Origin of the sequence: Rubrivirga sp. SAORIC476 (genome assembly GCF_002283555.1) — a bacterium.
Taxonomy (GTDB): domain Bacteria; phylum Bacteroidota; class Rhodothermia; order Rhodothermales; family Rubricoccaceae; genus Rubrivirga.
Window position 1 is genome coordinate 230097 of record NZ_MVOI01000006.1, and the last position, 56910, is coordinate 287006.

The window sequence follows — 56910 nt, forward strand, 5'->3', positions numbered from 1 at the left end:
GTCAAGACGTACCGCGACCTGCTGCGGTACTACCCGCGCCGCTACCTCGACCGGAGCACGGTCACGCCCATCCGCGACCTCGCCGAGGGCATGGGCGCGGTCACGGTCGTCGGCACGGTGACCGCCAAGGGGCTGGTGCCGGGGCGCGGCGGGCGGAGCCGCTTCGAGCTGCGCGTGATGGACGAGTCCGGCGGGACGCTCAAGTGCGTCTGGTTTCGCGGGGCCAACTGGATCCACCGGCTCTACAACAAGGGCGACACGTACGCCTTCCACGGCAAGGCCGAAAAGTACGGGTCCCAGTTCTCGATGGCCCACCCCGAGGCCGACAAGCTGGACGACGCGAGCGCGGCGCTGACGACCGGCCGCATCGTGCCGCTCTACCCCGGCGGCGCGGCGCTGGAGAAAGTCGGCCTGAACAGCCGCGTTTTCCGCAAGCTGATCTACGGGCTCATCAAGGCGCACGGGCTGGCGATCCCGGAGGTGCTGCCCGCCTCGGTGCGCGAGCGGTACAACCTGATCCCGGGCAACGTGGCGCTGCGGGCGGTCCACTTTCCGCGAGACACCGCCGAGCGCGGGCGGGCCGTGCGGCGGCTCATCTTCGAGGAGTTCTTCTTCCTGCAACTGCTGCTGGCGCTGACGAAGGGCCGGCAGGAGAAGCGCGCGGGCGTCGTGCTGGACGGGCTGGGCGGGCACGCACGACGCTTCCTGGACGAGGTGCTGCCGTTCGAGCTGACCGGCGCGCAGCAGCGGGTGCTGGACGTGATCGCGCGCGACACAGCGTCCGGCCACCAGATGAACCGACTCGTGCAGGGCGACGTGGGCTCGGGCAAGACCGTCGTGGGCGTGGCGGCCATGCTGATGGCCGTCGACGCGGGCCATCAGGCGGCGTTCATGGCCCCGACCGAGATCCTGACCGAGCAGCACTACGCCAACATCCAGCGCTTCCTCGACCCGCTCGGGCTCACGACGCGCCTGCTGATCGGCGGGCAGCGGAAGGCGTTGCGCGACGAGATCCTGGCCGAGATCGCCGACGGGACGGCCGACGTGGTCGTCGGCACGCACGCCATCATCGAGGACAAGGTGGCCTTCCAGAAGCTGGGCCTGGCGGTGGTCGACGAGCAGCACCGCTTCGGGGTCGTCCAGCGGGCCAAGATGTTCAAGAAGGGCCAGCGGCCGCACGTGCTGATGATGACGGCGACGCCCATCCCGCGCTCGCTCGCGATGACGGTCTACGGCGACCTCGACGTGTCGGCCATCGACGAGCTGCCCGCGGGCCGCAAGCCCATCGACACGCGCGTCTACACGGACAAGCGGCGCGACGAGATGCTGGACTTCGTCAAGGGCCAGCTCCGCGAGGGGCGGCAGGCCTACGTCGTCTTCCCCCTGGTGGAGGAGTCGGAGTCCGAGACGCTGGCGGACGTGAAGGACGCCGAGACGGGCGCTGCGGAGCTGATGGAGGCGATCCGCCCGTATCGCGTGGACCTGGTCCACGGGCGGATGCTGGCCTACGAGAAGGAGGAGGCGATGGACCGCTTCAAGGCGGGCGAGACCGACGTGCTGGTCGCGACGACGGTAATCGAGGTGGGCGTGGACGTGCCCAACGCGACGGTCATGGTGATCGAGCACGCCGAGCGGTTCGGCCTGAGCCAGCTGCACCAGCTGCGTGGCCGCGTCGGCCGCGGGGCCGATCAGAGCTACTGCTTCCTGATGACCTCGTACAAGCGGACCTCGGAGGCCGAGGAGCGGCTGGCGACGATGGAGGCGACGACGGACGGCTTCGAGATCTCGGAGGCGGACCTGCGCCTGCGCGGCGCGGGCGACTTCTTCGGGACCCGCCAGTCGGGCCTGCCGGACTTGAAGATCGCGGACCTGGTCCGCGACGCGGAGATCCTGGGGGAGGCGCGCGAGGCGGCGTTCACCATCGCCGAGGCGGACCCCCAGCTGGCGGCGCCGGACCTGGCGGGCACGCGCGAGCACTTCGGACGGACGGCCCCGAAGAGCCTGGGCTTCGCGCGGGTGGGGTGATTGTGAAGAGGTTCGAGGAGGGCGGCCTCGGGACTGAGGCGGAGAGAGTGGGGTAGGTTGGCCGGATGCGCCCGCTTCCTCTCGTTCTGCAGGCTCCTTCGCTCCTGGGCGAGCCGGGGACATCGTGAGGTCCCGGCTCGTTCGATGGCTGCGCGCGCTCGTGGCGCCGGGGCCTCGCCTGACGCTCGTCGGTGCCCTCTCGGAGGTGCACAAGATCGAGGCGATCAAGGAGGTGCGTCGCGTCTCGGGCTGGGGACTGAAAGCGGCGAAGGAGACGGTGGACGCGGTGCTGACCGGCCACACTCGGACGATCCCTCTGGTGACGGATGAGCGGGCCGAGGCGGTCGCGCAGCGGTTGGTCTCGCTAGGGCTCGTCGTGGAGGTGAACGGGCGCCGCGTCGCGCCGCCGGCGGGTTGGGTGCCGCGTGTATCGTGGGCCGACCGTCAGCGGGGGGAGGTCGAGGTGCGGTCGGCAGCGTCTGGGGCGGGGGTGCTTTGCGTCGAGGGTCGGATGGTGTCCGGCGAGGTGGAGAGAGGAGACGAGCTGGGGCTGCCGATCCACTCATCGCTGATGTTCACGCTGCCGGTGGAGCGTGTCGAGCGCCAGGGGGACACGGTGCGGATCGAGGCGACGGCGACGGCGGAGGACGTCGAGTTGTGGGTCCAGATGGGCGTGGTCGGTGATGTGCTCCCGGTCCTGCGTTCCGAGACCGCGTGAGGACTCTCGCACGCGGGCGCCGGGTGGCTACGGAATCTCCCCGCCTCCGCTTCGGCCGGATCGTGGGGCGAGTCGCCTCGTAGGTCGGGCGCTTCCCCCGATCCGCCATGCCGACCGCCCTCCTCTGGCTCCGCAACGACCTCCGCCTCCACGACCACGCCCCCCTCGGCGACGCCATCGAGGCGGCCGGGCCGTCTGGACGGCTGCTGGCGGTCTACTGTCTCGACCCCCGGCACGTCGCCGAGACGCCGTGGGGCTTCCGCAAGACGGAGGGCTACCGGGCGGCGTTCGTGCTGGAGGCGCTGCACGACCTGCGCGGGCGGATGCGGGCGCTCGGCGGCGACCTCGTCGTTCGGCAGGGGCGGCCGGAGGACGTGTTGCCGAACCTGGCGCGGCAGACCGAGGCGGCCTCGGTCCACCTCCACGCCGAGCCGATGCAGGAGGAGGCCGACACCGAGGCGGCGGTCCGCGCCGCGCTGCCGGACCTCGACTGGCAGGTCGTCTGGGGGCACACGCTGGTCGAGCCGGACGACCTGCCGTTCGCCATCGAGGACGTGCCGGACGTGTTCACGACGTTCCGCAAGGCGGTCGAGAAGGCACCCGAGGCGGACCGGTACCGCGCGCCGCGCCCGGCACCGGAGGCGCTGCCTGCGCGGCCCGACGGCGTGGACCCGGGCGAGATCCCTACGTCGGTGGCGGCGCTCGGCGTCGAGCCGCGCGAGGCGGACACGCGGCTGGGCTTCGTGATCCGCGGCGGCGAGACGGCCGGGCTGGAGCGCCTCCAGGCCTACCTCTGGGAGCGCGACCGGCTGAAGGTCTACAAGGAAACGCGCAACGGAATGCTCGACCCCGACGACTCGTCCAGGCTGTCGCCCTGGCTGTCGCATGGGTGCCTGTCGCCGCGCCGCGTCCAGGCCGAGGTCGTCCGCTACGAGGCCGAGCGGACGAAGAACCAGAGCACCTACTGGCTCACGTTCGAACTCCTCTGGCGCGACTTCTTCCGTCTCTACGGCGCCAGGCATGGTGACCGCCTGTTCTGGCCGTCCGGCCCGGCGGACGTGGCGGGGATGCCGGACCGCCTCGACGAGGGACTGTTCGCGGCGTGGCGCGAGGGCCGCACCGGGCTGCCGCTCGTGGACGCGTCGATGCGGGAGCTGGCCGCGACCGGCTTCATGTCTAACCGCGGGCGGCAGAACGCGGCGTCGTTCTGGGCCAAGCACCTCCGCCAGCCGTGGTGGGTCGGCGCGGCGTGGTACGAGGCGCTGCTGGTGGACTACGACGTGACGAGCAACTGGGGCAACTGGGCCTACGCGGCGGGCGTGGGGAGCGACCCGCGCGACCGCTACTTCGACGTGGAGCTGCAGGCGAAGAAGTACGACGAGGACGCCGCCTTCATCGGCCACTGGCTGCCCGCTCTCGCCGACCTGCCGCCCAAGAAGGCGCGCGAGCCGTACCGGATGAGCGAAGCCGAGCAGGACCGGCACGGGGTCCGCGTCGGGGAGGACTACCCGGCGCCGGTCATCGACTACGACCGGGTGACGGATGCGCTGCGGTCGGGCTCGCGGCCGGGGCGCCACTGAGTCGAGCCGCCTCGGGCATCGTGCCGAGCGGGACGCTCAGCGCCTCGCGGCCTCGGCCCACTCCGCCAGCGCGCGGTGCTTGACGGCCTCGCCGAACAGGCACAGCCCGGCGTTGATGACGCACAGTGCCGCCGTCCCGTAGAGCACGAACGGCTCGTCGCGGCCCTTCCGCAGCGTCGCCTCGCCGACGAGCGACAGTCCGAAGCCGACCGACGCGAGCCCCAGCGGCGCGAACCGCCGCCACGTCCGCAGGTGGGTCGAGGCGGACGAAGTCGAACGGGGGGAGGAGACGAGGTCGGGCATCGAACCGGGGCGGGGGCGCGTCGTCCTAGACGGCCCCCTCGCCTCCCCGTTCCCATGCCGGACGCCCCCTCCGTCGCCGACCTCCGCGAGTCCTACGAGCGCGACACGCTCGACGCCGCCGACCTCCCCGCCGACCCGTTCGCGCTCTTCGCCGACTGGTTCGCCGAGGCGCAGGCCGCCGCCACGCGTGAGCCCAACGCGATGACGCTCGCCACGGCCACGCCCGACGGCACGCCGTCCGCGCGGATCGTGCTGCTGAAGGGCGTCGACCACGGGTTCTGTTTCTACACCAATCACGAGAGCCGCAAGGGGCGCGAGCTGGACGCGACGCACCGCGCCGCGCTCGTGTTCTGGTGGCCCGAGCTGGAGCGGCAGGTCCGCGTCGAGGGAACGGTCGAGCGCGTCGAGGCGGAGACGGCAGACGCGTACTACGCCAGCCGTCCGCGTGGCTCGCAGCTGGGCGCGTGGGCGAGCCCGCAGAGCCGCCCCGTGCCCGACCGCCGCACGCTGGAGGCGCTGGCCGACGAGATCGCGGACGAGTTCGCCGACCGCGCCATCTCCCGGCCGGGCTTCTGGGGCGGCTACCGCGTCGTGCCGGAGGCGGTCGAGTTCTGGCAGGGGCGTCCGAGCCGTCTCCACGACCGCCACGTGTACCGGCGCGACGGCGACGGCTGGACGACCGAGCGGCTGGCGCCGTAGCCGTCTCTCTCCCGATGGCCTAGGCCTCTCGGTCCCGGTTGTCCACCACCCCTCGGACGTTGGTGAGGACGAGCGTGCCCTGGAGGGCGACGAGCGCCCAGGCCGCGTCGTGCCAGCCCCAGGCGATCCAGAGGGCGTTCGAAACCAGGAACAGGAGGAAGCCCCAGAGCCGCCGCCGCGTGGCCTCGGAGGCGACGAGCCACGCCGCCACGACGGTGACGGCGAAGGCGGGCCATTGCAGGAAGTCGAGCCAGTCCACGAGGCATCTCGGAAAGGAAGGCTGCCAACAACGGGCGGCCCGCCGCGCTCCGGGCCGTCCGCCGTTCGGGGGTCTCCCGACCCCGCCCACCTCGGTGCCGAGGCGGGCGGGGTGGAGACTAGACCGCGACGGCAGGCTGGTCGCGCCGGGCGAGGTCGATGTCGGCGTCCGGCTTGGCGAGCACGGCCTCCCAGTCGAGGCGACCGGTGGCCTGCATCACCACGAACAGCGTCGCCACGGAGAGCAGCGTGACGGCCAGCCCGGTGACGCCCTCCAGAAAGAACGTCCCCGCGAACGCGATCAGGTAGATGACCTGCGCGCCGCCGACCTCCAGCAGCGCGAACCGCAGCCCGGCCACCAGCCGCACGTACGACACCACCAGCCCGACGCTCACCACCGACGCGACCGCCATCGCCTGCGGCACCGACACCACGTCGACGAGGTAGGCCAGCAGCAGGTGGAACGCGAAGCAGGCCGCGCCGAGGAAGAAGTAGTGCATCGGGTGGAGGCGCACGCCGCGCAGCACCGACAGCACGAACACGGCGAAGAAGAACAGGAACAGGCTCACCGGTGCGAAGAACGTCACCCGGCTCACCCACGGGCCGGGGTTGAGGCGCTGCGGCATCTCGACGCCCACATCCGCGGAGGCGACCAGCGTGCCGTGGTCCCAGAGCAGCCGCCAGCCGTCGTCGGTCTTCTCCTTGCCCGTCGGCGAGAGCGTGCCCTCGGGGAAGTCGACGCCGCGGAAATCGGTCGTGACGGCCAGCTTCACGTCGCGGGCGGTCCGCACGCCCGTGCCGCCCGCGGCGCCGCTGAAGGCGTAGCGCCACGTCGAGACGCCCTGCGAGCCGTAGCGGACGCGGACGCGGGTGGCCTGCCCGGCGGCCAGGTCCATCTCGTGGCGGAGGGTGCCGCCCTCGGCGTCCACGTCGACCGACTTGCCGTCGACCTCCAGCGTCAGGCTGGAGAACACGGACGAGCCCTCGGGGAGCGGGAACGCGAACTCGAAGCGCCCAGCCTCGCCGTCGTTCTCGATCCGGTACGTGCCCTCGACGGTGGCGGCATAGGTCGGGTACCACATCAGCCCCTTCTTGCGGTGGTCGAGCTGGAGGTCGGCGGACACGTCCGTGCTGGCGAGGGGGACGTTCGCGCGGGTGACCTCGCTGACGGCCTCGGCGACCGGGCGGAACGAGCCGTCGGCGTCGCCGGTGGGCTCCTGGCGGGTGACGGTGCGCGTGCGGCGTCCGAGGCGCGAGACCGTCGGCGCGTGCTGCACCTGGGGGCCGCCCCAGAGCGAGCCGACGGCGTCGTAGGTGGACGCGCCCGAGGCCTCGGTGCGGTGGACGACGGTGCCGCCCAGGATCATCCAGGCGACGGAGCAGCAGCCGAAGATGAAGGCGATGGCGAAGAGGCGTTTGATCATGGGAGTGTGGGAACTGCGGGAGGACGGGACTTGAGGACCGGATGTCGCCGGTCCGATCCAGTGGATCAGCCCGACGAGCAGGCGGTAGCCGGTGTAGAGGGCCGACAGGAGGACGAAGAGCGCGATCAGGGCGAAGAGCATGGACTGGGAGGGCGCCGTGGTGCCCGGTCAGGCCGCGACGAGGCCACCGAAGCGGCGCGTCCGGGTGTGGAAGTCAGCGATGGCGCCAGCGAGGGCGGCGCCGGTCATGTCGGGCCACATCGTGTCGAGGAAGAGCAACTCGGCGTAGGCGCTCTCCCAGAGGAGGAAGTCGCTCAGCCGCTGCTCGCCGCCGGTGCGGAGGAAGAGGTCCACGGGCGGCGCGGGCGCACCGTCGGGATGGAGGACGGTCGCGAGCGCGGCCTCGAACCGGCGGTCCGGGTCGGTGTCGTCCGCCTCGGGGCCGAGGCGAGCGAGGTGGGCGGCGGCGGCGCGGAGCGCCCAGCGCGCGGAGTAGTCGACGGCCACGCGAAGCGTCAGGCGGGTGCCGCCGCGCGTCTCCCACTCGGCCCGCGCGGCGGCATTCCGCAGCGACACCGGCAGGCGGTCGCGGCGCCCGATCAGCTGGAGGCGGACCCCCGCGCGCTTCAGCCGGGAGGTCTCGGACCGCAGGTAGCCGCCCAGCAGCGCCATCAGCGCCGACACCTCGCCAGAGGGCCGCGACCAGTTGTCGGCCGAGAACGCGTACACGGTCAGCGTGCCGACGCCGAGCGCGGGCGCGGCCTCGACGACGTGGCGGAGGGCCTCGGCACCGGCGCGGTGACCGGCAGCGCGGGGCAGCCCACGCGCAGTGGCCCAGCGGCCGTTGCCGTCCATCACGCAGGCAACGTGCAGGAGATCGTTGGGGCAGAGAGTTCTTTGCATGTCAAAGTTTGGGGGCGTGCGGCGGTCCGGAGCGGCCGGTCGCCGGGGTCAGAAGAGGAACGGCAGGACGAAGACGACGAAGGCGGCCCAGGCCGTGTAGACGGTCAGGCAGCGGGCCGTCCACCCGTCTCCGGGCCACTCGCCGCGTCCGAGAGCCCGGCGTCCGAGGGGGACCACGAGGCCGGCGAGGTGGACGGCGACGAGGGCGTTCAGCCCGACGACGGCGAGCCGGTTCGGCGTCAGCCCGCCCGCCAGGCGCCCGGTGATCGAGCCGAGGGCGGCGAGGTCGGCCACGAGGGCCAGCGCGACGAGCGCGAAGGCGACGCCGTCGGTCCAGTGCCGGGCCACGTCGGGCCGCTCGGCCTGCATCAGGATGACGAGAGCCAGCACGGCCACCAGCGTCACGTTGAGGGCGAGGAGCGAGTCGCGGTCGGCGAGGCCGCCGCTGGCGACGAGGAGCGGCAGGTACACGGCCAGCACGGCGAGCGCCATCGGCCCGAACACGCGCGCCACCAGCGGCGCCACCCGGCCCGACTCCGCGCGCTGGCTCGCCACGAGCGCAGCCACCGGCATCGCCCCGAGGGCGCCATAGACGGCGACCCACTCGATCACGACCTGCGGAGACATGCCGATGGCGGCGAACAACGACGCCGTGATGCCCACCAGCGCGACACCGCCCATCATCAGCAACGCCGTGAAGGCCGCCGTCTCGCCCGCGAACTGGAGCACGCCGATCCGCGCGCCGACCTCGCGCCACCGCGCGCCCATGGCGACCACGCTGGCGAATGCGACCAGCAGAAGCGGCGTGTGGATGGTCGACAGGATGCCCGCGTCGGTGTCGATGGGCCGGAGGGCCTGCGTCATCAGCAGCACGCCCACCCCGCCTGCGACCGCGAGGAGGACCTGCCGCGAGGGACGGTACCGGAGCGCGAACAGCGCGATCAGCGGGAGGGCGGCGAAGAACGGCGTGTAGCGCGCGTAGAAGGCCTCGTAGCTCGGCGAGTCGAGGTCGCCCGTCCACCCGAGCAGCGTCGGGAGCTTGGCCCACGTCCCGGCCAGCGCGATCAGGCCGACGGTCGCCCACAGCAGCGTCCGCGCACGCTCGGGTGTCAGGGCGTTGGCCCAGGCCCAGCGGGGCTCGGCGTGGCCTGCGCCCACCTCGGCGAGCGCGAGGTCGAGGCGGGCGGCCCAGATGCGGAGCGCGAGGCTCTCGGGGTCGCGATCGAGAGCGACCGAGAGCGCGCGGGCGAACGCATCGGGCTGCTCGCGGTAGGTCGTCTCCAGCCCGTGGGGGTCGTGCTGGAGCGAGAGGAGAGTCTCAGGAATGATGCTTTGCATTGCAAAGTAGAGAGGTGTGCGGGGGCCTCGGAGAGGCAGGGTGGGACTACGGACGGGCGGCCGCGATGACGGCCTCCATCGCATCGAGGTAAGCGACCAGCGCGGTGCGGCCTGCCTCGGTGAGCGCGTACTCGGTCAGCGGCACGCGGTCGGCGAACGACTTGGAGACGGACACGTAGCCCGCGTCCTCCAGCTTGCGGGCGTGCACGGAGAGGTTGCCGTCGGTCAGGTCGAGGACCGTCTTGAGGTCGGTGAACGAGGTCGCGCCGCCCGCCGCGAGCGCGCTCAGGATGCCCAGCCGCACGCGCTGGTGGATGACCGGGTCGAGGTCAGGGACGCTCGGCGCGGGGCGTGCGGCACGTCGGGTAGAAGATCGGAGAGCCATCGGGAGAGAGGGGAGGTCAGCCGCCGTGGCCGCGAGCGATCAGGACGCCGAACACGATGTGGAGGCCGCCGAACCCGGCCGCCATGTAGGCGTCGCCCCAGCCGGCGGGCGAGAGCAGCGCGAGCACGCCCGCGAGCATGAACAGGGTGCCCATCATGGGGACGAGGCGGATGGAGAACATGCCCGCCCCGGCGACACCGGCACCGTAGAGGAGCAGCCACAGGCCGGGCAGGATCTGGCGGCTCGCGGTGAGCAGCTGCGCCCGCCGCGCGAAGTACTCGCCTCCGGCGCCGATCTCGTAGCCGGAGATCGCGATCGTGAGCACGAGCCCGGCCAGGAGGGCGGGGAGGAGGCCGAGCACGAACTTCCGCCCGGCCCCGCTCAGGAGCGGCGCGCCGCCCTGGCGCGCCTTCGCCCACGTCGTCCACACGCCCACCACGACGGCGACGCACGCGGCGGCGGTCCACACCATCGTCCACTCCCAGACGGTGCCCTGGCGGCTGGCGACGAACGCGGCGACGAGCGCGGTGACGCCCATCGCGACCCCGCCCCAGCCGGGGACCGAGGTGAAGGTGCCCGTGCGCGCCATCGTCTCGCGGATGAAGCGGAGGCTGGAGGCGGCCGCGGCGTCGGGCGCCGTGGCGGGCTCGTGGCGGCGGAGAGCGGGGCGGTCGGAGGGCATCGGGCGGAGTTCTTTGTGATCCAAAGTAGAGTCTGCACTTTGCGGTGTCAAGTGCCTGATGCGATTCGGCTCCCTCCGCCTCGGGCCCGAGGCGGGGCGGGTCAGTCGGCCAGTGCGAACGTGACGGCCACCCGGGCGCGGACCGCGATCTCGCCAGGGCTCGTCACGCCGCCGCCGCCGTCACCGGGGGCCGACTGGACGACGTTCTGGAACGCGCCGCCGCCGCCCGCGCCCCAGCCCGCCCCGTAGCTGGCGCCCCACCACTCCGGCTCCTCGACGATCAGGGTCGGCGGGCCGAGGCGCTGCCCCAGCCGCTCGGTCATCGCCTCGGCCTTCTCGCGCGCCGCGTCCACGGCCAGCGCGCGGGCCTCGTCGCGGTGCGCCCGGAGGTCGGTCGTCTGGAAGGCGACCCCGTGGACGTGCGTCGCCCCGGCCGCGATGGCGTCGCGGAGGAGCGCGTCGAACCGGTCGAGGTCGCGGAGCGTGACCACGATGGTCCGCCGGACGCGGTAGCCGTACACTTCGTAGACCGCCTGCCCGTTGTTCCGCCGGTTGTCGACGAGCGGCTCGACGGCGAGGTGGTCGGTCTGGATCTGAGCAGCCTCGACCCCCTGCGCGCGGGCGGCGGCCGTGACGGCGGCGATGGTCGTCTCGTTGGCGCTGGTGGTCTGCTCCAGCGCTTCGTCGAACGTCTCGACGCCGAACCGGAGCACGACCTCGTCCGGGACGACGCGGATCTCGGCGTTGCCGGTCACCCGGATCGTGCCCGGCGTGCCGAGGCCGACGACGGGCTGGGCAGACGCGGTCAGGCACAGGGCGAGCAGGGAGAGCAGGGAGACGATGCGCATCGCGGCGGGGGGCGGGGAGACCCGAGTATCGCCACGGCAGGCCAACCGGGTCAGCCGTCGCCCAGACGGTCCGGCGCGAAGCGGCGCGCGAGGAGGCCTGTCGCCCGGCCCAGGTCAAGGTCGGCCACGAGCACGCCCGGCTCGCCGTACGGCAGGCTCGCCACGCACCCTCCCGACGGGTCGATCACGGCCGTCGCCGATTCCTGGAACTGCGTCGTAACGGTCACGCTGGCGACGTAGATCGTGTTTTCCAGCGCCCGGCACATCACGGCGCGCTCGTAGTAGGGCGCCTCCGGTGAGCCCCACGTGGCGAGCGTCACGCCCTCGCGGTCGCTCCCTGTCCAGTGGGGATGGAACACGACGTGCGCCCCGCACCGCGCCGCCCAGCGGACGGTCTCGGGGTACCGGAAGCCCTCGTGGCAGATGGCGACCCCGAACCGCAGCCCCTCCACCTCGAACAGCCGCCGCGACGTGCCGGGGACGTACGGGCCCTCCTCGGTCGGGTCGAGCTGGGTCTTGAGCTGGACGCCCTGGAGGTCGCCGGCCGGGTCGAACACGGCGGCTGCGATGTGGCGCCCGGTGTCGGCGATCCACTCCATCCCCAGGACGACCGCGATCCCGTGCGCCCGCGCCCACCCGCCCACTGACTCCACCACGTGCGCCTGATCGGCCGCGGAAAACGGCGGCACGTCCACGCCGACGCCGCGGAGGCCGGGCACGTAGGCCTCGGGGAAGCACACCACGCGCGCCCCGAGGCGGGCCGCCTCGGCGATGTGGTGGTCGACCTGCGCGAGGGCGTCGCCGAGGGAGGAGGCCACGCGGGGCGCGGCGAGCGCGATGGTCACGAAGAGAGGGGAGAGCGGACGCGACAGGCTACGGCCGACGGCCTCGCCGCGTCACGCGTCGGTCAGCCGCTCGGGGTGGAAACGGTGGTCGGCCGTGAACAGCCGCCGGTACGCCAGCCCGACCACGCCGAGCGCCGCCAGCGCCACGCACGCCGCGATCATGAACACGATCAGGATCTGGTAGCGGACCGCCTCGCCCGGCGCTGCGCCCGCCAGGATCTGCCCCGTCATCATGCCCGGCAGGCTGACGACGCCCATCACGGCCATCGAGTTGGTGATCGGCACGAGCCCCGTCCGCACCGCGTCGCGGACGAGGGGTTTGGCGGCCTCCCAGCGCGTCGCCCCGAGCGCCAGCCGCGCCTCGACGAGGCCGCGCCCGCGCCCGGCCCCCTCCATGAAGCGGTCGAGCGACAGCGAGATGCCCGTCAGCGCGTTGCCCAGCAGCATGCCGTGGAGCGGGATCACGTACTGCGGGTCGTACCACGGGTCGATGCGCAGGATGCCGAGCACCGCCGCGCCGGTCACGACGAACGACGCGCCGAGGACGCTCACAAGGGCGTCGAGGTAGATCCCCCGGAAGCGCCGCGCCGTCCGGCGGACGGCCGCATGACCGGCCAGCAGCGCCATCCCGACCGCTAGGACCACGACGAGCGGCCAGCTTTCGGTCGAGAACACCCATTCCAGCACCAGCCCCACGAGGAAGAGCTGCACCACCATCCGTGTCGCCGCGACGGCCAATCCCTTCGTCAGCCCCAGCCTGAGGGCGACCGACAGGCCGATGGCGACCAGCAGCAGGCCGGACGCCAGCGCGAGCTGCCACAGCGAAATGTCGACGGCGCCGTTCACAGGTCGAGAGATCGGGTGGTGACGCGGTCGAGTTGGGCGGCGTCGTGGCTCGTCCAGACTGCGGCGTGCGAGGCGTCGGAGGCGAGAAAGTCGGCCACGGCGGCCTCGACCGCCTCGGCGCGCTCGGGGTCCAGCCCGGCCGTCGGCTCGTCGAGCAGCAGCATGGAGGGGGCCGTGAGGAGCGCCCGCAGCAGCCCCACCGTCTGCGCCTCGCCGCCCGAGAGCCCGTCGACCGACTGGCCGAGCATCTCGGCCTCGCGTCCGAGGCGGGCGAGGAGGCCGGCTGCGCGGGCCTCGTCGTAGGCCGACCCGTCGTGGACGCCGAAGGCGAACGGGGCCTGCAGGTTGTCGCGGACGGTCCCGTCGAACAGCGCCGGTCGCTGGGCGACGTGGGCGACGGCGGCGCGGTGGCGGGGGAGGCTGGCGACCGGCTCGGCGTGAGACAGCAGGTCGCCTTCGTCGAGCGCGTCCAGCCCAGCCAGGGCGCGGAGCAAGAGCGTCTTGCCCGCCCCGGAGGCGCCGCGTACCGCCAGCCGGTCGCCCGGGTGCACGGCCACATCGAGCCCGCGCCACACCCAGCGGCCGCCGACCTGGCGGCCTGCGTTGCGGAGAGAGACGAGGGGCGGCGTCGGCATGGGCGGCGGACCGGCAGGGGCCGGACGAGGTTTCCGGTGGATCGCCCGCTCGCGCCCGCGCCCGTCTCGGCGCCGAATCGGACACCGTCCTCCCAAAAGAAGAAAAGCGCTTCCGGAGGCCGAATCAGACCTGGTCTCGGGTGTGCCCTTGCGCGCGGCGCGGTCGGGCGGGTACCATCGGGGCATGACCTCCCTCCGCCCCGCGCTCGCCTCCACCCCCTATTCCGGGTATTGGTTTATGCGTTCGGCGGGCCGGAGGCACTCGGGATAGCGCACGCTCCCGACAGCCCCTTCGACAGCCCGCCCTCCCCGGCGGGCTTTTTTGTTGCCCCCCGCTCATGTCCGACCTCTCCACCCTCCGCGACGACCTCGACGCCGTCGACCGCAAACTCGTCGACGCGCTCGCCGAGCGTCAGCGCCTCGTCGCCGATGTCGCTGCCGTCAAGGCCGCCGACGGCGCGCTGCCCATCCAGGACCCCGACCGCGAGCAGGACCTGTTGTCTCGCGTCCACGCGCTCGCCGAGGACGCGGGCCTCGACGGCTACTTCGCGAGCCAGCTGTACCGCCAGATCCTGCGCCACTCGGTCCGCTACCAGGCCGTCCGGCAGACCGGCGGCGACGCGCCCGTCCGCGTGGCGTACCAGGGCGTGGAGGGCTGCTACAGCCACTCTGCCGCGCGGCACCACTTCGCGGCCGTCGCGGACGTGGGCTACCTCGGGCAGAGCACCTTCGGAGGCACCATCGAGGCGCTCAAGCGCGGCGACGCGGACCGGGCACTGCTGCCGGTCGAGAACACGACGGCCGGCCCCATCTCGGGCGTCTACGACCTGCTGGTCGAGCCCGGCCTCCACATCGTCGGCGAGGAGGTGCTGAAGGTCGAGCACTGCCTGCTGGGCCTCCCCGGCGCCACCCTGGCCGACATCCGGCACATCGGCACCCACCCGCAGGCGATCCGCCAGAGCAGCCTCTTCCTGGATGCCTTCAAGAGTGACGGCGGCCACGTGGAGGACGAGGGCGACACGGCTGGGGCCGCCAAGGCAGTCGCTGAGAAGGGGGACAAAACGCGCGCCGCCATCGCCGGCGAGGACGCCGCCGAGCGCTACGGCCTCCACGTCCTCAAGCGCAACATCGCCAACCGGAAGGACAACTTCACGCGCTTCCTGATCGTGGCGACCGAGCCGCTGACGCACGATGCGCGTCTGCCGCACAAGACCTCGCTCGTGCTCTCGACGGCCCACGAGACGGGCGCCCTCGCCAAGGTGCTCCAGACGCTCGCCGAGGCCGAGGTCAACCTGACCAAGCTGGAGAGCCGCCCCTCCCCGACGACGCCGTTCGAAAGCCTCTTCTACCTCGACATCGAAGGGGGGACGCACGAGGAGGCGGTCGCCGACGCGATCGAGGCGGCCAGGGCCCACACCCGGACGCTCCGCGTGCTCGGCTCGTACCCCGTCTTCCGCGCCGAGACGCCCCGCGCGGCCGTGGCGTCGGCCGCCAGCGGCGACGGCGCGGCGGTCCGCCCCAAGGCGACCGCGCCGCCGAGCGTCAAGGCGAGCCGCCGCAAGCTCGTCGACCGCGGCGACCGGCCGGACTCGGTGGTCGAGATCGCAGGCGTCCGTATCGGCGGCGACGAGCCGCCGGTGCTCATCGCTGGGCCATGCTCCGTCGAGAGCCACGACCAGATCTTCGCCTCCGCCCGCGCGGTCCGCGAGGCGGGCGGGCTGATGCTGCGCGGCGGCTGCTTCAAGCCCCGCACGCTGCCCTACGACTTCCAGGGGCTCGGCTACGAAGGGCTGACCATGATGCACGACGCAGGCCGCGAGAACGGCCTGCCCATCGTGACGGAGGTGGTCCACCCCCGCGACGTGGAGGCGGTCTCCCGCGAGGCCGACGTGATCCAGATCGGCGCGCGCAACATGCAGAACTTCGAGTTGCTCAAGGAGGTCGGCAAGAGCCACGCGGCGGTGCTGCTCAAGCGCGGCATGTCGTCGTCCATCGACGAGTGGCTGGCCGCGGCCGAGTACGTGATGGCGGGCGGCAACGACCGCGTCATCCTGTGCGAGCGCGGCATCCGGACGTTCGAGACGGCGACGCGCAACACGCTCGACCTGTCGGCGGTGATCGTCGCCCGGGAGCGGACCCACCTGCCGGTGATCGTGGACCCGAGCCACGCCGCCGGCCTGCGGCGCTGGGTCCCGGCCCTCGCCAAGGCGGCCATCGCGGCGGGCGCCCACGGCCTGATCGTGGAGGCCCACCCCGACCCGGACCACGCGCTCTCCGACGGCCCGCAGTCGCTCACGTTCGACCAGCTCCGCCAGCTGGCCGAGGAGATCGGCGTGGCGCCGGTGGCGGCCTAGACCGCTTCGCCCGCCTCGGTGACGGCACCGAGGCGGGCGTGGAGACGGGGAACCGGCGGACGGGGTCGGGCTTTGCTTCGGCATCTTCCCCCGCCCGCCATGCGCGTCTCCGTCCCGCTCGTCGTCGCCTTCGCAGTCCTGAGCGGCTGCGCCACCACGCCGACGCCGTCCACCCCCGCACCGCTCGCCGAGACCGGCGCGTTCGTCACCGTCCTGGGCGACGACACGCTCGCCGTCGAGCGCTTCACGCGCACGACGAACGGCATGGAGGCGACCGTCGCCCTCCGCGCGCCGCGCACGACGCTGATCTCCTACCGCCTCGACCTGGACGACGCCGGGGGGCTGGAGCACTATGACGCCACCGTCAGTCAGCCGCTCACGGGCGAGGTGCTGCGCCGCACATCCGCCGAGCCGGTGGGCGACAGCCTGCGCGTGACCGTCGCCGAAACGATGGGCGAGACGACGGTCCGGATGGTGCCGGGGGCCGCGCGGCCGCTGCCGTTCATCGACATGGTGCACTGGCCGTTCGAGCTGATGGTGGCGCGGGCGGTCGAAGCGGGCGGGCCGCTCGACCAGCCGCTGTTCACCGAGCGTGGCGTGGTCGCCTTCACCAGCGACGTCGCGCCCGACGGGGCCGTCACTGTGCGCCACCCCTTCCGCGGCCCGATGTCCGTCGACGCCGACGCGGACGGCCGCCTGCTGATGCTCGACGCAGGCGCCACGACGCGCAAGCTGGTCGTCCGACGCGTAGCCGACGTGGATGTAGAGGCGGCCGCGACCCGCTATGCAGAGCACGACGCGGCGGGGAGGTCGGTAGGCGATCTCTCGGGCCGGGGCGAGACCGTCGCCACCATCGCCGGCGCGACGATCGCCGTCGACTACGGGCAGCCGCAGATGCGCGGCCGTGAGATCTGGGGCGCGCTCGTCCCCTGGGGCGAGCTCTGGCGGACCGGCGCCAACCGGGCCACGCACCTCACCACCGACCGGGCGCTCGTCCTCGACCCGGACGGCGCCGCGCTGGCCGTCCCGGCGGGCGAGTACACGCTCTACTCGATTCCCGAAGCGGAGGGTGGCCTGCTGATCGTGAACCGCCAGACGGGCCAGGGGGGGACCACCTACGAGGCCACGCGCGACCTCGGCCGGGTGCCCCTGACTCGAAGCTCGCTGACCGAGGCCGTGGAGGTGTTCACCATCGGCGTCGAGGCTGAGGGACGAGGGGGGCGGCTCGCGCTCCGCTGGGCCAGCGACGCGTTCTCCGTCCCTTTCGCCGTCGCGGAGTAGGCCACGTCGCCCCGGGGACCCGGAGCGTCAGCCCGCCCGCTCCCGGATGCGTTCGGCGGCGGCGCGGCCTTCCTCCATCGCGAGGTGGACGCGCCCCTTGCCCGCCGTGAAGTCGCCCGCGAAGTAGAGGCCGAGGTCGGCCGCCTCGGCGAGCGTGTCGCCGTCCGCGGCACCGTCGGGCAGGGAGTAGCGCCAGCGCTGGGTGTCGGTCCAGATCGGCTCCGGGAGCGGGCCCCACACAGTCTCCACAGCCTCCGTGGCCGCGGCGACCAGCGAGGCGCGGTCGTCGTCGTAGTGGGCCTCCGTCCACATGTCCGACATCTGGGCGAGCAGGATCGAGGCGCCCTCGGGCGCGCGGCCCGGCTTGTCGCTCTCGACGGCGAGCCAGGCCACGTCGTGCGCTCCGCGGCCGTTCTCGCTCGCCGCATTCACGAACGCATACGCGTTCGCCGGACGCTCGATGGGGTGGTCGAAACCCCACACGATGGTGAACTGGGAGCGGTAGGACACGCTGCCGAGCGCGTCGGCCAGGGCGTCGGGGAGGGAGCTGGCGCGGAGGAGCTCGGCCGTTTGCGGAGCCGGAGGCGTGAGCAGGACCGCGTCGAAGCGGTCGTGGCGGGCGCCGTCGTCGGTGAGGACCGACCAGCTGGCAGCCTGCCGGTCGAGGCGCACGACGCGCGCCTTCTGCACCCGCGTGAGGTCCGGCGTCGCGTCGATCAGGAGGTGGCCCAGGCTGGCGATGCCGTCTGCGAGCGTCCAGCGGGCGCCGCCCTCCCGGGCTTCGTCGGGCCGCAGCACGCCCTCGTCGTCGAACGGCCAGACGGCGCCCTCGATCTCGGCGAGGTCGTCACCCAGGAGGTCGCGGAGCACGCCCGCGATGGGGCTGCCGGGGTCCGGGCCGAGGTACTGCGCGCCGTGGTCGAAGCGCCAGCGGACCGTCTCGCCATCCGGGCCCGGCACGTCGCGCCAGCGGGTGGCCGCGCGACCAGAGACGCCGCGGCTCTTCTCGAAGACCGTGGTGTGGATGCCCGCCGCGTTGCGGAGGGCGTGGGCGGCGGCGAGCCCGGCAGGACCGGCACCGACGATGGCGAGGCGCATGGAAAGCCGTGGGGTGTCCGTCGTCCACCCAGCGCCGTCGTCCCGGTTCCGTCAGGGGGTCGAGTCCAGGACCGGGGGCCGCGGCGCCATCGACCCCGACGGCTTCTCGACCGGGCGGGAGACGAACGTGCCGCCGCCGGGTGCCGCCAGGCTCGGCGTGCGCGTCGCGATGGCCGCCGCGATGGCGTCGCGGAGGTCGTTTCGTCCGAACGGCTTGGTGAGGTAGGCGTCGAAGCCCGCGGCGAGGAACCGCTCGCGGTCGCCGGGGAGCCCGTAGGCGGTCACGGCGACGAGGGGGAGCCCCGAGAAGGCCGCCGACGAGCGCAGGTGGCGCATCACGTCCTCGCCCGAGAGCGAGAGCCCGAGGTGGATGTCCAGCAGCACGGCGTCGGGCCGCTCGGCGTGGATCGAGCGGAGCGCGTCGTCGCCGCCGGTGGCCGTCGACACTCGGAAGGTGTCGGCGAGCGAGTGGACGGCGATCTCTCGCGCCTGGACGTTGTCGTCGACGATGAGAACGAGGGGCCGCTGGTCGGGCGCGACCTCCGCGGGGCCGCCCCGGGGCAGCGAGACCGTGAAGGTGGTGCCGACCCCCTTCTGGCTTTCGACGGTGATCGTGCCGTTCATGCGGTCGAGTAGCTGACGCGTGAGCGCCAGCCCCAGCCCGGCGCCCTCGTACTTCCGGATGGACCCGCTCGACTCCTGCTCGAACTCGCCGAACATGCGGGGGATGAACGCCTCCTCGACCCCGATGCCCGTGTCGCGAACGACCAGTTCCACCCGCGTACCGGCCGGGCGGACGCTGACCGTGACGCCGCCCGCCTCGGTGAACTTGATGGCGTTGCCGACGAGGTTGTGGAGCACCCGCACGAGGGCGGGCTCGTCGGCCGTGGCGAGGTGGGTGCCCGGGGCCACGTCGGCGAGGACGTCGAGTCCCTGCTCGGTCGCGGCGGGCTGGAACATCTCGACGGCCTCTCGCACCAGGTCCCCCAGGTCGACCCGCTCCAGCGCGATCCCGTCGCGACCCGCCTCCAGACGGGCGAGGTCCAGCACCGAGTTGAGGGTGTCCATGAGGCGCCGCCCGCTGCGCGCGATCAGATCCACGAACTCGACCTGCGTCTCGTCGGTGACCTCCTCCGACAGCACGTCGGCGAAGCCGAGGATGGCCGTCAGCGGGGTCCGGATCTCGTGGCTCATGTTGGCCAGGAAGGTGCTCTTGAGCGCCGCCACCTCCTCGGCCTGGCGCTTGGCCTGGATGAGGACTGCCTGCGCCCGCTTCCGCTCGGTGACGTCGCGGAGGTTGAGCACCAGGCCCTCCACGGCGGGGTCGTCGTAGAGGGCGGTCGCGGCGCCTTCCACGAACACGTCGTGTCCGTCGGCGTGGAGGAACCGGAGTTCGACCTGCGACGAGGGCACGCCCGCGCTGGCCTCCGCCAGGAAGGTCGCCGCGCGCTCCTGATCCTCGGGGTGGACGAGCGCCAGCAGGGACGTGTGCTGGAGCGTGTCGGGCGTGTGCCCCAGCAGCAGCTCCACGGCCGGGCTGACGTACGTGAACCGGTCGGCGCGGTCCGCCACGACCACCACGTCGGAGGACCGCTGGACGAGCGCTCGGAAGCGAGCCTCGCTGTGGTTGAGCGCGAGACGAGCCTCCCGCTCCGTGGTGACGTCCTCGACGGCGCCCTCGTAGAACAGGGGCTGGCCGTCGGCGTCGAGTGCGACGCGAGCGTCGATGCGGACGTGACGGATGTCGCCGTCGGGGCGGCGCCAGCTCGTTTCGAAGCCGCGCACGAAGCCGTCGCGCAGGATCGAGACGCGGAAACGGTCCCGGTCTGACAAGTCGACGTAGAAGTCGGAGGCGTTGTAGGCCCGGGCGGCCGCGGGGCTGGGCGCACCGATGAGGCGGGCCAGCGTGGCGTTGGCCAGCAAGACGCGGCCGTCGGAGGCGGTCCGGTACATGCCCACCGGGATGTGGTCGAAGAGCGACCGGTACCGCTGCTCGGAGGCGCGCAGTGCGGCGTCGAGGCGGGTGCTCTCTCCCTCGGCCTCGCCGATCTCGTGGCGTGTGTGGCGCGCGTACAGGATGCCGCCCGCGGCGGACAGCATCGAGCCGACCGTGACCACCACGACGGCGTAGACCGCGGCATCGTCGGGCGTGGAGAAGGCCTCCGGCGCGATGCCGGTCTGGTAGAGCACGAACAGAACCACGCCCCCCGACGCTCCGACCACCGCGCTCACCGTCGCCAGGCGGGCGCCCGAGGTCAGCGCCCCTGCGAGGGGTGCCAGCATCACCAGGGCCAGGGCGGGGTCCAGGATGCCGAGGTCCACCGACGCCTGGAAAACGGGCGTCACCGCCAGCGTCAGGGCCATGACCCAGGCCGCGGGTTCGACGCGTCCGCCCCACCGGACCATCGCCAGCGCGCCGATGGTGACCAAGATGGCGAGAGCGACTTCGATCAGCGGCACCAGGGGCACCTGGCCGAGGACCAGCGTCACCGCCAGGATGATGTGGGCCAGGAGCCCGATCCACCCCTCCACGACGACGATCCGGGCCTGCCGAAGGCCGCGCATCCCCGCGGGGCGCCGCGTCGGGTCGATCCATCGGTCGATCGCGCCGCGGATGTCTGCCGAGAGGAGCCGGGGGGAGAAGCGCGCCATGCGGGGAGGATTCGTAACGAGACGGCCTCGATTGAGGCCCGAGGACGCAGAATGGTCCACGCCAGCCTGGAAGGCACACATCGTTCCGGAATCCGAAACGGAGAGACCTAACGAATCGGTCGGGAGCCACTCCTGCGCGGTCTAGTCTCGGTCGGCGTGGCGGTAGCTTCGCGGGCCCGAGGGTCGGTATGCCCCGGGCCGCTCCCCACCGATGACCCTGCCCTTCGCTCTCGCCCGCCGCTTCGTCGCCGGCCGGACCCTCGCCGACGCGCTCCCCGCGCTCGACCCGCTGCTCGACGACGGCCTGTTCATTACGCTCGACCTGCTCGGCGAGCACGTTCCGGAACGTGCCCGCGCTCAGGCGTTCGCCCAGCAGTACGGCGATCTCGTCGAGCGGCTGGCGGTGTACCGCGACGCGCGTGGCGTGGCGCCCGAGGCGGTCGGCATCTCGATCAAGCTGTCCATGATCGGGCAGGTGATCGACCGCGACCTCACCGAGGCCAACCTCCGCGACCTGCTGGCGAAGGCGAAGGACGCGGACCTGTTCGTCCGCCTCGACATGGAGGGCTCGGACATCACGCAGTCCACGCTGGACCTGTTCGAGGCCGTCTACCCGGACTTCCCCGACCATGTCGGGCCGGTGCTCCAGGCCTACCTCCACCGGACCGCCGCCGACGTGGCGCGGGCCTGCGAGTTGGGCGCCCGCGTTCGGATCTGCAAGGGTGCCTACAAGGAACCCGCGTCGCTCGCCTACCAGGACATGCCGACCATCCGGTGGCACTACCGCCAGCACGCGGCCACGCTTCTCCTGGAGGGACGCTACCCCGGCATCGCCACCCACGACGACGAGCTGATCTCGGCCGTCAGGCAACTCGCCGATGAGCGCGGCGTGTCGCGCGATGCCTACGAGTTCCAGATGCTCTACGGCCTCCGCCCCGAGACGCAGCGCCAACTCGTCCGCGACGGGTACCGGATGCGGGTCTACGTGCCCTACGGGACCGAGTGGCTGCCGTACTTCTCGCGCCGGATCCGCGAGCGCAAGGAGAACGCCTTCTTCGTGCTCAAGGCGTTGGTCAAGGGGTAGGCGGTTCTGAGGGGAGCCGGCGTCGGGGCCTTCCGGATCGGCGGGGCACGCACCTGCAGCCTCGCGATGGACGGTTATTTCCGCTCCGAGCATTCTCCGCTGGTTCTCCGGACCTGAGGGGTGGTAGGTTTTTGGCACCCCACCGACCTGCCTGTGCCTCGTCTGTTCGCTGCCGCCCTCGTCGCGGCCTTCCTCGCCGCGCCCGCCTTCGCCCAGTCGACGCCCGAGGCGCCCCCGGTCGAGACGGTCTCTGACGGTCCTGCCGCGCTCTCTTTCTCGGCCGACCGCCTGCTGGTGCCTGTCGAGGGCATCACCCCCGGCGACCTCGACGATACGTTCACGGCCCGCCGCTCGGGCGGGCGCACGCACCGCGCCATCGACATCATGGCGGACCGCGGCACGCCGGTGCTGGCCATCTCGGACGGCGAGATCGTCCGCATTCACACCAACCGGCTCGGCGGCAAGGTGCTCTACCTCCGCAGTCACGGTGGCGACTACGACTTCTACTACGCCCACCTCGACACGTACGCGCCCGGCCTGGAGGTCGGCCAGACGGTCCGCCAGGGCGACGTGCTCGGCACGGTCGGCAACACGGGCAACGCGCGGACGACGCCGCCGCACCTTCACTTTCAGGTGCTCCGCCGGTCCGGCCGCGGGCGCGGGACGCCGGTCAACCCGTTCCGTCTCTTCCAGCGGAGCGACCTCTACGGACGCGGCACGCGCGGCTAGCGCACCCGGAGGCGCTGCCCGAGCCGGATGGTCGTCGACTCCCGGTCATTGAGAGTCAGGATGGCGTCGACCGTCGTGTCGTAGCGTCGGGCGAGCCCGAAGAGCGTGTCGCCGCGCTCGACGGTGTGGTAGAGCGGCCCCGAACTCGCAGCACGGTCGCTGGCGGGCCGTGCCGCCTCGGGCGCACTCTGGGGCGTCTCGATGCGAACGGCGGGTCCGGCCGTCTCGCCACCGAGGCCGCGGAGCGACCGCACGCCCGGCACGGCGCGCGCCACGTCGGCTGCGATCGGGTCCAGCAGGGGCGCCACCTCGCCCGACACCTGGACGGCGCCGTCGCGGGCTACCACCGAGACGTCGAGGGCCCGTGTCCGCACGTCGTCCACCAGCGCGAGACGGACGGCGGTGGCCAGGCGGAGGTCGGCCAGCCGGGCCGAGACCTGGGCGCTGGCGGCGGGCGCCAGCAAGACGACGACAAGAAGGGCGATGCGCATGGCGGGGGGGAGGACGCGTCCCCAAACTAGGCCGCGTGCGGTAGGTATCGCACGGTGTCCCGTACGTTCGAGGACCCTCTCCAGCCGGTCCAGCCGATGCCGCGTCTCAGGTGGGTCGCCCTCTCTGTCCTCTGTTCGATGGTCCTGCTCGCCTCTTGCGTATCGCCTCCCTCCGCCTCGTCGCCGGATGAGGCGCGCGTGCTCGCGGGCGTCGAGACCGTGCTCGCCCGGCCTCGTCCGTACGTAGCGGCCGAGGTCGGCCCTGCGCTGGGCGTGGTGCTGACCGAGACGGCGGCCTCGAATGCCTTCTTCCGCGTCTGGGCCTCGGCCGGCGGTCTGGGGCCCTTCGCGTCGGTCGAAGTCCGCGAACCGCAGGCGCGGTCGGTCGAGCGCGGTCGGAACGGGATGATCCTGCTCACCCTCGAAGCAGGCTGCGTCATTGCCGCCGACCTCGCCCCCCTCGTCGGGCCATCGGACGGCGTGCCGTCCACGCCCAGCCCGGAGGCGCCGGCGGACACGCCGCGCTACGTCGTCCACCCGGCGCCGTGGGGCGTCGTCCGCCTCGGCTACGCGCCTGAGAGCGGATGCCTGCGGAGCGTGGTGGTGGACGCTACCGGCGTGCCCGCGTAGTCCGGCTACGCGCCGGAGGCGGAGACCGGCTCGTGCGTCTCCGAGTCCTCGGCCGGGGCCGCATGGTACTCGGTCTCCGTCTGCACGTCCTCGATCACATCGTGCTCGGCGAGCCAGCGCTCGGCGTCGATGGCCGCCATGCAGCCGGTGCCCGCCGCCGTGATGGCCTGCCGGTAGACGTGGTCCTGCGCGTCGCCGCAGACGAAGACGCCTTCGACGTTGGTGTGCGTCGAGTCCGGGAGGGTCTGCACGTAGCCCGCCTCGTCCATGTCGAGCCAGCCGCGGAAGATGTCCGTGTTGGGCTTGTGGCCGATGGCGACGAAGAAACCGGTCACGGGCAGGTCGCGCGTCTCGCCAGTCACGGTGTCCTCCAGGCGCAGCGCCGTGACCGCGTCCTCGCCCATCACGTCGGTGACGGCCGTGTTCCAGTGGACGCGGACCTTCGGGTTCGAGAGCACCCGGTCCTGCATGATCTTCGACGCCCGGAACGCGTCGCGCCGGTGGATCACGTGCACCGTCGAGGCGAAGCGCGTCAGGAAGAGAGCCTCCTCCATGGCCGTGTCGCCGCCGCCGACGATGGCGATCTCTTCGTCGCGGAAGAAGGCGCCGTCGCACGTCGCGCAGGCGCTCACGCCGCGGCCGAGCAGCCGCTTTTCGTTCTCCAGCCCGAGGTACTTCGCGCTCGCGCCCGTGGACCCGATCACGGCGTCGGCCAGGATCGGCGTCGTTTCGTCGACCACCAGCTTGTGCGGATGAGCCGAGAAGTCGACGTGGGTGACGGAGCCCCACCGCAGTTCGGCGCCGAAGCGGACGGCCTGCTTCTCGAAGTCCTGCATCAGGTCCGGCCCCATGACACCCTCCGGGTAGCCGGGGAAGTTCTCGACATCGGTGGTGGTGGTGAGCTGGCCGCCGGGGGCGGGGCCCTGGATCACGAGCGGTGCCAGCCCGGCACGGGCGGCGTAGAGGGCAGCCGTGAAGCCAGCCGGGCCGGTTCCGACGATCACCATCGGTCGGTGCTCGGCGGCGTCCCAGTCGAGACCGTCGGGGAGGGGCGTGGGCGTGTCAGACATGAGCGGGGGGGCCGAACGAGCGGGGGCGCCACGGACTGCGGCGCCCCCGGGGGTCGATGTGCGCGAGGGGGGCGGCTAGGCCGTCTGCGCGGCGAGGGCGTCGAGCTTGCCAGCGAGCACCTTCTTCGGCACCACGCCGACCATCTGGTCGACCGGGCGACCGTCCTTGAAGAACAGCAGCGAGGGGATCGAGCGGATGCCGTACTTCTGCGCCGTCATCGGGTTGTGATCGACGTCCAGCTTGACCACCTTGGCCTTGCCGTCGTACTCGGAGGCGATCTCCTCGATGGTGGGGGCGATCGTGCGGCAGGGGCCGCACCAGGTGGCCCAGAAGTCGACCAGGACGGGCTGGTCGCTGTTCAGGACTTCGGCGTCGAAGTTGGCGTCGGTGCCGGTGACAGGGGTAGACATAGCAGTGGGGGGAGAGTCAGTCGTGGGGGGAATACGATCCGGGCGCACCGGGGTTCATCAGGGGACGGACGGGGTGAGAGGCGCGTGTCCTTACCCGGAGCCGACGCGTCAAGCTACGGGGCGTGCGCGGCGCTGTGACCGGCGAGGCCGCCGACGCGCGTCCCGCGGCTATAGAGTCGCGCGAGCGCCGACGATACCGGAGCCGTCCCGCCACTCTTCGTGCCTCTCGTGCCTGCATCGGTCATCCGGTTCGCCTTGCTCGCCTGCTTCTGCGTGGCGGGCCAGGCTGCGTTCGCGCAGGCGAGAGCGCCCCAGGCGGCCGAGCGTTCGCTGGATGCGATCCGGTCGCTCCGGGTCGACGGCGACGGCGACTCGGTGCCCGACCGGGTCGGCGACGCGGTGACGGTGGCGGGGCGCGTCACGGTCGGGAGCGGCCTGCTCCGGTCGAATCTCAACGAGGTCTACATCCAGGACGGGACCGCGGGCGTCCGGCTGGCGCTCCCCCAGGACGGCGACCGGGTGCTGACCGGGGACAGCGTCCGGGTCTCGGGCACGGTCGGGTTCCGCGATGGGATGCTCGAGATCGTGGACCCCCAGGTCCGCTCCATTCCGGGCCCGACGCGGACCGTCGAGCCGACCCATCTGGACTGGGTCGAGAACCCCCGAGGGGGCGAGGGGCCGGACATCGAGGGGCACGAGGGCGAACTCGTGCTGGTCGAGGGACGAGTGCTGCAGATGGACGACCAGCAGGGCGGGCGCTTCATGCTCATCCTGAGCGGCACGGACCTCGTTCAGATCTATGCCTATACGCTCCGCCCGTCGCCCGTGACGTTCGGGGCGATCCAGGTCGGGGACTACGTCCGCGTGCGGGGCGTGGCCGCGCAGTACGACACGGCGCCACCCTACACGGGCTCGTACGTCGTCTACCCGCTCGTCGACGGCGACATCAAGAAGGCGGGCCTCTCGCCGACGGAGTACCGCTACGGCGTGATCGGGGCGATGGGGCTTCTCCTCCTGGCCATCCTGTGGGCGAGCCTGCTGCGCCGCCAGGTGCGGCGCCGGTCGGAAGCCCTCCACGCCTCCGAGGTCCGCTACGGCCACCTCTTCAACGCCGCCGCCGACCCGGTGATGGTGCTCGACGTGGAGCGCGGGGGCGAGGTGGTCGAGGCCAACCGCTCCGCGCAGCGCGCCTTCGGCATCGACGTCAACGGCGACCGGGCGGACGGACGACCGGTGCGTCTCTCAGAACTGGCCGACGAGGACGAGGCCTCGGCCCACCTCGCCGAGGCGGACCAGAAGGGAGCCGCCTCGGGGGTGATGGAGCTGTCCCGGCCTGACGGCTCGCGCGTGCCGTACGAGATCGTGACGCGCCGCCTCCGCGAGGGGCGGACGTTCGTGTCGGTCGCGCGAAACGTGACCGAGCGGCGCGCCTACGAGCACGGCCTGCTGACGGCCATCTCGGCTGCCGAGGGGGCCCGCGAGCAGGCCGAGGAGGCCGCCCGGCTCAAGACGTCCATCCTGGCCAACATGAGCCACGAGATCCGGACCCCGCTGACGGCCATCCTCGGCTTCGCCGACATTCTCCGCGAGGAGGTCCCCGAGGATCTCTACGAGTACGCTGACACGATCCGCACGGGCGGGCAGCGCCTGCTCGACACGCTCAACGACATCCTCGACTTCGCTCGCCTCGACGCCGAGCGGGCCGGCATCGTGCCCGAGCCCATCGACGTGGCGGCCCTCGTGCGCGACTCGGTGTCGCTGCTGGCGCCGCTGGCGCAGCAGAAGGGCATCGGGCTCCATCTGCAGTCGTCGTCGGCGGCGGTGCCCGCGGTGCACTCTGCCTCGTCGCTGAGCCGCGTGGTGACCAACCTCGTCGGCAACGCGATCAAGTTCACGGAGCGTGGCGAGGTCCGCGTGACGCTTCACGTGGCGCCCGAGTTCTTCGCCATCCGCGTCCAGGACACAGGCGTTGGCATCTCGGAGGAGTTTCTGCCCGAGCTCTTCGAGGCCTTCAAGCAGGAGTCCGACGGCCACGGCCGCGACTTCGAGGGCACCGGCCTCGGGCTGGCCATCACGAAGCGGCTGACCGACCTGATGGGCGGCGACATCCGCGTCTGGAGCCGCAAGGGCGAGGGGACGCTCTTCGAGGTCGCGCTCCCGATGCAGGCTCCCATCGACAATGCCCCTGACGAGCCCGGCCCGATCCCCCAGATCCCCGCGCCGCCTGCGCTCGGCCCGCCCGCTGTGTCGCCTTCCGTTCCCGCCTTCGGCGTCCCTGCCTGATCATGACCGCCTCTTCGCCCGGCCTCCTCGCCCTCCTCTCGCTCTCGCCCGACCTCGCGGCCGGGCTGGGCGTCGCCCTCGGTCTGCTCGTGGGAGCCGCTGCCGCCGGGTGGGTCGTCCGCACGCGGGAGTGCCGGGCGCGGGCCGCAGTGGAGGCTTCGGACGCACTCCACCGCCGCCTGTTCGATGAGGCCGCGGACGTGATGCTCCTCCACGACACCGACGGGGGGGCGCTCCGCGTCAACGCCGCGGGCCGGGCCGTGCTCTGCGTGGCGACCGACACGCCGTCGCTCTCTCTGCTCGACGCCGTCGCCGTGGCCGACCGGGCGATGCTCCGCCGTCACCTCGCCGCGCTGGAGGCCGACGGGCAGGCGCGGTCCGACATCCGCGTGAGCGGCCCCAGCGGCGACCCGATCCTGCTCGACCTCGCGTCCCGCCTCGTCGGGGAGGACGGTGCGCGGCGGGCGGTGTCGGTCGGGCGCGACGTGGGCGCGCGGCGGGCTCGGGAGGCGGCGCTCGTGGCGGCTCGCGACGAGGCCGAGGAAGCGGCGCGCGTCCGCAGCCAGTTCCTGGCGTCGATGAGCCACGAGATCCGGACGCCGCTGACCTCGGTGGTCGGCTTCACGGAGATCCTGCGCGACGAGGTCGACGAGAGCCAGCGCGGCCTGGTGGACGCCATCGCGGCGGGCGGGCAGCGGCTGCTCTCGACGCTCGACTCGGTGCTGGACCTCGCCACGCTCGACGCCCGGCGCGAGACGCTGCGCCCGGCGTCGCTGGACGTGGTCGCGGCCGTCGAGAGCGCCATCGAGCAGGCCCGCCCGCAGGCCGAGGCGCAGGGCCTGACGCTGACTGTCGAGCCCCTCGCCGCGTCCCTACCCGCTACGCTCGACGCCGACGCGCTGGGCCGCATCCTCGCTCACCTCGTGGGCAACGCGGTCCGCTACACCGAGGTCGGGAGTGTGACCGTGGAGGTCGACGCCGACGCCGACGCGGTCGCGATCCGCGTCATCGACACGGGCATCGGCATCCCTGAGGCGGCCATGGCGACGTTGTTCGACGGGTTCAAGTCGCCGGGGCAGGGACAGGGCTTCGGTCTGGCGATCACGCAGCGGCTCGTCCACCTGATGGGCGGCACGGTGTCCGTCGAGAGCCGGTGGCGCGCGGGCACGGCCGTGACGGTGGTGCTCCCGCGCGGCGACGCGACGCCGACGGAGGCGCCGCAGACGGCAGAGGCCCTGGCGTAGCTCGGGTCAGCGCCAGTATCCGAACCAACTCCCGCCGAAGTCCCGGTCGAACCGCTCCTTCGAGTCGAACGAGAGCCGGAGGGTGTCGGGGGTGAGCACCCCGAACGGGTCGTGCGGCCCGAGCAGGTCGAGGACGGCGGCCACGCATGCCTCCCTTCGAGCCTCGGCCTCGGTCACCTGGGCGTCGGTGTGGACGAACACGACGATCCCGTCGAAGCACGTCTTGACGCCCCACAAGTCGGGCACGCCCGCGTCCCGGATGCGGGCCTCCAGGTCCGCCTCGGTCACGCGGCCGACCGCCTCCCACCGGGCGAGCGGAGCGAACGCGGCGAACACCACGAACAGGTCGGTGGTGGAGTAGCGGAGGCGTGAGGCCCAGCCGAGGAGGCTCTTGAAGCGGTCCGCGATGGCGGCCTGGGCCTCCCGGTCGAATCCGGCGCCGTCCCGGAAGGGCACCACATCGTCCTCGTCCCAGACGAGGACCTGGAGCCGCGGGCGCCCGTGGAGGGACCGGTCGTGGACGACGTTGACCACGCGCACGCCCCAGGTCGCCTCGACGGCGGCGGCCAGCCGGTCGAACGGGGGGCCGAGGCGGGCCTCCCCGCGCAGGAGGCGCACGGTGGCGGCGTACTCCGGATCCTTTGGTGAGGTCACCCCGCGCTAGACCGCCGCGACGGCCTCGCCCATGGCGCGCGGGATGGCCGTGTCGTAGGGCTCGCGGAGGGCCTCGACCGCTACGTCCACCACGCGCTCGGCGCCGACCGAGATCACGAGCCCGCCATCGGTGACGGTGCCGATGGGCGTCGCCTGCGCGCCGTGCTCGGCGACCAGGGCGCGGACTGCCTCGGCGTCGTCGGGGGCGACGGAGAGCACGATGCGGCTCTGGGCCTCGCCGAACAGGACGGCGTCGAGCCGGGCGCCCGAGTCGGGGAGGGCCACCTCGGCGCCCAGGCCGGCGAAGACGCACGACTCGGCCAGCGAAACCGCCAGCCCGCCGTCGGCCACGTCGTGGGCGCTGCGGACGAGCCCGGCGCGGATGGCGGCCAGCACGGCGGCCTGGATGGCGCGCTCCTCGTCGAGGTCGAGGTGGGGCGCGTCGCCCTCGGTGCGGCCGTGGACGGTCGCGAGCAGCTCGCTGCCCTCGATGCCGCCCGTCTGCCACCAGCCGGCCGGGGAGACGAGCATCAGCACGTCGTCGGGGGCGGCGAAGGCCGCCGTCGTCGTGTGCGCCTCGACGTCCGCCACGAGCCCGACCATCCCGATGGTGGGCGTCGGGAAGATGGCGCTGTCCGGGTTCTCGTTGTAGAAGCTCACGTTGCCGCCCGTGACCGGCGTCTCGAAGGCGCGGCAGGCGTCGCCCATCCCGCCGACGGCCTCGGTGAACTGCCAGTAGACCTCCGGCTTGTAGGGGTTGCCGAAGTTGAGGCAGTTGGTGACGGCCAGCGGCTCGCCGCCCGCGCAGACGACGTTGCGCGCCGCCTCGGCGACCGCGATCCGACCTCCGCGGCGCGGGTTGAGGTAGACGTAGCGGCCGTTGCAGTCGGTCTTCATCGCCAGCCCGCGCTCGCCGCCCTCGCTTCCGGTCGTGCCCTTGAGGCGGATCACCGCCGCGTCGGTCGGGCCGGGCCCGGCGACCGTGTTGGTGCGCACCTCGGTGTCGTACTGCTCGAACACCCAGCGCTTGGACGCGATGTTGGGCGCGCCCATCAGCGCGACGAGCGTGTCGCCGGCCGTCTCCTCGGTCACGTCCGGGATCGCGCCGAGGTCGGCGGTCTGGGTCCGGTCGAGGTAGGTCGGGCGGGAGGTCTCGCGGTGGTAGACCGGCGCGCCGCCGCCCAGCACCAGCGACTCCGCCGGGACGTCGACCACCAGGTCGCCGTGCCAGAACACGCGGACGCGCTCCGTGTCGGTGACGACGCCGATCTGGACCGCGTGCAGGTCCCACTTCTCGAAGACGGCCTCGACCTCGGCCTCGCGGCCTTTCTCGACCACCACCAGCATCCGCTCCTGGCTCTCCGAGAGCAGAATCTCGTAGGGCGTCATGCCGGTCTCGCGCTGGGGCGTCTTCTCCAGCTGGAGGTCCATCCCGACGCCGCCCTTCTCGCTCATCTCGCACGACGAGCACGTGATGCCCGCCGCGCCCATGTCCTGCATCCCGACGACCGCGCCGGTCCGGATGGCCTCCAGCGTCGCCTCCAGCAGCAGCTTCTCGGTGAACGGGTCGCCCACCTGGACGTTGGGGCGCATCGCGTCCGAGTCCTCCGACAGCTCGACCGAGGCGAACGTGGCACCGTGAATGCCGTCGCGGCCGGTCGCACTGCCGACGATGAACACGGGGTTGCCGACGCCCTCGGCGGTCGCGCTGACAGTCTCGCCCACCTTGACGATGCCGACCGACATGGCGTTGACCAGCGGGTTGCCCTCGTAGGCCGGGTCGAACACGACCTCGCCGCCGACGGTCGGCACGCCGAACGAGTTGCCGTAGCCGCCGATGCCGCGCACGACGCCGTCGAACAGGAACCGGACGCGCGGGTTGTCCAGGCTCCCGAAGCGGAGCGAGTTGAGGCTCGCGATCGGCCGCGCGCCCATCGTGAAGATGTCCCGCTGGATGCCGCCGACGCCCGTCGCGGCACCCTGGTAGGGCTCGACGGCCGACGGGTGGTTGTGGCTCTCGATCTTGAACGCCACCGCCAGCCCGTCGCCGATGTCGACCAGCCCGGCGTTCTCGTCGCCCGCAGCGGCCAGCAGCTTCTCGCCGTCGCGCGGGAGCGTCTTCAGGAGCGCGATCGAGTTCTTGTACGAGCAGTGCTCGGACCACATGACCGAGTAGATGCCGAGCTCGGCATAGGTCGGTGTCCGTCCGAGGATGTCGAGGACGCGGGCGTACTCGTCGTCGGTGAGGCCGTGCTCGGTAGCGAGGGCGGGCGTGATCTCGGGGTCGGCGGGGAGCGACTGGGGCGTGCCCGTGGACGGGATCTGCGACATCGGAGCGGGGCGGAGGAAGGTCCGAAAGGTACCGGCGCGCGCCGCGCGCTGGGCTCCCGATCGGGGCGTGTGCTTGCCATACGCGCCCTTTGCCGTATCTCCATTGTGGCCCCGGCCGCTTTTTCCCTCACCCACCCACCGCTGCCATGGATTGGTACCTCAACGTCCTTCAGAACCACTACTTCGACTTCGAAGGTCGCGCGCGCCGGAAGGAGTTCTGGATGTTCGCGCTGATCAACTTCGCGATCTCGATCGTCATCACGATCGTCGTGGGTGTCGTCTCCGACTCGCTGGCCTCGATCGTCTCGATGCTCTACTCGCTGGCCGTGATGCTGCCGTCCATCGGCCTGGGCGTGCGACGCCTCCACGACACCGGGCGGACAGGCTGGCTCGCACTGCTGGCTCTGATCCCGCTGGTCAACCTCGTCCTGATCTACTTCTTCGTGCTGGAGGGCGATGCGGGACCCAACGAGTACGGCCCCGACCCGAAGGGTGGCTTCGACGACATGCCGGGCTCGGGCGACCTGTTCTGACCCGGTCCCTCCCGCCTCGGGGGGCGCCCCGAGGCGGGGGCGGTCAGACGCCCGAACGTCGCGCGGGGCGGACCGTCGGCACGTCGGCCGTTCGCTGGCCGTCGCCCGCGCCGTCGCCGCCGACGGGGGAGCGTCCGGCGGCCTCCTCGATGGCGCCGACGGCGCGGGCCTCGGCCTTCGCCACCCACGCCCGGAACGATGTGGGGTCTGGCGCCGGGCCGTCGAGGAGGGCCAGCAGCGGGTCGAGGTCGAGCACGTCCGACCGGACGCCCGCGCCGACGGCCTCGGCGTCGACGGCGTTGCAGCGCTGCTCGTAGTGGCCCGGCGTCGGCACCATGAGAGCGGGCGTGCCGAGCCACATCGCCTCGGAGACGGTCTCGAAGCCCGCCGTGCAGACGACGCCGCGGGCCGCCGCCATCCGCTGGAGGAAGGCCGTTCCGCTGAGTCCGTGGAAGGTGAGCGACGGGCTGTGGGCGTGTGGCGCCATCGCCGCGAACGTGTGGATCCGGACCTCCGGGTGACGGTCGCTCCAGGCGACCAGCTGAGGGGCCATCGCGGGCTCCATCAGGTAGACGAGGATCGAGCCGTCGCAGGGCACGTCGGCGAGGGTGGCCAACTGAGGGCGGAGCAGGGGCGGCGTCACGCGCGTGGCGCCGTGGTCCGGGGCGTCGTAGAAGGAGAGCGCGAGCCGGCTCGCGGCGCCGGAGCCGACCAACGCCGTGTAGCCCTGCATGGCGACGCGCTGGAGTGGCTGGCCGGGCAGGAGCGGGTACTCCGGGTGGTCGGTCATGAACTGGTGCCCGACCGCCACGACGGGCGCGTCGGTGCCGCGCAGGACCGCGTGGAGGCCCATCAACCCCTCGTAGAAGTTGACCACCACGTCCGGTTCGAGGCGGTCGAGGGTCGCCGTGATGCGGTCCAGGCTGGGCGCGTAGCGCCGCGCGTGCCACAGGTTGACGGCCAGCGTCGCCAGCGGGCGGATCCGGCCGTCGCCGTCGGCCACGAAGCCGGGGCTCTCGACCGTCTCGACGCGCGCGCCGAGGTCGCGGCGGAAGAAGTCCGGCACGTCGCCCCAGCGGCTCGTGCCCGCCAGCGCGCCGACGACCTGGTGGCCGCGGCGGCGCAGCATGGCGGCCAGCGCGAGCGCCTGCGTGAGGTGACCGCGCCCCTCGCCCTGGACGGCGAAGAGGACGCGCAGCGGGGCGGGCGTCATCGGTCCGTCAGGGCGAGCGGGAGGCCGACCCCGGCCGCCTCGGCGGCGAGCGCGAGGCGGGGCGGCAAGGAGTGGGCGAGGCCGTCCCCGCGGGTCGCCACCGTGGGCGTGAGGACGCCCGTCCAGCGGACGATCTCCAGGCGGCCGTCGTGGTGCTCGACCAGCGCGGTGCAGTTCTCGACCCAGTCGCCGCAGTTGGCGTAGAGCGTCGTCCGGTCGCCGGTCGCGATCTCGCGCACCTCGGGCCGGTGGATGTGGCCGCACACGACCCCGTCGACGCCCCGCTCGGCGGCCAGCGCGGCGACGGCCTCCTCGAACCGGTCCACGTACTGGAGGGCCTTCTTCGTCCGGTCCTTGAGGGCGGCGGCCAGCGACCAGTACGGCCGCCCCATCCGCTCGCGGACGTGCGCCACGACCGTGTTGAGCGCCAGCGACAGTTCGTAGGCCCGCGCGCCGACCGTGCTCAGCCACGGGGCCAGCCGCACGACGCCGTCGAACTCGTCGCCGTGGAGCACCAGCAGGCGCCGCCCGTCGGCCGTCCGGTGGATCCACTCGCGCTGGACGAGGATGCCGCCGAACGTGAGCCCGGCGAACTGGCGAGCGGCGCCGTCGTGGTTGCCGGGCACGTAGACCATCTCGGCGCCCTTGCGGACCTCCCGGAGCAGCTTCTGCACCACGTCGTTGTGGGCCTGGGTCCAGTTCCAGGACCGCGCCAGCGCCCAGCCGTCGACGATGTCGCCGACGAGCACCCAGCGCTCGGCGTCGTGCTGGCGGACAAAGTCGAGCACGCGGTCGGCCTGGCAGCCGCGCATGCCGAGGTGGAGGTCGGACAGGAAGATCGTCCGGTAGGTCGTCATTCGGGATCCGGGGGGGAGGCTTCCAAAGTGGCCCTCACGCCCTGGAAACGGATAACCCGAGTGCGACCGGAGCGTTACGCTACCGTGTCGGGCGACAGGGCCCGCCGGGCCTCGGTGGCGCCCATGCGACGGCGCCTCGACCCGATCCCCGCCTCGGCACCGAGACAGGGGGAGCGTGCCAAACGAGCGAGCGCCGGCCCCCTCCCACAGAGGGCCGGCGCTCTGGCTCAGTCGCGGCGAGTGACGGGCCACCGCGGCCGAGGTTCGAGGCTAGCGGATCACGGTCACCGTGCGCGTCGCCGCGGCGTCCTCGCCCTGGAGGCGGAGGACGTAGACGCCCGCGGGGAGGTCCGCCGTGGCGACCGAGGCGGTCGCGTCGCCCGCGCCGAACGTGCCCTCGGCGACGACGGCGACCCGACGGCCGACCACGTCGTAGAGCGCGATCTGGACGCGCTGGGCACGGTCGAGCGAGAAGCGCACCGTCGCGTCCCCGCGCGTCGGGTTCGGACCCACGGAGAGCGCGAAGGCCGCGGCTGCGGGGCCACCGGCCGTGGCGACCGACTGGCCCGAAAGCGTGCCGTTCTGGTAGAGCGCCGTCCACCCACCGAGCCACGTCGCGTTGGACGCGTCCCCGGCCGACGAGGTCGGCGCGAAGGCGCCGCGGTAGTCGACCGGCGTGAAGAAGGCGTCGCCCGCGAGGGCGTTGCCCGTGAACGACGCGCCGGTGGCGGCCGCACCTGCGGCGAGCGGGCGCGGGTCGAGCCCGGACTCACGGTCGACGTTGGCCAGCTGGGGGTCGGCGATGGCGTTCGCCCCGGCCACGGCGGCCTCGATGGCCTGCTGGCGCGCGGCGCTGTTGTCCGAGTCGTCGTCCACGAGGTCGGCGAACGTGGTCCCTGCGCCGAACCCGAAGAACAGGTTGTTGGCGATGATCAGGTCGTCGGTGCCCTCGACGTTGCTGCCGAAGCGGTTCTCGGTGTCCTCGCCGGAGGAGAGGGCCTCCAGGTTGAGCGCCGAGCCGGGGTAGTCGGTGAAGATCGAGTTGTAGATCCGCCCGCCCGTGTTGTCGCGGAGCTGCATGGCGGCCGAGTTGCCGTCCTCGCCGAGCTGGGTGTCGTCGGCGCCGATACCGGCGCCGATGCAGGTGATGTTGGAGTAGACCGGGTTCGAGAACGGGGTCGCATCCTCGCCGCCGAGGCTGGAGACGCCGCCGTCGTTCTCGAAGCAGCGCCCGGCGTCGTTGCCCGGGTTGTTGATCGAGAGGCCGAACTGGAACTTGCCGCGGAAGCCGCGATCCGTGTCGAACGTGTCGTCACCGGAGAAGGCGCCGACGAGCCACTTGGCCTGGGCCGTGCCGCCGAAGAACTCGAAGGCGTCGTCCGAGTTGGCGTACACCTCGACGTACTCGATGACCGTCCCGCGGCCGACCGCGCCGAACGTCATGCCGTTGATCTCGGAGTCGGGCTCGAAGCCGAAGCCGCCGTGGCGGACCGAGACGTAGCGGATCGAGCCCGACGAGTCGTCGTCGTCACAGACGAACGTGGTGCCGTCGCAGCCGAAGCGTGTGTCGTCCGAGGCCGGGACGCCCTCGATGTTGTTGATGGCAGGCGTCGAGTTGGTGGTCGCGCGGCCGAGCACGATCAGGCCGCCCCACTCGGAGCGGTCGTCCGGCCCGAGGTCGTTCGGGTCGTCCACGTTGTCCGCCTCGGCCGTCATGATGATGGGCGCCTCGGCCGAGCCGTTCGCGATGAGGTCGGCGTCGACCATGACGACGAGGCCGGAGGCGAGGTCGCCGGTGCTGGCGCTCGGCACGGCCTTGCCCTTGACCACGACTCCCTCCTGGATGGTCAGCGTGACGCCGGGGCGGACGAAGATGAGGCCGTCGAGGAGGTAGACCCCGCCCGTGGTCCACGTCGTGTTGGTGGTGATGTCGGACGAGACCGTGGCGGTCGGGGCCTGGGCCAGCGCCGGGAAGGCGATCAGGAGCGCCAGGGCGGCGGTCGTAGCGAAGCGAAGCATGGGACGAGAAGGGGGAGGAGAGGGCCCGGACTAGTCGTCTGAGCCGAGGGGAGCGCCGGTGGAGGCACCGGGAGCGGGGATGGACGCCGCCGACCCGATCCCGAAGGACGGGTTGACGGAGATGCCGAGCGAGAACGAGGTCCCGCGGGCGTACTCGAGGAAGGGCGAGACCTCGGTGACGCCGTTGAGCGTGAGGCCGCTCACGTCGTAGGCCTCGCGGTACGTCGAGCCGAGGAGGTTCTTGACCGAGCCCTTGAGCGTGAACCGCCCGAAGAGCTGCTGCGAGGCCGTCAGGTCGAGCTGCGGCGAGGGCCGCTCGTAGACGTCCGGCAGGGGGTTGCCGACGCGCGACAGGCGCGGGCCGGAGACGTTGAAGAAGACGCCCGCGGAGGTGCCGCGGAGGGCGTCGTCGTAGGTCAGGTTCGCGTTGAGCAGGTAGGGGCTCTGGCCCTGGAGGTCGCGCGTGTCGGACGCGTTCGGGTTGAGCTCGCGGCGGGCCTCCAGCTCGCGGTCCGAGATCGTGATGCTGGACGCGGTCAGCGAGAGGTTCGCCCCCAGCGAGAGGCGCTCGCCGAGCACGCCGCCGAGGCCGAAGAGGGCGAGCCGCTGGCGGACCTCGAACTCCGCTCCCAGGACGTCCGCCTGGTCCACGTTGGCGTACGACGTGGCGCCGTTCTCGGCGTCCGTGATGACGCGCTCGATGGGGTTGGTCAGCCGCTTGTAGTAACCGCTGACGGCGAGGATCTGGCCGGGCGCGTTGAACCACTCCCAGCGGAGGTCGAGGTTGGTGATGAGCGTCCTCTCCAGGCCCGGGTTGCCCTGCAGGGCGCCGTCGGAGGTGAAGTCGTAGGTCGTGACCGGGGCGATCTCGCGGAACGTCGGCCGGGCGAGCGTGCGGGTCGCGGCGGCGCGCAGGTTCATCCGGTCGGAGAGGCCGAGGACCACGTTGAGCGACGGCAGCACGTCGGTGTAGCGCCGGTCGGTGCCGAGGTAGTCGGTGCCGTCGAGCGTGACGCGCTGGTCCTCGGGCGTGTCGTCGGCGGCGAGGGCCTGCGAGGCGACGAACAGGCGGGAGGCTTCGAAGCGGGCGCCCGCGATCAGCCGGAGGCGGCCCAGGCCGACCTCGGCCATGCCGTAGGCCGCGCCGACGTCGAACTGGCCGTCGTACTGGTTCTGGTCGCGCGTCGCGTCAACGAGGAAGTGGCCGAACTCGTAGCGCGTGATCTCGCCGGCGCTGTTGGTGCGGGTGTCCACCACGCCGACGTTGTCGGGCGAGAGATAGGCGCCCAGGGCGGTGCCGTCGGTGCCGCCCAGGGCGACGCCGCGGTCGAGTTCGTAGAAGAAGAACCGCTCGTTGTAGCCGCGGTCGGTGCGCTCGGCCAGGCCGCCCACCTTGAGCTGCGCCCCGCTGCCGAAGGCGCGGAAGGGGAGCGTCAGGTCGAGCGCACCGCTGGCGAGCTGCTCGTCGAGGTCACGGAAGTAGCGCTGCGGTCCGGGCGGCGTGCCGACGAGCGAGTAGGCCGTGGTGACGGTGCCGTCGTCGTCCTCACGCTCGGAGGCGCGGATGGCCGCCTGGCGGAGGTCCGGCTGGTCGAGGAGCGTCCGCGCGACGTTGGCGCGCCAGTCGACCTCCAGGTTGCCGAGGCGCGGGGCGACGTGCTCGCCGCGGAGCTGTGCCGAGGTGAGCGTCCGCTCGGTGTAGCCCGTCACGATGTCGGTCACCGGCGTGCCCTCGCCGAGCACGTTGTCGACGCCATCGAGCGTCCGCGCCTCGCTCTCGGTGACGTGGCTGAAGAGCGTGTTGAGCGCGATCTCGTTGGTGCTGCCGAGCCGGTACGCGAGGTTCGCGATGCCGCCGATCGTGGCCGACTGCGTCGCGCGGCGGTCCGTCCGGAACTGCGTCGTGTCGACGGACACGAGGCCAGAGGTCGCGTCGCGGCCGGTCAGGTCGACGCGCGACAGGGTGCCGTTGTCGTAGTAGCTCGCGCCCTGGTCGGCCGTCAGCCCGACGATGTAGCCGAGCGCGTTCCCGCCCAGCGGGATCCGGTCGCCGATGGAGGCCGAGAAGCTGCCCGTGACGGGGATGGTCCCCTCCGAGGGCGCCACCATCGGGGTGAGCGCGTTCGAGAGGTCGTTGAGCGCGGCCGAGGCGGCGGCGTCCTGGCGGACGAGCGGCCCGGTGCCCGGCCCGTCGGGCCCGTCGAGGCGGGTCGTCGGGCGGGTGAACGCTTCGCGCGGCGTGTTCGCGAGCAGGTCCGGGATGGCGAGGTCCCCCGCGCCGAACCGGAACGGGCTGACGCCCTGCACCGGGTCCACGAGGAACGCGTCGCCCGGGATCGCCTCGGTCGAGAAGCCGGACGAGACCGAGATCGAGGACGAGAACGCGTCCGGGAAGGAGCGCGTCGTGATGTCGACGAGGCCGCCGGAGAAGCTGCCCGGCTTGTCCGGCGTAAAGGTCTTCAGCGTGACGATGTTCTCCAGGAAGCCCGCCGGGAAGAGGTCGAACTGGACGGCCCGGCGGTCGGGGTCGGCGGTGGGGAGGACGGCGCCGTTGAGCTGCGTGTTGGCGTAGCGATCGCCGAGGCCGCGCACGAAGACATACTGGCCGCCCTGGACGCTCGCGCCGGTGACGCGCTCCATGGCGTCGCCGGCGTCGGAGGCGCCGCTCTGGGCGATGGTCTCGGCCGAGATGGCGTCCGACACCTGCGCCGCCCGCGCGCGGACGCGCAGCAGGCCGGCCTCGCTGTTGGTCGCGATGATCTCCTCCGCCTCGACGATGACCTCCGCGAGCGTGGCGTCGGTCGTCAGCGTGATGTTGATCGTCTGCGTCTGCCCGGCGGCGATCTCGACGCCCGTCACGACCTGCGTCGCGTAGCCCACGAACGAGTAGCGGACCGTGTACGACCCGACCGGCAGCCGGTCGATCCGGTACTCGCCGTCGATGGTGGTCGCGGCGCCGGTGCCCTGCTCGACGACGAGGATGCTGGCGCCGGGGAGCCCGCCCCCGAAGTCACCGTCGACGACGGTCCCGGCGAGGACGCCCGTCTGGGCGGCGGCGAGGCCGGGTGCGAGGAGGAGGACCAGCAGGGCGGCGAGGCGTCGCGCTTGCCCGAGGGCCCGCGGCGTGCGGGGAGTCTGAAGCGACATGGGGAGAGGAGGTGTGGGAGTCCCGGCCGGGGCCGAGCGAATGCAGGTGGCGAGAGGCCGTGGGGGCCTCTCTGCCCGTCGGGAGTCACGCTACCGGATCGGGGTTACGTCGCGGTTACCCGGCCATTACCCCACCGTTACCCACCTCAGATTCCGATGAAGGACCACTGAATAGCCTGCCCTCTGCGGCGCTCCGGGCGAGCGGGAGCCGGGCCACGGCCCTTCTGCGTCGCGCGCTCCGCCTTGGCGCCGAGGCGGGCACCCCGCCATCGGCCGACCGAACCTTTCTTCCCGTCCCGCCGTCTCTTTCCGACACCTGTTGCAACAGACGCTGCCGACTTCCCCGCTTCGCACCACGGCGACCCTGTTCGCCCTCTGGCTCCTCGTCTTCACGGCGGCCAGCCAGACGATCATCATCACGCCGATCCTGCCGCTCATCGGGGAGGAACTGGGCGTGGGCACCGGTCCGCTGGGGCTGCTGGTGTCGGTGTATTCGTGGGTGCTGGCGTTCGCGGCCCTCGTGATGGGGCCCATCTCCGACCGGATCGGCCGGCGGCGCGTGCTGATCGTCGGCTCGGGGGCGCTCGTGGTGGCGCTGGCGCTGCACGGCCTGGCGGACTCGTTCGACACGCTCCTCGGCATGCGCGTGCTGGCGGGCGCGGGCGGCGGCATCCTGTCGGGCGCCGCGGTCAGCTACGTCGGCGACGCGTTCCCGTACGAGCGGCGCGGGTGGGCGACGGGCTGGGTGATGAGCGGCGTCCCGTTCGGGCTCGTGCTGGGCATCCCGCTGGGGCGGGCGCTGGCCGTCGCGTACGGCTTCCGGATGCCGTTCGTCGCGTTCGCCGCCGTGATGGCCGTCGCGTTCGTGCTCATCCTGACGGTGGTGCCCCAGCCGGACGTCCGCCTGTCCGCGTCGCGGCCGACCGTGCGGGGGTCGCTGCGTCAGTACTGGGACCTGCTGGTCGGGCCCGGCGGGACGGGCGCCGCCGCGGCGACCTACTTCCTGATGTACTTCGGACTGGGGCTGCTGATCGTCTACCTCCCGCAGTGGCTGACGACGCAGTTCCCGCTGGAGGTGTCGCTCTTCGGCGAGCCGCTGACGGTGTTCGGGCTGCCGCTCGACTTCATCGCGACGCTCTTCCTGGTGGGCGGCATCGTGAGCGTGATCGTGAGTCCGCGCGCCGGGACGCTCTCGGACGCGATCGGGCGGAAGCCGCTCATTCTGGCCTCGTGCCTCGGGCTGGCCGTGGTGACGGCTGCGCTGCCGTTCGTGGTCGTCGAGCGGTGGGTCGCGTACCCGCTCTACATCGCCATCATGGGGTTCTTCTCGCTCCGCATGGCGCCGCTCCAGGCGTTGCTGACGGCGCTCGTGCCCGGCCGACAGCGCGGCGCGTTCCTGTCGCTGACCATCGCCGTCGGGCAGATCGGGACGGGCGTGGGCGCGGCGCTGGGCGGGGTGCTCTACGCGACCTACGGCTACCCGGCCAACACGACCGCCTCGACGGTGATGATCCTGCTGATGGCGGCCTTCGTGTGGGCCTGGCTCCCGGAGCCGACCGGGCAGGCTACCGACGCGCCGGTGCGGGTCCCGTCCGAGGAGTGCACCTAGAGCGAATCGCAGGTCGGTACGGGGGACTGGAGCCAGCATCCACCTGCACCTCGTAGCCCATACCTGCCCAAAGGACGATCCGGGGCGGCCCGCCTCGGCCCCGAGGCCGGCGCAGACGGCCGCACGTCCCGTGTCGTGGGGCTGTCTCACTGTATGGCCCTGCCGCCCTCGGTGCGGCCGTCGAGCGTCGTATCGCCAGCACACGAACACGCCCCGGCCGACGTGGGTCGACCGGGGCGCAGAGCGGCGCGAGGCAGAGGCGCCTACGCGTACGTGTTGAGCATGACCGGCATGATGAGCATCAGCAGTTCCTCGCCGTCGGCCCCCTCGGCGGGGGAGACGACGCCGGCGCGGTTGGGCGACGAGAACTCGAACACGACGTCCTCGCCGTCGACGTTGGACAAGACCTCCTGGAGGTACTGCGAGTTGAAGCCGATCTCCATCGGCTCGGCGTCGTAGTCGCAGAGGACGCGCTCCTTGGCCTCGGAGGCGCGCTCGATGTCCTCCGCGGAGACCGTCAGCGCGTCGGCGCCGAGGGCGAGGCGGATCTGGTGCGTCATGGACGACGAGTAGAGGGCCACGCGGCGGACGGCCGCCAGCATGGCGTCGCGGCCGACCGTCAGCCGCTTCTCGTTCTCGACCGGGATGACGGCCTCGTAGTTGGGGTACTGCTCCTCGATGAGCCGCCCGATCACCTGCGTGTCGCCGAAGTCGAAGCCGACGTAGCCGGACGCGATGCGGATCGTGCAGGTGCCCTCGCTCGCGGCCTTGCCCGCCAGCGCGAGCGCGCCCGCGGGCACGATCACGTCGACGGGCTGCTCGGCCGTGATGCCGTCGGCGACGAGCTTGACGAGCCGGTGGCCGTCGGTGGCGACGATGGTCGCGTTCTCCGGGCGGACCTGGAACAGCACGCCCATCATGGCCGGGCGGAGGGCGTCCTTGCTCGCCGCGAAGCCGGTCTTGTCGATGGCGTGCTTGACGAGCGCACCCTCGGCCGTGATGGCCTGCGCACCGTCGAGCGACGGCAGCGCCGGGTAGTCGCCCCCGTCGAAGCCGACCATCTTGTAGCGCCCCTGGTCGGTGGTCAGCTCGATGTTGAACTCGGCGTCGGTGGCGACGGTGACCGAGAGGTCGGGGAGCGCGCGGAGCGTGTCCAGCAGGCGGCGCGCCGGGACGGCGATGCGCTGCTTGGCCTCGGTGCCGTTCTGCTCGAAGGTCACCGGCAGCCGCTGCACGATCGAGATCTCGAGGTCGGTCGCGGCGATGCGCAACGTGCCCTCCTCGCGCTCGAAGAGGACGCACTCCAGGATGGGCAGGGTGCTCTTGGACGGGACGGCCCCGTTGACGGTCGAGAGCGCCCGGAGGAGGTCGGCGCTGGAGACGGTAAACTTCATGGTCGGAGGGGGAGACGGCCTCGGTATCGGCCGGAAAACTGTCGGATCAAGAACGTACGCCGGAGCGCGCCGGACGGTCCACCGGAGGGCGTGAAAACCGGCGACGGGTTTCCTCGGTGGCGACCTTGCCACCGCTCTGCCTGCCTGCGCCATGTCCGTCTCGCCGCTCTCCCGCCCCGACGTCTGGAACGCCGTCGCGACCGGCTACACCGCCGATCTGGTCCCGCTCTTCGCGGCGTACGCGCGCGACGCGCTCCGTCTGGCCGCGCTGCCCCCTGGGGCGCGCGTGCTCGACGTGGCGGCGGGGCCGGGCACCCTGGCACTGCTCGCCGCCGAGCACGCGTCGGAGGTGGTCGCGGTCGACTTCGCGGCCGAGATGATCGCGACGCTGCGCCGCCGGGTCGCCGAGGCGGGCGTCGGGACGGTCACCGCCATTGAGGCGGACGGGCAGGCGCTTCCGTTCGACGCCGGCCGGTTCGACGCGGTCTTCTCGATGTTCGGCCTCATCTTCTTCCCGGATCCTGGGGCCGGGCTGCGCGAGGCGCGCCGTGTGCTCGTGCCGGGCGGGCGGATCGCGGTGTCCAGCTGGGCGCCGCTCGGCGGCATCCCGCTGCTGAGCGCCTGCTTCCGGGCGATGAAGGCGCACCTGCCGTGGCTCCCCTTCGGCGACGAGACCGCCCCGTTCGGCGATCCGGAGTCGCTCATCGACGCGCTGCAGGGGGCGGGCTTCGAGGACGTGGCGGTCCACACCGTCGAGCACCGGGCCGACGCCGCCTCGGTGGCGGCGTTCTGGGAGACGAACGAGCGGAGTTCGGCGCCGCTGGTGCTCCTCCGGCAGCAACTGAGTGCTGCCGAGTGGGAGGCGTTGGGGGCGAGCGTCGTCGACCAGCTCCGGCGGGAGTTCGGGGAGGGCGAGGTCGCGATGGCCTGGCCCGCCCGGATCGCGGTCGGCACGAAGCGCTGACTGGGCCCTCTGTGGTGCCGAGGCGGGCAGACGCAACGCGCCCCGCCAGCGACAGCCAGCGGGGCGCACGGCGGCGGCGAGGGGCCGGGGCCTACATGCCTGCCTCGGTGATCGTGACCGGCACGCCGACGGTCCCCCAGTGGAGGATCATCGTGGCCGAGTCCTCGGTCACGTCGGCGAAGCGGATCTCGAACTGCTCCTGCATCGGGGCGTCAGTGATCGGCTCGGCCATGACGCGGGCCTGGTCGGCGGCCTCGTCGTAGTTCATCGAGCCCCACTGCTCGGCGGTCGTGTTGAAGATGACCGTCCAGGTGTCGCCGGGGATGGTGAAGAGGCCGTAGGTGCCCGCGGGCACCCTCGTGCCGTTGACCATCACGTCGCCGGCAAAGGTGATGGCGGAGGCCTCGTTGGCGCCGGTCCGCCAGACGCTGCCGGCGGGGGCGAGCGTGGCGCCGTCGGCGAAGTAGGTCCGGTCGTTGAGGCTGGGGCGGCCGTAGTGGACCATCACGTTGGTGGTGCCGACGGTGGTCATGACGCCGCCGTTGGGGCTGACGCGGGCGTCGTCGGTGCCGCGCATGGGCGGCATCATGTGGTGGTCGGCCATGGCGCCGTCGTGGTCCATGGAGTGGTCCATGCCGCCGTCCTGGGCGCAGGCGGAGGCGACGACGAACAGGCCGAGGAGGAGGGGGAAGAAACGAGTCATGTGTCGGGTCGAGGGAAGGGGGAGGTCGCCGAACCGCTTCCAGGGCGGCCGGGATCCCTCGGTCCCGCGCGGGCCGGCGAGGGACGCGGCGTTCCCTCCGGCTCAGCGCAGAGTCATGGAGGGACGCTCCCCCCATCCGCCGCGCTCAGCGGCGACAGATAGACCCTCCCACATATGCGGCCGCGCGCTGGGCCGTGGCTGGGCGTCACTCGGCGACGGCGCGAGCCACGGCCAGCACATCCGCCAGCACGCCCGCCGCCGTCACCTGTGCGCCCGCGCCGGGGCCGCGCACGACGATGGGCGAGGCCGCGTAGCGCTCGGTCGTGATCTCGACCAGGTTGTCGGCGCCGGAGAGCGTGCCCAGCGGCGAGCCCGCCGGGACGGCCACGGTGCCGACGCGGAGCTGGGGGCGCCCGCCCTCCACCCGCACCTCGCCGACGTAGCGGAGCCGCCTGCCCTCCGCCTCCGCCTCGGCGACGCGGCGGGACCAGTCGGCGTCAGCCGCGGCGAGCGCGTCGGGGACGAGGGTGACCGGCACGCCGACGGCCTCGGATGGGACCAGGCTCTCGACCTCCACATCGCTCCGCTCCACGCGGAGCCCGGCCGAGCGCGCCAGGATAAGCAGCTTGCGGGCCACGTCCTCGCCGGAGAGGTCGTCGCGCACGTCGGGCTCGGAGTAGCCCTGCTCGAAGGCGCGCCGGGCGGCGGTCGAGAACGAGGCGCCGCGCTCGATCTGGCCGAACAGGAACGTCATCGTCCCCGAGAGGACGCCGCGGATGCTCTGGACGCGGTCGCCGGTCGCGACCAGGTCCTCGATCAGGCGGACGAGGGGCAGCCCGGCACCCGCCGTCGTCTCGTAGCGGTAGTGGACGGCACCGGTCGCGGAGAGCTGGCGGAGGCGGTCGTAGGCGGCCTGCGACCGCGTGTTCGCCAGCTTGCTCGGCGTGACGACGCTCACCCCGGCCGCCAGCATCGGCTCGACGAGGTCGGCCACCTCGGGCGAGCCGGTGGCGTCGACGAACACGACCGGCGCCCCGGCGGCACGGGCGGCCAGTCGGTTCAGGATGGCGGGCCAGTCGGGGGGCGCCGGGTCGAGGGCGGGCGCGGCCGGGTCGAGGCCGCCGAGGTCGAGGCCAGACCGGCTCCGCGTGCAGGCCCCGACGAGCCGGAGGGTCCCGGGCGCGAGGTCGGCGATCTGCCCGAGCAGCGCGCGACCGACGGTGCCGACGCCCGCGAGGTACACATCGAGGGGGCGGGCGGGGCTGCCCGCGACGGGGGCGGCGGGGTGGAAGGCGGGAGAGGCGGTCATGCGAAGAAGCCGGAGTCGGCGAGGAAGGGGCGGACGAGCGCGTCGAGCGCCTCGAAGTCCACCAGGAAGGCGTCGTGGCCGAAGGGCGAGTCGAGCTCGGCGTAGCGGCCGTTGGGGAGGAGGTCGGCGAGGGCGGCCGACTCCTCAGGCGGGTACAGGAGGTCGGACGAGATGCCGACGCACAGGGCGTCGGCGGCGAGCCGGGCGAGAGCGGTCGGGGCGTCCTCCCGGCCCCGGCCTCGGCCCACGTCGTGCCCGTCCATCGCCTCGGTCAGGCGGACGTAGGCGCCGGCGTCGAAGCGCGCGGCCAGCTTGGCGCCCTGGTAGCGGAGGTAGCTCTCGATGGCGAAGCGCGGGTCGTCGGGCTCGAAGCGGGGCTCGTGGGCGTCGCGGCCGAAGCGCTCGTCGAAGAGCGCCGCCGAGCGGTACGTCATCATGCCCATGGCGCGGGCCGCGGCCAGGCCGTCGACGGGCGGGTCGTCGGCGGGGAAGTCGCCGCCGCGCCAGCGCGGGTCGGCGCGGACGGCCATCCGGTGCGCCTCGCCGATGCCGATCTGCCACGCCCCGTGCGCCGCGCCCATGCCCACGAGCACGAGCCGCTGGACGCGGTCCGGCCCCGCCTCGCGGTCGACGAGGGCCAGCTCCAGCGCCTGCATCCCGCCCATCGACGCGCCGACGGCGAGCGCCACCTCGCGAACGCCCAGCTTGTTCAGCAGCCGCGCGTGCAGCCGCGCCTGGTCGCGGACGGTGATGCGCGGGAAGCGGCTCCCCAGGCGCCGCCCCTCGGCGTCGAGCGTGCCCGGTCCGTCGGTGCCGTAGCACGAGCCGAGCGCGTTGGCGCACACGATGAACTGCCGCGCCGGGTCGACCAGCCGCCCGGCGCCCACGAGCCCGGGCCACCACGCGGCGGCGTCGGTGTCACCCGTGAGTGCGTGGCACACGACGACCGCGTTGTCCGCGTCGGCGTCGAGCGTGCCCCACGTCCGGTAGCCGACCGTGACGTCGGGCAGGCGGGCTCCGGCCTCGGTCATGAACGGCCCGAGGCGGACGGTCTGGAGACCATCCGCCTCAGCGGGGCGCGCCGGAGACCGCCCGGGAAGGGGCGGAGGAGAGGAGGTCGGGGTCATGACGTCGGAGACAGGAGAGAGTCCAGGGCGGGAATCGAACCCGCGGATAGCGGTTTTGCAGACCGCCGCGTTCACCACTTCGCCACCTGGACGGGGCCCGCCCGCACGGGCCGATCGCTCGCCCGCCCTCGGCCACTCACCCGGCACCGAGGGGGACACGACCCGTGCGGGCGAGGGCTCATGCGGCGACCAAGGTCTTCTCGAACGCCTGCTGGAAGTCGGCCAGGATGTCGTCGATGTACTCCAGGCCGACCGACACGCGGATCAGCTCCGGCTTGACGCCCGCCGCACGCTGCTCGCGGTCCGAGAGCTGCTGGTGGGTCGTCGAGGCCGGGTGGATGACGAGCGTCTTGGCGTCGCCCACGTTGGCGAGGTGGCTGGCCAGCTCGACCGCCTCGATGAACGCCTTGCCCGCCTCGGCGCCGCCGCGGATGCCGAAGCTGAGGACGCTCCCGAAGGCCCCCTCGCGGAAATACTTCTTCGCCGTCTCGTGGCTGTGGTGGCTTTCGAGAGACGGGTGCCAGACCCACTCGACGGCGTCGTGCGCCTCCAGCCACGCGGCCACCTTGTTGGCGTTCTCGGCGTGCCGCTGGGCGCGGAGCGAGAGCGTCTCGACGCCCGTCAGCAGCTGGAACGCGTTGAACGGCGAGAGGGCCGGGCCCAGGTCGCGGAGCGCCTCGACGCGCGCCCGGATGATGAACCCGATGTTGCCGAAGTCGCTCTCCGGGTTGAACACGTCCGAGAAGACGAGCCCGTGGTAGGCCTCGTTGGGCTCGGTGAAGAGCGGGAACTTGCCGTTGCGCCAGTCGAAGTTGCCCGAGTCCACGATCACGCCGCCGATGGACGTGCCGTGCCCGCCGATCCACTTGGTCGCCGAGTGCGTCACGATGTCGACGCCGTGCTCGATGGGGCGGACGACGTAGCCGCCCTGCCCGAACGTGCTGTCGACCACGAGCGGCACGCCGACGGCGTGGGCGGCGTCGGCGAGGCCGCGGAAGTCGGGGACCGTCAGGTCCGGGTTGCCCAGCGTCTCGGCGAAGAAGGCCTTCGTGTTCTCGTCGGCGAGGGCGGTGAAGGCCTCGGGCGTCTCCTCGTCCACGAAGCGCGTCTCGATGCCCAGGCGGCCGAGCGTGACCTTGAGCAGGCTGTACGTCCCGCCGTACAGGCGGCTCGACGCGACGATGTTGTCGCCGGCCTGGGCCAGCGTCGTGAACGTGACCAGGTGGGCGGACTGGCCCGACGACACGGCGAGGGCGGCGACGCCGCCTTCGAGCGCGGCGATCCGCTGCTCGAACACGTCGGTCGTCGGGTTCATAATTCGGGTGTAGATGTTCCCGAACTCCTCCAGCCCGAACAGCCGGGCCGCGTGGCTGGCGTCGTCGAACGTGTACGAGGTGGTCTGGTAGATCGGCACGGCCCGCGACTTGGTGGTCGGGTCCGGGGCCTGGCCAGCATGGAGCTGGAGGGTGTCGAAGTGGAGGGTGCGGTCGCTCATGGCAGGGAGGGTGGGGGGCGGAGGCGGAGGACCGGGTCGGGGGAAACGAGAAAACCCCCTCCGGCCCAGGCCAGAAGGGGTTGCAGACGCGAGTGCCGGTGGTGTCTACCGGCGCCCGAGGCGCGACCGCTCCTGGCCCGAACGGGCCATACACATAATCATCCCCATGCAGCGCATGGCGGCGGGGGCGATGATGTGGGAGGAGCGGGTCACGGTGTGGGGGACAGGAGGGCTGTCGGCCGTCAAGGTAGGGGCACCGACCGGCGGTCGCGCAAGGGGGAAGGCAAACAAAAGCGCTTCCGGTGGAAAGAACGTCATTTCTGGACCCAGAGGGCGTCTCATTCCGGCGGCTCGGCGCAGCAAACTGTGGCTCGGTCCGGCAGGCAAGAACAGGGAGCAGGCGCTCTCCAGGAAGGGGCCAGACGCAGAATCGCCGCTCCGGGGATGTACCGAAGCGGCGATTCGAGCGAGGTGCCGACCGGATTTGAACCGGTGTAGCAGGTTTTGCAGACCTGTGCCTAACCCCTCGGCCACGGCACCATGGGCGGTTTCGGGCGCGTCGAGCCTGCAACAAGCCCCACTTCGTAGCACTATCGTAGCAGTGCGGCGGGGACAGTGTGGAAAAGAGCTGCCCTCATGATAAGGCGCTGGCGTCGAGCGGCTTCCTCTTCCATCTCTCGGATTGGGCTAGACTGGACGGCCACCTCCATCCCGCAGGACCGATTTGTTTGGGACGACACGCGAAGAGCTAGATGGCCATCAACTGAGGCGTATCGACGCTCGTGGGCTGTCAGCGGACGCCCACCTGACAGAGTTTCAAGACATACCACTCCGAGCTAAGGCGTACTTCGACAGTGTCCTTGACGGCTACAACGAGGGCTCCAAGACGTTCTTCTACCATGTTTTATTCTCTGCTCGGCCTGGAGGCAACATGTGGGTTCCTGTGTCAAAGCCCTTCTTCGACCAGTTCTTTCCAGAGGCGGATAATAATAGTATGGTCGAGGATGGCATCTTGCTGATGAAGGAGCATCAGTTCACAAGGGGCAAGTCGAGGGAATGGAAGATTCCGCCTGAAGTGATGGACAGGGCAAGGTGGTTGATGGTCGCCGACCTGGAGGCGGAGTTCGTGGATCCCAAAACGGGAAGAAAGAAGGGACGCCCTCAGAAGCACAAGACGACGAACGAGTATGGGAAGCCTCACCCTCTCTTGGTCAAACAGGCTATCCACACGTTCGAGTACGGTTACTTCAACCGAGCGGCCGTAGAAGAACACCTCCGTGAGCGTGAGGACAGTGTCTCGTACGCAGAGAGCCTCGGTGTCGAGGAAGAAATCCCAGGATGGCTGGAGCGGCCTCGCGCTCGCCTAGATGGAGACATTCGTTGCTACTCGGTCATCCTTCGTCAGAAGCCGCAGCTAGTCGAAGGGACGACGTACAGGTACCGGCTCGCGTACTCAGTCCAGAGCACCGGGAGGTTGAGCCAACGCGGCGGGGGTGCCCAGTCCTGCTCTCGTGAGATGAAGGCCCGGCTGTACCGCGATCTCGAAGGGGTGCCCGAAGTGCTCAACTACGACCTCAAGTCGAGCCAAGCGTATATCCTCCGGGCATTCCTCTCCGACGCTGGGATTGATACGTCGTGGCTCGACACTTACCTCAGCGCCGACAAACAGATGTATGCCGACCGTGCTGGACTCACGGTGGATACCTGGAAGGCGATCTTTTATGCGCTCGTGATGGGCGCTCACCTTCCAAACTCGCTTTACCACAGCGACGGGGCCGTAAAGTGGGGGTTCTACGACGAGTTCGGCGTCTCGACCAAGGACGAGATCATCGGCCCCGAGTTATCCCCTGTGTTCGCCAGCGCAGCCGACGCACTGAAGGACACGCGGGAGGTGCTTCAGCCCTTCAGCGCTCGTGTGAAGGAGTGGCACCGCTACTTGGAGGAAGAATGGGTTCCCCAGAACGCGGAGCCAAACCGCACGGGTAGGCTCGTCAGGAACGCCTTGCAGATGAAGTTCCACTGGACCCGAGAGATAGGCGACGAACGCGAGAACATCCGAGAGGCGAAGCGCAAACTGGCAGCTTTCCTCTTGCAAGGGAAGGAGGCCGCGTTCATTCATCGACTCACGACAATCCTCCCGGACTATGGCGTAGTCCCCATCTCCAACGAGCACGACGGGATTGTGACGTTGGGGGTGGTGCCGCCCGAGGCTATAGAAAGAGCCCGGGAGGCAGAAGACATGCCCTACGCGAAGCTCGAAACCAAGGACTTCGTCTGAGACACCAGGAACGCCATCAGTTCCATTGGCGACCCTGTTTTCAGGACCACAGAGCCTTCAAATCGCGTCCTGCGGCCCATGTGGCCACATTCGACGGTGTGCCCCATCTCGTCTAAAGGATAGGGGTCTCCGTCGCCCTCTCTCCTTGGTCGTCTCTCCTAGCTTGTGGGGCCTGTTACTCAATTGCGCGGGGTCCCGAGTGCTACAGGCTCTCATTTCTGATCAACACGAAGGCCCTCCGCTGGCCGTCTCTTGGCACGAACGTGGATGGGATTTGGGGCACAACGGACATCCAGAGCCCAGCCATGAGAACCAAGCCGCCCCCGGCAGCCAGCGCCGATCCAATCAGCAAGACAGAGGGCCGCAGGACGGCCTCAGACCGCTTAAACGAGAAGCACAGCCTGCGAGCACGTAGGGCCGGGAAACCGCGCTCAGCCGAGGACGAGGCCCACGCTGTAGCTCGCCAAGAGAAGGCAGTAGCCGATGAACTCCGGCGGCTGCTGAACAAGGAGAACCCGAAGATCAACGGCCGCAGAGGACGACGGCCCTACACCCGTGGGGCGAAGCCCGTTCAGAGGAGGATCAACGTCAGGCGTAGGTCCTGACGAGGACGTAGGTGATTTATGCCGTCTGACTTCCAGTTCAGGAGCCAGACGGCGGTAACCAAGAGCTACATCGGTGGGAAAGGCAACCCGTCTCCTTCCGCTTCGTGGTCGGTGATCTGACGGTCGAGGTCTTCGAGCATCTCGGCCAGCAGACTGAGGCAGTCGCCGGGCGTCAGGTTCAGCTTCTTCATGAGGGTCTGGATCGTGAGGAGGTTCTCGATGGGGTAGATCCTGGCGGGTCTGTCGTGGGTCGTCGTGGCCGGGGTCGTGGAGGACTCGGCTGTGTGGACTCGTGGCATGGTGTAGAGGGGGAAAGCAGAAGTCCCCTGTCATCCGAAGACGGCAGGGGACCTCAGGGTCAGTGGATCAGAGGGACGGGCTCAGTTCAGCGACTCAAAGGCGTAGCCCAAGAGCCCCGACGTGAAGGCGTCGTTGTTCGAGAAGTCGGCGGCCGTCATCTTCTCCCGGTGGGAGAACACGTTCGTGCCTGCGTTGAAGAGCCCGTACAGCGTTGGCTCCTCGTGGGCCACGTACCGGCTCACGACCTGGCCCTTGATCGAGTCCCCGATCGTCGGGAGTCGACCCCACACCTCGCGGAGGTGGGCGTCGGTGAGTCCCGTTTTTCTCAGGAGTCTCAGGCCCTGCACGAACCTGTGGAGGTCGTCGGGAGCCCTGTCGATGACCGTGAGGCCCTGGCGTACAACTCCCTTCCAGGCCTCCTCCTTCGGACCCTCGTCGTCGGACGCTCTCGGCTTGAGGTGCTTGAACGAGACCCGGGCGAAGAACTCGCCGGAGATGGCCCCGTTGTCGCAGACAAACCGCTTCCCCATCAGGGCGCACTCATAGCGCCAGCTCTTGTCGTAGCTCGACCGGGTGATGAGAGAGAGGCCGACTTCGTCGCCTTCCTCGACGGCCTCGGTCTCCAGGAAGTCGATGATGTGGCAGAAGCGGGCGCCGTCCCAGAAGATCCGGGACTCCTTGAAGGCAATCCCGGACTGGACCGCAATCTCGCAGGCCAACTCGCGGACCTCCTCGTTGGAGAGGAGGAGGTAGTTCTTGCTCACGTTCCCGACGTGGCGGTACCCGGTGGGTGAGGCGTCGTCCTCGATCTCGACGGCGTAGCCCGAGAGGGTCCCCGAGTTCTGGGAGTGGGTCGGGGTCTTGAGGATGGGGACGAAAGGGCTGATCCCTGTCTTCGTCCTGTTGATGGTGATCCCGTCGAGTTCGGTGGCCTCGATGGCTCCGATGTCCCGGTGGGAGACGTGGCCCGTCGAGTGGTCCACGATGACGGTGCCCGTGGCTCCGTCCCCAGAGGGGATTGGGAGGGCGGTGTTCTCGTTGGTGTTCATGAGTGGGTAGGGTGTCGCCTCCCGACATGGGGTACACGTCAGTTAGCAGGTGGTACAAAAAGAGAGAGGGGCGCCACTCGCTAGAGCAGCGCCCCCCTCTCGGTGGGTCCCCTGGAAGGGGCGTTTGGATGTCAGATGACGACGGCCCCGTCACCGTGGACGGCGAGGCTGTACGGCGTGGGCTCGTGAGGGCCCGCGTCTTCGAGGTCCGCGCGGATCTGATCGATGTAGTAGGCCTGGACCGCCTGAGGATCCGTGGCACGCTCCTCAACGCCGAGGACGAGGCGTGTGGACGAGTAGACCTGCGAGCCGTCGGCAGCCACTACAGGGCTGTCTCCAACGCGAGAGGCCCACTGGTGGAGCATCCGGGCTCGCGAGGCCTCAGCCTCAACTGTCGGCATCGAGGCCAGAGCCGCGAGATCCTCCGGCCGGAAGAGCCGGTCAGGACGGAGTGTCCTCCGCGTGTGGAGGTAGCCGCCGAGGCCTCGCAGGAGCGCGAGGATCTGAGAAGGCTGGAGGGCGGCGTATGGGCCGGTCAGCTTCTCGTTCGTCGTGAACCGGCGGATCCTGCCCTCGTCAGAGGGTGCGGTCTCGATCCCCAGCGAGGCCAGCAACTCGGCGGCCTTCGAGGACCGGGAGAGCTGAGACCCCAAAGCTGGATAGGCCACGCGGACGTACTGCTCGACGGTCACGTAGGCCGCGCCGTCGGTGTACTCGGAGTCGAGGACGAGAAGGTCGGCGTACTTGTCGAGCACATCAGGGTCCTGTCGGATGAGCCGCCGCGTGACCTCGTCGGTCATTGGGCGGCCATCGCCGTCAGTGCCGACGACGACGGTGTAGGCGACGGACTCCGTGTCTTCGTCGGCCACCTTCCCCATAAGGGCTTCGGCGACGACGAGTCTGAGGTTGGTGACGGGCGTCGAGGTGACGCCGTCGTAGGTGTAGGTCTCCATGGAATTTGCCCCCCTGCGGGGCGGGTGGTGAGGGAAACACGGGGCCTTTTGAAAGCCCAGCGCAAGGGGGGGTAGTTCGGTGGAGTAGTCGGTGCGCGCTCTTGGAAAATTTTCAGATGGGAGCAAAGCTATACAGCATGTCGCCCATTTATTGACAAGCTGTATATGTTTGCGACACATCTAGGTGTCCCGGTCTCACGCAAGAGAAGCGGCATTTAGTTTAGCATGCAGGTACCTCGCGCCCATAGTGTCCTATTGTATATGGGGAGAACGAGCCCGAGTCGCCAGATCTGCCTCATTGGGGGGGTAGCGCTCTGTCACGCAGTCTCACATATTTTCTCGTCCAACGCCAAGAGTCGACCTATGGCCTCGTTTTCCGCACTTCACAGGAGTCATCAGCCATGGAAACGCCGTTTCACAACATGGCGTAAAGCATCGCGCCAAGGGTTTGTCTTAAGTCAATGATGGCCTACATCCTGTCAATTATAAATGAGTCGAAATCAGTTAGGGAATATTCTCTGTCAGCTAGTGAGGACTCAAAATAGTCTCTGCTTTCACTGGTCGTCACAATGCATTGATAGTCCGAAGATTCTAGGCCCGATAGTTTTGAGTAAAAAGAATCCCTGCTGCCATCTGACACTTGTTGTTGTGCCGGCTCATCAAAAAACAATATGCCCCAATGATTGGTTGAGAACTGAATAGATGTTTCCAGCATGGCAATAGTGTATGCCCATATTATCCTGATATTATCACTTGCTGAGGCATCATATATCATCTCGAAGTCATCCTTTGTTGGCCGGTAACTATCTCTGGATATGTCGATAGACATGGGGTCATCGCTTCCGAACTCAAAGTTTATTATGTTGTCTCTGAAGGACTCTGTGAAATGCGCCAACTTGGCCTCGTCCTCATCGGAAAACAAAAACCTGGGCAGCGCATTCTCCCTGACTAGTATTTCTCTCCAGTCATTAGACAAGCCGCTTGCCTTAACCGACAGGGACAAGGTCTCTTCATAAACTTGTTCTAGGTGGCGAATTGTCTCGTCAAGCTGAACAAGCTTGCGCAGCAGTGACAGGTCTGGAAGATCAACGCCGGCAGTAAGCTGAGACTTCAGATCTCGTATCGAGACCCTGAGTTCGTTAACTCGCACTTGATGGGTGGCTACAATAGCCCTCCTTGCTTCAGTGGCAGTACGGGATTTGTCCAGCACCACAAGGGCAGCCACTCTCTGCTGCTTCAGGAACTGGATGTTTTCCTCGATAGTCATGGGGCTGACACCGTCGCCCTGCTCCAATAGGACATTGGCAATTCCCTGGTGGCAAGTTGGGCATTCATCCAGAGAAATAAGATCGTCTACTGAGGCCCCGTACGATTTTAGCTTTATAGCATCAGCATTTCTAACTATGTCAGACTCAATTGATTCAATCTGTTGTTCCAGCTGAGATAATGACGCCTCCTCAGAGAATAGATCAGAACGCTCGGCATCCAAGGCGGCTTCACTGAACAATAACCTTGTCTCAAGCTGGTGCAGCTTTTCCGCAAGCATCGTTTGTTCTGAGGATGCGTAGGCAATGTCGCCCTGCACAGCTACTTGGATCTCCTCGTGCTCGGATCTGATGACCTGCATGTGATCTTGCAGTGACACCCACTCCTCACCGCTCGGGGTAGGAATGAATATGAAGTCTAGCTCATCGTTAAACTCAACAATTGGGACTTCTGACAGGTTGGCCACGACACCACCTGACTGTCGTGCTAGATACTCGACAGCAGCGCGCATGGTTTTCCATTCCGATCTGACTTGGTCCTTTTCTATTTCTACTTCCTTCTTAAGTCTCTCCACGTCTCTAATGTCAAGATCTAATAGGTATTCAGTTGCGGCCTTTTTAACATTCTGTATACCAAAGGCAGTTGGGGTGGTGGCCTGAATTGCAGACCAGCCCCGAACCTGTTCAATAAACATTAGTGAGGCAAGGCACTCAAGGTACAAGATGCTCTCAGAACCTCGATAGGTCGCTACCTTGGGCAGTTCGAGATTTAGGAAACGGGCTAGAAAAGTGTGGAATCCCAACTCGCGCTGGGCAGCTCCAGGGTCGTGGAGGTAGTAAGGCCTGGAGGGGGTGCTAACGGATGTATTAGCTCCAGTGAGGCCCTGGGCCAGAGTAACTAGAACGAGGCGAGAATCTGAGTCGCCGACAATCTGTCGCCTGATCGTGGCAACCGCATCGAATTGATTTGAAATCTCAAGTTCAACGAACGACTCTAGGACCTGATGGTCCTCTCCATCGGACGAGAAGTGGTCTCTGAGGGCGGGCTTCATCGACTCTGGACCCTTTCTCCCCGACAATATTTCTAAGCCAAGCGCATATAGAATAGAATTTAGGATAGTACTTTTCCCCCTGCTGTTGTCAGCGCGGATTATGTTCAGCCCGCGTTCAAAGGTGATCTCTGTGCCGAACAGTCCATCCTGGGCCGAGACGGAGACACGAAGCGCGCGGAGATGTAGCCTCTGCATTAGAAGAGTGCGTTGATGGTAGACGAGAGCTTTGCCTCTGATATCTTCTTGCCTATCTCAGTCAAGAAAGCCTTCTCCGCTGACAGCAGGGTGTCATCCTCAAGGACCCGGTCCGCTAGGTCTCGTCCCTTCTCAAGCAGTTTGATTTTCCCCGGCGAGCCTATGCCAGTCAAGCCGGTGGCTAGGGAAAAATCGACAGCCCGATTCACGGCAGGATCCAAGTGGAGTACTGATCCTCCGAATGACGGCTTCGCTCCGCTCATGGCAGCGATCACCCTGGCTCTAACCTCTTGATTCCTCAGAGCCCAATTGAACAATTGCAATTTCATTACAGACGAGCTAGATTTAAAAGAGCATAGTCTAAGTACAAGAAGTGTCTCGGCAATTCTCCAGTGGAGCCTCAGGTCGGCTGGTACCGATACCGGCTTTCTTGCAAAGGTGAAGCCTGCAAGATCATCTAGTGGCAACAGTGTGCTATACTGATTGTGCATATTTAAAAGTCGAGAGGGCATCGAATGAGCCAATCTGCAATAGCTTCGTTTGCCAATAGCCCTACTGTTGGGATATCTGCCGATCCAGCAAGGAGTCTGTTCAAATCATTTTTATAGTCGTCTAATGTCTCTTTCAGGAGGTCGCCGGGTGGGAGACTTGTCGTCACGGAGTTCATCTCTAACAATACGTCCTGTTGGCGCTTCAGTCTAACTATGCTCTCGTAGTGGTCGGGGAACTGGGATCTGATACGCTCCAATTCCCTCTGGCCAGTCAGATACTGACTGATATTGTTGTACACAAGTAATTCCATGCGCGGATGGCCCGGCACTGCCTTCTCTAGCTTGGAGCGTATTGTTGACGCATGTTCGCTATTTGCGTCATTCCATGATTCGATCGCCGTAGCGTCGACAGGGTCGAGAGAGGCGCTGATTGAGAAGCCCGTGTGATTCACTATTTCGCTAATCTGCGCAGTGTAGTCCTCCTCTACTTTTATGCATATAGAGAAATTAGAGTCTATAGTATGGCACCCTATATTCTTAATTTTTAAGGC

The 56910-nt window shown here is 70.2% G+C and carries 48 protein-coding genes and 2 tRNA genes (2 of these 50 running past the window's edge); 15 read left to right on the plus strand and 35 right to left on the minus strand.

Features of this window, described 5'->3' with window-relative positions; all coding sequences use genetic code 11:
* The 3 genes from recG to B1759_RS12495 form a co-directional block, all read left to right on the plus strand.
* Window positions 1-2025, plus strand: partial view of an ATP-dependent DNA helicase RecG gene (recG, locus tag B1759_RS12485; protein WP_095515406.1) — the 3' portion only. 93 nt of this gene lie to the left of the window's left edge; only the last 2025 of its 2118 coding nucleotides appear in the window; its start codon lies beyond the left edge, outside the window; its stop codon occupies window positions 2023-2025.
* Between the two features lie 124 nt (window positions 2026-2149).
* Window positions 2150-2743, plus strand: coding sequence for a ribosomal protein L7/L12 (locus tag B1759_RS12490; protein WP_158225241.1), 594 nt, complete (start codon window positions 2150-2152; stop codon window positions 2741-2743).
* 107 nt (window positions 2744-2850) lie between these two features.
* Window positions 2851-4323, plus strand: a complete 1473-nt coding sequence (locus B1759_RS12495) for a DASH family cryptochrome (RefSeq protein WP_095515408.1) — start codon at window positions 2851-2853, stop codon at window positions 4321-4323.
* Between the two features lie 36 nt (window positions 4324-4359).
* Here B1759_RS12495 and B1759_RS12500 read toward each other — a convergent pair whose 3' ends face one another.
* Window positions 4360-4626 (minus strand): hypothetical protein, encoded by a 267-nt coding sequence (locus B1759_RS12500; protein WP_095515409.1) that lies wholly within the window; start codon window positions 4624-4626, stop codon window positions 4360-4362.
* A gap of 54 nt (window positions 4627-4680) precedes the next feature.
* On the opposite strand from B1759_RS12500, the gene pdxH reads away from it, so the two are divergent.
* On the plus strand, window positions 4681-5325 hold the full coding sequence (gene pdxH, locus B1759_RS12505) for a pyridoxamine 5'-phosphate oxidase (protein ID WP_095515410.1): 645 nt from the start codon (window positions 4681-4683) through the stop codon (window positions 5323-5325).
* Between the two features lie 19 nt (window positions 5326-5344).
* On the opposite strand, the gene B1759_RS12510 is transcribed toward pdxH, so the two are convergent.
* The 10 genes from B1759_RS12510 to B1759_RS12555 all read right to left on the minus strand — a co-directional run bounded on the left by B1759_RS12510 (window position 5345) and on the right by B1759_RS12555 (window position 13489).
* Entirely contained in the window at window positions 5345-5584 is a 240-nt protein-coding gene (locus B1759_RS12510) for a hypothetical protein (protein ID WP_095515411.1), read from the minus strand.
* A 118-nt stretch (window positions 5585-5702) separates the two neighbouring features.
* Window positions 5703-7148, minus strand: a complete 1446-nt coding sequence (locus B1759_RS12515) for an inner membrane CreD family protein (protein ID WP_095515412.1) — start codon at window positions 7146-7148, stop codon at window positions 5703-5705.
* A 27-nt stretch (window positions 7149-7175) separates the two neighbouring features.
* A complete protein-coding gene (uppS, locus tag B1759_RS12520) occupies window positions 7176-7910 on the minus strand; it encodes a polyprenyl diphosphate synthase (RefSeq protein WP_198948852.1) in 735 nt (244 codons plus the stop codon).
* Window positions 7911-7958: 48 nt separating this feature from the next.
* Window positions 7959-9248 (minus strand): hypothetical protein, encoded by a 1290-nt coding sequence (locus B1759_RS12525; protein WP_095515414.1) that lies wholly within the window; start codon window positions 9246-9248, stop codon window positions 7959-7961.
* 46 nt (window positions 9249-9294) lie between these two features.
* Complete coding sequence (locus B1759_RS12530; RefSeq protein ID WP_095515415.1) at window positions 9295-9633, minus strand: transcriptional regulator; 339 nt, start codon at window positions 9631-9633, stop codon at window positions 9295-9297.
* A 16-nt stretch (window positions 9634-9649) separates the two neighbouring features.
* Window positions 9650-10315: a hypothetical protein gene (locus B1759_RS12535; protein WP_198948854.1), complete on the minus strand. Its 666-nt coding sequence runs from the start codon at window positions 10313-10315 to the stop codon at window positions 9650-9652.
* Between the two features lie 101 nt (window positions 10316-10416).
* Entirely contained in the window at window positions 10417-11163 is a 747-nt protein-coding gene (locus B1759_RS12540; RefSeq protein WP_095515416.1) for an SIMPL domain-containing protein, read from the minus strand.
* 50 nt (window positions 11164-11213) lie between these two features.
* On the minus strand, window positions 11214-12008 hold the full coding sequence (locus tag B1759_RS12545; protein ID WP_095515417.1) for a carbon-nitrogen hydrolase family protein: 795 nt from the start codon (window positions 12006-12008) through the stop codon (window positions 11214-11216).
* A gap of 51 nt (window positions 12009-12059) precedes the next feature.
* Window positions 12060-12854 carry an iron export ABC transporter permease subunit FetB gene (fetB, locus tag B1759_RS12550; protein ID WP_095515418.1) on the minus strand — a complete coding sequence of 265 codons (795 nt, stop codon included), beginning with the start codon at window positions 12852-12854 and terminating at the stop codon, window positions 12060-12062.
* A complete protein-coding gene (locus B1759_RS12555; RefSeq protein ID WP_095515419.1) occupies window positions 12851-13489 on the minus strand; it encodes an ATP-binding cassette domain-containing protein in 639 nt (212 codons plus the stop codon). The genes fetB and B1759_RS12555 overlap by 4 nt, the downstream gene beginning before the upstream one ends.
* A gap of 338 nt (window positions 13490-13827) precedes the next feature.
* Here B1759_RS12555 and B1759_RS12560 point away from each other — a divergent pair, with 338 nt between their 5' ends.
* Both B1759_RS12560 and B1759_RS12565 read left to right on the plus strand, forming a co-directional pair.
* Window positions 13828-15843, plus strand: a complete 2016-nt coding sequence (locus tag B1759_RS12560) for a bifunctional 3-deoxy-7-phosphoheptulonate synthase/chorismate mutase (protein ID WP_095515420.1) — start codon at window positions 13828-13830, stop codon at window positions 15841-15843.
* 99 nt (window positions 15844-15942) lie between these two features.
* Entirely contained in the window at window positions 15943-17124 is a 1182-nt protein-coding gene (locus B1759_RS12565; protein WP_095515421.1) for a DUF2911 domain-containing protein, read from the plus strand.
* A 27-nt stretch (window positions 17125-17151) separates the two neighbouring features.
* Here B1759_RS12565 and B1759_RS12570 read toward each other — a convergent pair whose 3' ends face one another.
* A complete protein-coding gene (locus B1759_RS12570) occupies window positions 17152-18222 on the minus strand; it encodes an NAD(P)/FAD-dependent oxidoreductase (protein ID WP_095515422.1) in 1071 nt (356 codons plus the stop codon).
* A 51-nt stretch (window positions 18223-18273) separates the two neighbouring features.
* Window positions 18274-20874: a PAS domain-containing hybrid sensor histidine kinase/response regulator gene (locus tag B1759_RS12575; protein WP_158225242.1), complete on the minus strand. Its 2601-nt coding sequence runs from the start codon at window positions 20872-20874 to the stop codon at window positions 18274-18276.
* 211 nt (window positions 20875-21085) lie between these two features.
* On the opposite strand from B1759_RS12575, the gene B1759_RS12580 reads away from it, so the two are divergent.
* Together B1759_RS12580 and B1759_RS12585 are read left to right on the plus strand one after the other, a co-directional pair.
* Window positions 21086-21958: a proline dehydrogenase family protein gene (locus B1759_RS12580; RefSeq protein ID WP_095515424.1), complete on the plus strand. Its 873-nt coding sequence runs from the start codon at window positions 21086-21088 to the stop codon at window positions 21956-21958.
* 153 nt (window positions 21959-22111) lie between these two features.
* Window positions 22112-22687, plus strand: coding sequence for a M23 family metallopeptidase (locus B1759_RS12585; RefSeq protein WP_095515425.1), 576 nt, complete (start codon window positions 22112-22114; stop codon window positions 22685-22687).
* Here the strand turns inward: B1759_RS12585 and B1759_RS12590 are convergent.
* Window positions 22684-23178: a LysM peptidoglycan-binding domain-containing protein gene (locus B1759_RS12590; protein ID WP_095515426.1), complete on the minus strand. Its 495-nt coding sequence runs from the start codon at window positions 23176-23178 to the stop codon at window positions 22684-22686. The two genes, B1759_RS12585 and B1759_RS12590, sit on opposite strands and share 4 nt — an antisense overlap.
* Before the next feature lie 96 nt (window positions 23179-23274).
* Here B1759_RS12590 and B1759_RS12595 point away from each other — a divergent pair, with 96 nt between their 5' ends.
* A complete protein-coding gene (locus B1759_RS12595; protein ID WP_143537374.1) occupies window positions 23275-23808 on the plus strand; it encodes a hypothetical protein in 534 nt (177 codons plus the stop codon).
* A 5-nt stretch (window positions 23809-23813) separates the two neighbouring features.
* On the opposite strand, the gene trxB is transcribed toward B1759_RS12595, so the two are convergent.
* Both trxB and trxA read right to left on the minus strand, forming a co-directional pair.
* A complete protein-coding gene (gene trxB, locus B1759_RS12600; protein WP_095515428.1) occupies window positions 23814-24878 on the minus strand; it encodes a thioredoxin-disulfide reductase in 1065 nt (354 codons plus the stop codon).
* A 75-nt stretch (window positions 24879-24953) separates the two neighbouring features.
* Window positions 24954-25289, minus strand: a complete 336-nt coding sequence (gene trxA / locus B1759_RS12605; RefSeq protein WP_095515429.1) for a thioredoxin — start codon at window positions 25287-25289, stop codon at window positions 24954-24956.
* A gap of 219 nt (window positions 25290-25508) precedes the next feature.
* Here trxA and B1759_RS12610 point away from each other — a divergent pair, with 219 nt between their 5' ends.
* Both B1759_RS12610 and B1759_RS12615 read left to right on the plus strand, forming a co-directional pair.
* Window positions 25509-27572: an ATP-binding protein gene (locus B1759_RS12610; protein ID WP_095515430.1), complete on the plus strand. Its 2064-nt coding sequence runs from the start codon at window positions 25509-25511 to the stop codon at window positions 27570-27572.
* Between the two features lie 2 nt (window positions 27573-27574).
* On the plus strand, window positions 27575-28816 hold the full coding sequence (locus B1759_RS12615) for a HAMP domain-containing sensor histidine kinase (protein WP_095515431.1): 1242 nt from the start codon (window positions 27575-27577) through the stop codon (window positions 28814-28816).
* 6 nt (window positions 28817-28822) lie between these two features.
* Here the strand turns inward: B1759_RS12615 and B1759_RS12620 are convergent, their stop codons facing one another.
* Window positions 28823-29434 (minus strand): hypothetical protein, encoded by a 612-nt coding sequence (locus B1759_RS12620; protein ID WP_095515432.1) that lies wholly within the window; start codon window positions 29432-29434, stop codon window positions 28823-28825.
* Between the two features lie 42 nt (window positions 29435-29476).
* Window positions 29477-31801, minus strand: coding sequence for a phosphoribosylformylglycinamidine synthase subunit PurL (gene purL / locus B1759_RS12625; protein WP_095515433.1), 2325 nt, complete (start codon window positions 31799-31801; stop codon window positions 29477-29479).
* Between the two features lie 146 nt (window positions 31802-31947).
* Between purL and B1759_RS12630 the strand changes: the two genes are divergently transcribed.
* Entirely contained in the window at window positions 31948-32334 is a 387-nt protein-coding gene (locus B1759_RS12630; protein WP_095515434.1) for a DUF805 domain-containing protein, read from the plus strand.
* A 43-nt stretch (window positions 32335-32377) separates the two neighbouring features.
* Here the strand turns inward: B1759_RS12630 and B1759_RS12635 are convergent, their stop codons facing one another.
* The 4 genes from B1759_RS12635 to B1759_RS12650 all read right to left on the minus strand — a co-directional run bounded on the left by B1759_RS12635 (window position 32378) and on the right by B1759_RS12650 (window position 39570).
* Window positions 32378-33547: a glycosyltransferase family protein gene (locus tag B1759_RS12635; RefSeq protein WP_095515435.1), complete on the minus strand. Its 1170-nt coding sequence runs from the start codon at window positions 33545-33547 to the stop codon at window positions 32378-32380.
* Window positions 33544-34404, minus strand: coding sequence for a UDP-2,3-diacylglucosamine diphosphatase (locus tag B1759_RS12640; protein ID WP_095515436.1), 861 nt, complete (start codon window positions 34402-34404; stop codon window positions 33544-33546). Before B1759_RS12640 ends, B1759_RS12635 begins: the two co-directional genes overlap by 4 nt.
* 270 nt (window positions 34405-34674) lie before the next feature.
* Window positions 34675-36423, minus strand: coding sequence for a T9SS type A sorting domain-containing protein (locus B1759_RS12645; RefSeq protein ID WP_095515437.1), 1749 nt, complete (start codon window positions 36421-36423; stop codon window positions 34675-34677).
* A gap of 30 nt (window positions 36424-36453) precedes the next feature.
* A complete protein-coding gene (locus B1759_RS12650) occupies window positions 36454-39570 on the minus strand; it encodes a TonB-dependent receptor (RefSeq protein WP_095515438.1) in 3117 nt (1038 codons plus the stop codon).
* A gap of 319 nt (window positions 39571-39889) precedes the next feature.
* Between B1759_RS12650 and B1759_RS12655 the strand changes: the two genes are divergently transcribed.
* Window positions 39890-41179 carry an MFS transporter gene (locus B1759_RS12655; protein WP_198948858.1) on the plus strand — a complete coding sequence of 430 codons (1290 nt, stop codon included), beginning with the start codon at window positions 39890-39892 and terminating at the stop codon, window positions 41177-41179.
* Window positions 41180-41442: 263 nt separating this feature from the next.
* Here the strand turns inward: B1759_RS12655 and dnaN are convergent, their stop codons facing one another.
* Entirely contained in the window at window positions 41443-42573 is a 1131-nt protein-coding gene (dnaN, locus tag B1759_RS12660) for a DNA polymerase III subunit beta (RefSeq protein ID WP_095515439.1), read from the minus strand.
* 151 nt (window positions 42574-42724) lie between these two features.
* Here dnaN and B1759_RS12665 point away from each other — a divergent pair, with 151 nt between their 5' ends.
* On the plus strand, window positions 42725-43537 hold the full coding sequence (locus tag B1759_RS12665; RefSeq protein ID WP_095515440.1) for a methyltransferase domain-containing protein: 813 nt from the start codon (window positions 42725-42727) through the stop codon (window positions 43535-43537).
* Window positions 43538-43628: 91 nt separating this feature from the next.
* Here B1759_RS12665 and B1759_RS12670 read toward each other — a convergent pair whose 3' ends face one another.
* The 6 genes from B1759_RS12670 to B1759_RS12695 all read right to left on the minus strand — a co-directional run bounded on the left by B1759_RS12670 (window position 43629) and on the right by B1759_RS12695 (window position 48711).
* A complete protein-coding gene (locus B1759_RS12670) occupies window positions 43629-44240 on the minus strand; it encodes a DUF2911 domain-containing protein (protein WP_095515441.1) in 612 nt (203 codons plus the stop codon).
* Window positions 44241-44445: 205 nt separating this feature from the next.
* Window positions 44446-45549 carry an aspartate kinase gene (locus B1759_RS12675; protein ID WP_095515442.1) on the minus strand — a complete coding sequence of 368 codons (1104 nt, stop codon included), beginning with the start codon at window positions 45547-45549 and terminating at the stop codon, window positions 44446-44448.
* Entirely contained in the window at window positions 45546-46676 is a 1131-nt protein-coding gene (metX, locus tag B1759_RS12680) for a homoserine O-acetyltransferase (protein WP_095515443.1), read from the minus strand. Before metX ends, B1759_RS12675 begins: the two co-directional genes overlap by 4 nt.
* A 19-nt stretch (window positions 46677-46695) precedes the next feature.
* Window positions 46696-46768, minus strand: a tRNA-Cys gene (locus B1759_RS12685).
* Window positions 46769-46854: 86 nt separating this feature from the next.
* Window positions 46855-48171 carry an O-acetylhomoserine aminocarboxypropyltransferase/cysteine synthase family protein gene (locus B1759_RS12690; RefSeq protein WP_095515444.1) on the minus strand — a complete coding sequence of 439 codons (1317 nt, stop codon included), beginning with the start codon at window positions 48169-48171 and terminating at the stop codon, window positions 46855-46857.
* Between the two features lie 469 nt (window positions 48172-48640).
* A tRNA-Cys gene (locus B1759_RS12695) sits at window positions 48641-48711 on the minus strand.
* A gap of 184 nt (window positions 48712-48895) precedes the next feature.
* On the opposite strand from B1759_RS12695, the gene B1759_RS12700 reads away from it, so the two are divergent.
* Window positions 48896-50449 carry a hypothetical protein gene (locus B1759_RS12700; RefSeq protein ID WP_233134417.1) on the plus strand — a complete coding sequence of 518 codons (1554 nt, stop codon included), beginning with the start codon at window positions 48896-48898 and terminating at the stop codon, window positions 50447-50449.
* 670 nt (window positions 50450-51119) lie between these two features.
* Here B1759_RS12700 and B1759_RS12705 read toward each other — a convergent pair.
* The 6 genes from B1759_RS12705 to B1759_RS19320 all read right to left on the minus strand — a co-directional run.
* Window positions 51120-51353, minus strand: coding sequence for a hypothetical protein (locus B1759_RS12705; protein WP_095515446.1), 234 nt, complete (start codon window positions 51351-51353; stop codon window positions 51120-51122).
* Between the two features lie 81 nt (window positions 51354-51434).
* The gene (locus B1759_RS12710; protein ID WP_095515447.1) at window positions 51435-52403 is read right to left on the minus strand and encodes a DUF932 domain-containing protein; all 969 of its coding nucleotides are present in this window, start codon (window positions 52401-52403) and stop codon (window positions 51435-51437) included.
* A 131-nt stretch (window positions 52404-52534) separates the two neighbouring features.
* On the minus strand, window positions 52535-53356 hold the full coding sequence (locus B1759_RS12715) for a hypothetical protein (RefSeq protein ID WP_095515448.1): 822 nt from the start codon (window positions 53354-53356) through the stop codon (window positions 52535-52537).
* A 469-nt stretch (window positions 53357-53825) separates the two neighbouring features.
* Window positions 53826-55868, minus strand: a complete 2043-nt coding sequence (locus B1759_RS12720) for an ATP-binding protein (RefSeq protein WP_095515449.1) — start codon at window positions 55866-55868, stop codon at window positions 53826-53828.
* Window positions 55868-56359: a hypothetical protein gene (locus B1759_RS19315; RefSeq protein ID WP_158225243.1), complete on the minus strand. Its 492-nt coding sequence runs from the start codon at window positions 56357-56359 to the stop codon at window positions 55868-55870. The genes B1759_RS12720 and B1759_RS19315 overlap by 1 nt, the downstream gene beginning before the upstream one ends.
* Before the next feature lie 2 nt (window positions 56360-56361).
* Window positions 56362-56910: the 3' portion of a hypothetical protein gene (locus B1759_RS19320; protein ID WP_143537377.1), read on the minus strand. The gene runs 360 nt beyond the window's last position; 549 of the gene's 909 nt are visible here — the last part of the coding sequence; its start codon lies beyond the right edge, outside the window; its stop codon occupies window positions 56362-56364.

Excerpts from the sequence above, each read along its gene's own strand:
- B1759_RS12495 (WP_095515408.1), top strand. The coding sequence starts at position 2,851 with ATGCCGACCGCCCTCCTCTGGCTCCGCAACGACCTCCGCCTCCACGAC.
- B1759_RS12500 (WP_095515409.1), bottom strand. The coding sequence starts at position 4,626 with ATGCCCGACCTCGTCTCCTCCCCCCGTTCGACTTCGTCCGCCTCGACC.
- pdxH (WP_095515410.1), top strand. The coding sequence starts at position 4,681 with ATGCCGGACGCCCCCTCCGTCGCCGACCTCCGCGAGTCCTACGAGCGC.
- B1759_RS12515 (WP_095515412.1), bottom strand. The coding sequence starts at position 7,148 with ATGCTCTTCGCCCTGATCGCGCTCTTCGTCCTCCTGTCGGCCCTCTAC.
- uppS (WP_198948852.1), bottom strand. The coding sequence starts at position 7,910 with ATGCAAAGAACTCTCTGCCCCAACGATCTCCTGCACGTTGCCTGCGTG.
- B1759_RS12525 (WP_095515414.1), bottom strand. The coding sequence starts at position 9,248 with ATGCAAAGCATCATTCCTGAGACTCTCCTCTCGCTCCAGCACGACCCC.
- B1759_RS12530 (WP_095515415.1), bottom strand. The coding sequence starts at position 9,633 with ATGGCTCTCCGATCTTCTACCCGACGTGCCGCACGCCCCGCGCCGAGC.
- B1759_RS12535 (WP_198948854.1), bottom strand. The coding sequence starts at position 10,315 with ATGCCCTCCGACCGCCCCGCTCTCCGCCGCCACGAGCCCGCCACGGCG.
- B1759_RS12540 (WP_095515416.1), bottom strand. The coding sequence starts at position 11,163 with ATGCGCATCGTCTCCCTGCTCTCCCTGCTCGCCCTGTGCCTGACCGCG.
- B1759_RS12555 (WP_095515419.1), bottom strand. The coding sequence starts at position 13,489 with ATGCCGACGCCGCCCCTCGTCTCTCTCCGCAACGCAGGCCGCCAGGTC.
- B1759_RS12560 (WP_095515420.1), top strand. The coding sequence starts at position 13,828 with ATGTCCGACCTCTCCACCCTCCGCGACGACCTCGACGCCGTCGACCGC.
- B1759_RS12565 (WP_095515421.1), top strand. The coding sequence starts at position 15,943 with ATGCGCGTCTCCGTCCCGCTCGTCGTCGCCTTCGCAGTCCTGAGCGGC.
- B1759_RS12570 (WP_095515422.1), bottom strand. The coding sequence starts at position 18,222 with ATGCGCCTCGCCATCGTCGGTGCCGGTCCTGCCGGGCTCGCCGCCGCC.
- B1759_RS12575 (WP_158225242.1), bottom strand. The coding sequence starts at position 20,874 with ATGGCGCGCTTCTCCCCCCGGCTCCTCTCGGCAGACATCCGCGGCGCG.
- B1759_RS12580 (WP_095515424.1), top strand. The coding sequence starts at position 21,086 with ATGACCCTGCCCTTCGCTCTCGCCCGCCGCTTCGTCGCCGGCCGGACC.
- B1759_RS12590 (WP_095515426.1), bottom strand. The coding sequence starts at position 23,178 with ATGCGCATCGCCCTTCTTGTCGTCGTCTTGCTGGCGCCCGCCGCCAGC.
- B1759_RS12595 (WP_143537374.1), top strand. The coding sequence starts at position 23,275 with ATGCCGCGTCTCAGGTGGGTCGCCCTCTCTGTCCTCTGTTCGATGGTC.
- trxB (WP_095515428.1), bottom strand. The coding sequence starts at position 24,878 with ATGTCTGACACGCCCACGCCCCTCCCCGACGGTCTCGACTGGGACGCC.
- trxA (WP_095515429.1), bottom strand. The coding sequence starts at position 25,289 with ATGTCTACCCCTGTCACCGGCACCGACGCCAACTTCGACGCCGAAGTC.
- B1759_RS12615 (WP_095515431.1), top strand. The coding sequence starts at position 27,575 with ATGACCGCCTCTTCGCCCGGCCTCCTCGCCCTCCTCTCGCTCTCGCCC.
- purL (WP_095515433.1), bottom strand. The coding sequence starts at position 31,801 with ATGTCGCAGATCCCGTCCACGGGCACGCCCCAGTCGCTCCCCGCCGAC.
- B1759_RS12630 (WP_095515434.1), top strand. The coding sequence starts at position 31,948 with ATGGATTGGTACCTCAACGTCCTTCAGAACCACTACTTCGACTTCGAA.
- B1759_RS12635 (WP_095515435.1), bottom strand. The coding sequence starts at position 33,547 with ATGACGCCCGCCCCGCTGCGCGTCCTCTTCGCCGTCCAGGGCGAGGGG.
- B1759_RS12640 (WP_095515436.1), bottom strand. The coding sequence starts at position 34,404 with ATGACGACCTACCGGACGATCTTCCTGTCCGACCTCCACCTCGGCATG.
- B1759_RS12645 (WP_095515437.1), bottom strand. The coding sequence starts at position 36,423 with ATGCTTCGCTTCGCTACGACCGCCGCCCTGGCGCTCCTGATCGCCTTC.
- B1759_RS12650 (WP_095515438.1), bottom strand. The coding sequence starts at position 39,570 with ATGTCGCTTCAGACTCCCCGCACGCCGCGGGCCCTCGGGCAAGCGCGA.
- dnaN (WP_095515439.1), bottom strand. The coding sequence starts at position 42,573 with ATGAAGTTTACCGTCTCCAGCGCCGACCTCCTCCGGGCGCTCTCGACC.
- B1759_RS12665 (WP_095515440.1), top strand. The coding sequence starts at position 42,725 with ATGTCCGTCTCGCCGCTCTCCCGCCCCGACGTCTGGAACGCCGTCGCG.
- B1759_RS12670 (WP_095515441.1), bottom strand. The coding sequence starts at position 44,240 with ATGACTCGTTTCTTCCCCCTCCTCCTCGGCCTGTTCGTCGTCGCCTCC.
- B1759_RS12675 (WP_095515442.1), bottom strand. The coding sequence starts at position 45,549 with ATGACCGCCTCTCCCGCCTTCCACCCCGCCGCCCCCGTCGCGGGCAGC.
- metX (WP_095515443.1), bottom strand. The coding sequence starts at position 46,676 with ATGACCCCGACCTCCTCTCCTCCGCCCCTTCCCGGGCGGTCTCCGGCG.
- B1759_RS12690 (WP_095515444.1), bottom strand. The coding sequence starts at position 48,171 with ATGAGCGACCGCACCCTCCACTTCGACACCCTCCAGCTCCATGCTGGC.
- B1759_RS12705 (WP_095515446.1), bottom strand. The coding sequence starts at position 51,353 with ATGCCACGAGTCCACACAGCCGAGTCCTCCACGACCCCGGCCACGACG.
- B1759_RS12710 (WP_095515447.1), bottom strand. The coding sequence starts at position 52,403 with ATGAACACCAACGAGAACACCGCCCTCCCAATCCCCTCTGGGGACGGA.
- B1759_RS12715 (WP_095515448.1), bottom strand. The coding sequence starts at position 53,356 with ATGGAGACCTACACCTACGACGGCGTCACCTCGACGCCCGTCACCAAC.
- B1759_RS12720 (WP_095515449.1), bottom strand. The coding sequence starts at position 55,868 with ATGCAGAGGCTACATCTCCGCGCGCTTCGTGTCTCCGTCTCGGCCCAG.
- B1759_RS19315 (WP_158225243.1), bottom strand. The coding sequence starts at position 56,359 with ATGCACAATCAGTATAGCACACTGTTGCCACTAGATGATCTTGCAGGC.